Source organism: Streptomyces sp. SP18BB07 (assembly GCF_036322545.1).
In the GTDB taxonomy this organism is placed as follows: Bacteria; Actinomycetota; Actinomycetes; order Streptomycetales; family Streptomycetaceae; genus Streptomyces; species Streptomyces deccanensis.
In genome coordinates this window covers 111,970-153,189 of record NZ_JAQYWT010000244.1, presented here as the reverse complement: position 1 = coordinate 153,189, position 41,220 = coordinate 111,970, and the positions used below count along the sequence as shown (strand labels likewise).

The following is a 41,220-nucleotide window of genomic DNA, read 5'->3' as shown; positions in this document are numbered from 1 at the left end:
GGGCCTGGAAAAAGCCGGGGCGCAGCCCCGCTTTTTCCAGGGGCGCGGGGAACTGCGCGACCAGCCCCCACCGGACGGACGCTTGGGGGTCAAAGGGGCGCAGCCCCTTGAGGATGGGACGGGTAGGGGCGGCGGGGGCGAGAGAACGCACCCCCGCCTCATAGGCTGCCCCCGTGGCTCTAGACCCCTGGCTGACCGCACTGACCGTGACCGCCGCCCTCTGGGGCGCAGCCACCGGCACCCTCCTCCCCCGCCCCGCCTACCGCTTCACGGTCGACGAGGACCACCCCTGGCAACACGAGTGCCCCGCCGGCCACCCCCTCACCGGCCCGGCGAACGGCTGGCTGGGCCCCGCCCGCTGCACCCCACGCCCCACCGAGGCCGCCTGCTCCTACGGCCCGCACACCCCCACCGTCGCCACCGCCACCGCCCTGATCTGCGCCACCCTCGCCCTGACCACCGGCACCCGCCCCGAACTCGCCGTCTGGCTCCTCCTCGCCCCCCTCGGCGTACTCCTCACCCTCGTGGACCTCGGCGCCCAACGCCTCCCGGACCCCCTGACCCTCCCCTTCGCGGCCCTGGCCCTCACCCTCCTGGGCGCGGTCGCGTTCGTACCCGAGCACGCCGGCCAGTGGCGCACGGCGCTGTACGGCGCCCTCGCCCTCGGCGGCCTGTATTTCCTCTTCTTCCTCATCAGGCCCATGGCCCTCGGCTTCGGCGACGTGAAACTGGCCCTCGGCCTCGGCGCCGTCCTCGGCTGGTACGGCTGGGGCGCGCTGTACCTCGGCACGTTCGCCGGCGCCCTCATCGGCAGCGCCTACACCGTGGTCGCGCTGGCCAGGCGCCGGGCCGTACGCCGACAGCTGGTGGCCCTGGGCCCGTTCATGATCGCGGGCGCCTACGTCGGCCTCCTGCTGGAGGCGTACGCGGCCTGAGGCGGCCCGCCCGGCGAGTTATCCACAGGCAGACGGCCTGACGTCGGCCGATCCGAACCCCTGGCGTAGGCTGGCCTGGTCCGCCCACCCGTCGCCCACCACCACCCTTATGACGAAGGCGCTTCGCGCCCTCTGGATTCCTTACGAAAGGGACGCTCCCGGTGACCGAGAAGGCCGATCTCCAGTCCGTTCTCGACCGTGCCGCAGAGGGTGGGCGGATCACGCCGGAGGAGGCGCTCGACCTCTACCGCGACGCCCCGCTGCACGCACTCGGCGTCGCCGCCGACGCCGTACGCAGGCGCCGGTACGCGGGCACGGAGCACATCGCGACGTACATCATCGAGCGGAACATCAACTACACGAACGTGTGCGTCACGGCGTGCAAGTTCTGCGCGTTCTACGCCCCGCCGACGGCCAAGGACAAGGGCTGGACGCGCGATCTCGACGACATCCTGCGCCGCTGCGCGGAGACCGTCGAGCTGGGCGGCACGCAGATCATGTTCCAGGGCGGACACCACCCGGACTACGGCGTGGAGTACTACGAGACGCACTTCGCCGCGATCAAGAAGGCCTTCCCGCAGCTGGTCATCCACTCGCTCGGCGCGTCCGAGGTGGAGCACATGGCCCGGATCTCCAAGGTGAGCGTCGAGGAGGCCATCCAGCGCATTCACGCCGCCGGTCTCGACTCCTTCGCCGGCGCCGGCGCCGAGCTGCTCCCGGCCCGCCCCCGCAAGGCCATCGCGCCGCTCAAGGAGTCCGGCGAGCGCTGGCTGGAGATCATGGAGACCGCGCACAACCTGGGCGTGGAGTCCACGTCCACGATGCTCATGGGCACCGGCGAGACCAACGCCGAGCGCATCGAGCACCTGCGGATGATCCGTGACGTACAGGACCGGACGGGCGGCTTCCGGGCCTTCATCCCGTACCTCTACCAGCCGATGAACAACCACCTGAAGGGCCGCACCCAGGCCACGATCTTCGAGTACCTGCGGATGATCGCGATCTCCCGGCTCTTCATGGACAACATCGCCCACATCCAGGGCTCCTGGCTCACCACCGGCCAGGACGCGGGTCAGCTCACGCTGCACTACGGCGCGGACGACCTCGGCTCGATCATGCTGGAGGAGAACGTCGTCTCGGCGGCCGGCGCCAAGCACCGCTCCAACCTCCAGGAAATGATCGACATGATCCGCACGGCGGGACGGGTCCCGGCCCAGCGGGCCACGACCTACGAACACCTGGTGGTCCACGACGACCCGGCGAACGACCCCGTCGACAAGCGCGTCATGTCCCACATCTCGTCCACGGCCATCGAGGGCGGCACGGCCCACCCCGAACTGAAGCTGCTGAACGCCAACTAGGGCCCACGTGCTGACGATCCACGCCGCCGACGAGGTACGGCGCACCTGGGACGACCCGGAACCGATCAAGGACGGCGCGGTCGTGGTGGACGGCACCCGGGTCGTCGGCATGGGCACGCTGGTCGAGGTCCAGCAGCGGTTCCACGGTGCCCGGGTGCGGCACTGGCCCGGCGTCCTGGGGCCCGGCCGGGTGCACGAGGACCCGCTCCCGGACGCCCCGTCACCCCGCGAACGCATCCACGCGGTGCTGAAGTCGGGCGCGGTCGCGGTCCTGGAGCAGCACGCGAACACGCCGGAACTCCGCGCGGCCGCCGAGCGCAACCACGTGACGGTACTGCCATCGCCGACCCCCACGACGATCGTCGAGCTGGGCCGAGCGGACCTGGCGGTCTTCGACGACTCCGGCACGTGCGTGGCCACGGTCTGCGCCGGGCGCCTGGTTCACCGCCGGCGCTGACTACCAGGGGCGCGGGGAACTGCGCGACCAGCCACATACAACCCGCGGCCCGCATACGGCAAAAGCCCCCGAGCTCATCCCGAAAACACCTCCCCGAACGCCCCGTCCTCCTGATCGACCCCACTGCAGTCGACCAATTCGTCATTCGCCCCGTCCCCACACTCCCGATCCCGGAACGTCGCCCACATGGACACCCACGCCACCCCCTTCCCCTCCGCGAACTCCCGCACCTGCGCCGCGTCCTCCAACGTGAACGTCTCGTTGTCGACGTCGTTGACGCCCAGCATCGAGGTCAGCGCCAACGCCCCCCACGCCGTCGACTCGCTCGTACCGAAGACGTCCATCAGCTGCTCGTGCGTCGCCTCGGCCGCCCGCTCCGCGTAGTCGCCCATGTCACCGTCGTACGAACTGGCGTAGTTCATCGTCATGATGTTGACCGTGCTGACCTGGACCCCGTGGTCGTTGGCCGAGTCGAGGAGGGCCACGCCGTCGTCGTCGAGGCCGGACGGCATGACGGGGAGGGTGAAGGAGACGGAGAGTTCGGGACGGTCCTTCTGGAGGAGGGCTATCGCCTCGGAGCGCAGGTCGACGGAGTCGGAGTCCTCGAGCGCGTCGCCCTCGACGTCGAAGTCCGCCGCGGTCGAGCCGGCCGCGTCGAGCGCCGCGCCGTACGCCTCGGCCAGCTCGGACGAGCTGTCGCAGGCCCGCGCCAGCTCCGTGCCCGAGGCGCCGCCGAAGGAGACCCGCACCGAAGCCCCCGTGTCGGTGAGCGCCGAGATGCGGGACTTCACCGCCGCGTCGTCGATCGCGTCCGTGCCGTTCCACGCGGGCGTGCACACGGCGCCGTCGTCCTCGGCGATCACGAACGCCAGGTTGTACGCGGCGGCCGACCCGGCGGCGTCGAGCTCGGAGGCCTCGGTGGCGTTCACGTACGGCGCGTAGGTCGTGGACGTGGACGCGGACGTGGGGGGCGCCGTGGCCGTCGGGGAGGTCGTGGCTGCCTTCGTCGGCGACTCGTCCGTGTCCGTGGTGCAGCCCGCGCAGGCCAGGGCCGCCAGACACAGCAGTCCGACGGCCGGTTTCAGGGAATTCCTCACGGTGCTCATGAGGGCAATGAAGCACAGGTGCCTGTGCCGCATGTGTGCTTCTCGACGATTCGCAGTCGTTCCTGGAATCTCTAAGGGAACGGACAGTTCAAGGAGATTCTCATGGGAGCCTCACAAGAGAAGCTGGGAATGGGCCACATAAAGGCCGCCTAATGTCCGGGGAATGCAATCCGAGTCCGCCAACGAATACCTCACCCCCGAGCAGCGCAAGGGAGCGGCAGAGGAAGGCCCCGTCTTCGTCGACAACTCCGGACGCCGCGCCAGACTGCTGCGTCGGTGCGGCATGCTGCTGGGGGCCGTCTGTCTCGGTTACGCCGTCGTGCTCGGCATGGCGTTCATGGGCTGGGGGATCTCCGCGTCCCCCACCGAACTGTTTCCCTTCGGCGGAGGCGGCGGCCAGGCCGGTGCGCCGGGCGGCGGTGGTGGCGACGGTCCCCAGCCCCAGGGCGGCGTCGCCCCCGAGGGCCTCCCCACGGGCGTTCCCACCGGCGCTCCCTCCGGAGCCCCCCATGGCACTCCGCCCTCCGGCGCCCCCACCGCCGTACCGTCCCCGTCCGCGTCCGCCGGTTGACGGGAGCGCACCCCTTCATGAGCACCACGACTCCCGCACGCCGCGGCCGCCGACGCGCCCCCTCCAAACTGCGACGCGCCACCGGCAAGGCCGCCGCCCTGCAGAAACCCCGGGTCATCCTCGCCCTGCTGCTCCTGCTCGGGCTGACCAGTGTGATGCTGCTCGACGGCTATCTGCGCGCCGAGGTCGGCGGCGACCAGCGCGTCCGCACCGGGGCCGGCTCGGGCGACGTACCCGAGGACGTTCTCGACGGCGGGCCCATCCTGACCTTCCGGGGCGGCCAGGCGCAGACGCGGTCCGTGCCGGACAAGACCATCGCGCTCACCTTCGACGACGGCCCGAACCCGACCTGGACCCCGGAGATCCTCGACGTCCTGAAGAAGTACGACGTCCCCGCGACCTTCTTCGTGGTCGGCTCGATGGTGTCGCGCTACCCGGCCATCGCCCGGGACATGGTCGAGGACGGGCACGAGATCGGCATCCACACCTTCACCCATGTCGACCTGTCGTACCAGAGCGACGCCCGCATCACGCGTGAGATGACCCAGACCCAGCTGGCCCTCGCGGGCGCGGCCGGCATCACCACCACGCTCTTCCGCGCCCCGTACTCCTCCGAGACGGACGCCATCGACAACTACAGCTGGCCCGTCTACCAGGAGCTCGGCGAGGAGGGCTACACCAGCGTCTTCGTCGACACCGACAGCGACGACTGGAAGCGCCCCGGCGTCCAGAAGATCATCAAGTGGGCCACGCCGGAGGACGGCAAGGGTGCCTCGGTCCTGATGCACGACGCGGGCGGCGACCGTTCCCAGACGGTGGAGGCGCTCGGCACGTACATCGAGAAGATGAAGGCCAAGGGCTACACCTTCACTACCATCAGCGGCGCCCTGCAGAAGGACGCCGCCGCGAACGGACAGCAGGCGGGTGCTGCCCCTGGGGCCAACGGGCAGGGCACCCCGGGCACTTCGGACGCACAGGCCGCCCACCGCACCGCCACCGGCACCACCCTCTACGAGGGCAAGGCGCTCATCGCGGCCGTCTATGTCGCCGAGTACGCCGTACCGACCCTCTCGGTCGGCCTGATGGTCGTCGGCGTCGCGGTCATCTGCCGCTTCGGGATGATGCTGATCCTGGCCCGCCGCCACTTCCGTGAGCGAAACAGACGCCGCTTCAGCTGGGGGCCACCGGTCACCGGCCCGGTCACGGTCGTCGTGCCCGCGTACAACGAGAAGGAGTGCATCGCCAACACGCTGCACTCCCTCGCCCGGAGCACCCACCCGATCGAGATCATCGTCGTCGACGACGGCTCCACGGACGGCACCAAGGAGATCGCCGAGGCGCTCGGCTACCCCAACGTCCGGGTCATCCGCCAGGAGAACGCAGGCAAGCCCGCCGCCCTCAACAACGGTGTGCGCAACGCCCGTCACGACATCGTCGTGATGATGGACGGCGACACGGTCTTCGAGCCCGACACCGTCGCCAGGCTGGTGCAGCCCTTCGCCGACCCGGGCGTCGGCGCGGTCGCGGGCAACGCCAAGGTCGGCAACCGCGACACCGTGATCGGTGCCTGGCAGCACATCGAGTACGTGATGGGCTTCAACCTCGACCGCCGGATGTACGACCTGCTGCGCTGCATGCCCACCATCCCGGGCGCGATCGGCGCGTTCCGCCGCGACGCCGTCCTGGACGTCGGCGGCATGAGCGAGGACACCCTCGCCGAGGACACCGACATCACCATCGCCATGCACCGGGCCGGCTGGCGCGTCGTATACCAGGAGCACGCCCGCGCCTGGACCGAGGCGCCGGGCTCGCTGAAACAGCTCTGGTCACAGCGTTACCGCTGGTCGTACGGCACCATGCAGGCGCTGTGGAAGCACCGCGCATCCCTGACGGACAAGGGGCCCTCGGGTCGCTTCGGCCGCGTCGGCATGCCGCTCGTGGTGATCTTCCAGATCGTCACCCCGGTCTTCGCGCCCCTCATCGACGTCTTCACCGTCTACGCGATGATCTTCGTCGACTTCAAGGCCTCCCTGCTGGCCTGGCTGGCGGTGCTGGGCGTCCAGCTCGTCTGCGCGGCCTACGCCTTCAAGCTCGACAAGGAGAAGTACCGCTACCTGCTGATGCTCCCGCTCCAGCAGCTCGCCTACCGCCAGATGATGTACCTCGTCCTGATCCACTCCTGCGTCACGGCCCTCACCGGCGGCCGTCTGCGCTGGCAGAAACTGAAACGCACGGGCGAGGTCGGCACCCCGGCGGGGGCGAGCTGATGGGCTCGCACCGGAGAGGGGGCCCCGCCGCTCTCACCCCCGAGCACGAGGCCGCGCCCACGACCCCACCCGAGCCGAGGGGCGCCGGGCGCGACCGCTACTTCGACACCCTTCGCGCCCTCGCCCTCATCCGCGTCGTCACCTACCACACCTTCGGCTGGCCCTGGGCCGGCATGGTGTTCCCCTCGATGGGCGTCATGTTCGCCCTGGCCGGCAGCCTCATGGCCAAGTCCCTGGAACGCCCCGCCCCGCAGGTGATCCGAGGCCGCGTCCGCCGCCTCCTGCCCCCCTTCTGGTTCTGGGGCCTCTTCGTGGTCGCCGCCATGCTGATCCACGGCTGGATGCCCGGTTGGCAGATCGTCTTCTGGGTCGTCCCGCTGGGCGATCCGCCGGGCAACGCCTGGGGCGAACAGGCCTGGGAGATCCTCTGGTACCTGCGCACCTACCTGTGGTTCGTCCTGCTCTCCCCGCTTCTGCTGCGGATCTTCCGGATGGCACCGGTCCCGGTCCTGCTGGCTTCCCTCGCGCCGATCGTCGTCCTCACCTTCCTCCGGGAGCCCCCGGACGACCGCTTCGGCACCGCCCTGACCGACCTGGCCACCTTCCTCTTCTGCTGGATCCTGGGCTTCGCCCACCGCGACGGCGTCCTGACGAGGCTGAAGCCGCTCGCCGTCACGGTCCTCTCCCTCGCCGCCCTCGGCCTCGGCGCCTGGTACGCCTTCACGCACCAGGAGGAGACCGGCTCGTACGACCTCGACGACATCCCCCTCGCCCAGGCGTTCTTCTCCGCGGGCTTCGTGACGCTCCTGCTGTACGCGAAGGCGTACCTCGAGGTCGACTTCGCCGGGCTGACCCGGTTCCGGCGCCTGGACCGCGTCGTCACGATCTTCAACTCCCGCGCGGTGACGATCTATCTGTGGCACGAGATCGCCCTGATCCTCGCCGTCCCGCTGATCGACCGGTTCTGGGACGTGCCGGCCTTCGAGAGGTATCTGCCGCTGGAGAGCCAGTGGTTCATGTTCGGCGTCGGCTGGCTCCTGATCGGTGTGTTCGTCCTGCTCTGCGGCTGGGTCGAGGACGTGGCGGCGAAGAGGAGACCGAAGCTGCTGCCGTGACGCGCCACGGGCCGGGCGCCGCACCGGCGTCCGGTCCGTACTGCCACAATGGGCCCGTGACCCGCGCATCCCTGGACAAGCAGCCGCACGAAGTCGCCTCGATGTTCGACCGAGTGGCGAAACGGTACGACCTGACCAACGACGTGCTGTCCCTCGGGCAGGACCGGCGCTGGCGCAAGGAGGTCGCGCGGGCGGTCGACGCCCGCCCCGCGCAGAAGGTGCTGGATCTCGCGGCCGGCACGGGCACCTCCTCGCTGCCCTTCGCGCAGACCGGGGCGTACGTCGTGCCGTGCGACTTCTCCCTCGGCATGCTCCGGGTCGGCAAGGAGCGCCTCTCCTGGCTGCCGTTCACCGCGGGCGACGCCACGAGGCTGCCGTTCAAGGACGACACCTTCGACGCGGTCACCATCTCCTTCGGCCTGCGCAACGTGCAGGACACCGACACCGCGCTGCGCGAGCTGTACCGGGTGACGAAGCCCGGCGGCCGGGTCGTGATCTGCGAGTTCTCCCACCCGACGTGGACGCCGTTCCGGACCGTCTACACCGAGTACCTGATGCGCGCGCTGCCGCCGGCCGCCCGCGCGGTGTCGTCCAACCCCGACGCGTACGTCTACCTCGCCGAGTCCATCCGCGCCTGGCCCGACCAGGCGGGCCTCGCCGAGCGCCTCCGCAAGGCCGGCTGGGACAGGGTCGCGTGGCGGAACCTCTCGGGCGGGATCGTCGCGCTGCACCGGGGATTCAAGGCCCACGCGTAGGGGCCGTGGCGGGGTGAACTCCGGCCGCAGAGGCCGGAGTTCACCCGTACGAGGGATGCTCGTCGGGGAATTCTGTTGACGGGAACCGGTCAACAGAAACTACCGTCCGTTGATACACCGGCACGCACCGGTGATGTCCGACGACGGGGGTTCCATGACGTCCTACTGCCCGCACTGCGGGACACCAGGCCCTGACGAGGCGCGCTTCTGCATGACGTGCGGACGGGAACGCCCGCCGGTCCCCCCGACGCCGCCGCCCGGGACGCTCCCTACGGCACCCCCCGGAACGGTCCCGACAGCCCCGCCGGTCCCGGCGCCCGCGGCACCCCTGACACCACCCCCGTCGGCGCCACCGGGCGCGCCCCCCGTCGGCCCGCCGCCGCCACCTCCCCCGTACGCCCCCGTCCCCGCCCGCCCGTCGCCCGTCGGCGCCTTCTTCGGCCGGGCTTTCCGCGGCGACTGGGGCGGCTCCGCGGCGGCCGCGCTCTGGCCGGTCGGGCTGCTCCTCGCCGCCGCGCTCGCGCTGGCCATCCCCTCGTACGGCCAGGGCACCGCGGACGAGGACGACTTCGTCGGCTTCGGCGACCGGCTGGGCCTCGCGCTCGCCGGGCTCCTCCAAGGCCTCGGCGGCGGCTTCAGAATCGCCGAGAGCGGGGGCGGCGACTTCTCGGGCGACTACCGGTCCGCCGAGGCCGCCCTCACCCTGACCTTCGTCCCGCTCACGGTGACCGTCCTGTTCATCGGGGCGCTGTTCCTCGCCGTACGGCAACTCCGCACCCGCCTGGTGACCCGCGCCGCGTACGCCGGGGCGGGGTACGGCGGCGGCCGTACCACAGGGCTCGAAGCGGCCGTGCGGGTCACGCTGCTGGTGACGGCCGCCGTCCTGCTGCTGGGGCTGTTCGCGCAGCCGGAGGTCGCGCGCGTGGAGGCTTCGACGTCCCCCTGGCGCGCGGCGCTGGGCGCGCTGCTGCTCACCGCCGTCGTTTCGGTCGGCCTGCTGCAACGCGACGACCTGGCCGCCTGGCTCGCCGTCCGCCCGGGGCCCCGGACCCTGTTCCGGGCGACCGGGACGGCCGTACGGGCCATGGCGATCGTGCTCGCCCTCTGCTCCCTCGTCACCTTCGTCGTCCTCGCGGCCAACGACGAGTGGCAGGCCGAGTGGGAGGAGGACCTCAACCCGCTCCTCCTCGTGCTGCTCGTCCTCCCCAACCTCGCCGTCCATCTCCTCGGCCTCTCCTGGGGCGCGTCCGTCCAGGGCGAGGCGGGCCGCACCCGGTACGGGGACGACACGTCGTACGACTCCTCCGGCGACTACGGGCTCGTGGAGGCCGCCCCGTACGGCGACTACGAGCGCGAGTCGTTCGGGCTCTCCGAGCTGGGCGACGCCGTCAACTCCTGGGCGGTCGTGGGCGCGTTGACGCTCGGCGTGGTCTGCGCCCTGGTCCTCGGGGTCCTCGCGGCCCGCCGCTCCTCGGGCCGTGGCGAGCAACTGCTCGCCGCGGGCGTCTTCTGCGGGCTCTTCCTCCTCCTCGCCGGCGTCAGCGGCTTCGGCATGGAGACGTCCGGCTCGGCGACGGCCGAACTCAGCACCGAGTTCGCGGTCGCGGGCCAGGTGGACGTGGGCCTCGACATCGCCGAGGCGCTGCTCTTCGGCCTCCTCTGGATCTTCGTCGCGGCCTTCCTCGCGCCCTATTTGGTGCAGATGACGGGAGCGCGTACGGCGGTGATCGCACCGCCGGTCCCGCCGATGCCGAGCAACGGCCCGGCGGCGGCCCACGGGGTCCCGGGGCACTCCTCCACTCCGGCACCGGCCCCCTATGAGCCTCCGCTCGTGGAGCTGGGCCACCACCATCTGCCGCCTGCCGAACCGCCGAAGTCCCGCAACGGCACGCTGATCTGGACCCTCACCATCGCGGTGGCCTTCGTGATCGGCGGGGGAGGGGCGGCGGCGATCATGCTCTGGCAGAAGTAGGAGGCGGGGTGGGCGGTGGGCCGCCCAAAGGCACGTGAAGGGCCACCCCCGGCTCGTCCAGAGCCCTGCGCAACCCCGGGGGCGGTCCACCGTGCCGCGGCTCCCGCACGCCCCCACCCTCGTCCCCCAACTCGAACCACACGGTCACGGCGGCCCCGCGCGGCACCTCCACCCCAGGTGGCGGGTACTGCCGTACGACGTAGTCCACGACGGTGCGTGCGAAGTCGGGCCGGTCGGGCGCGACGAGGAGCACCCCGCCCGCCTCGGCCCTCTCGCGCGCGTCCATGGCCATCAGCCCGACGAACCGTGGCACACGCACTTCGGATGACTTGGGTGTTATGCGCACAGATGTTCACCCCCAGCGGTACCGGCAGGGTAACCGCCGAGCGCCCCCGCCCGGAAGCACTGCGTGGCAATCTGCGGCAAATTGCTACGCTGAGTGACGAGTTGCCGAAATCCCGAACCGCTGGACCGTCGAACAGCAGGATGAACGGCCGTCGGACCGCTACAAGTTCAGCCGGTAGCAGTGCCCCGGCCGGCCCGAGGCGGGCGTCGTGAACGTCTCCGCCAGTTCCATGCCCAGCCGCCGTGTGACGGCGATGGACCGCTCGTTGCGGGCGTCAACCATGGCGACGACGCTGCCGACACCGGCCGCCCGCACCCGCTCCAGGGTCTGTGCCGCGGCGGCGGTGACGTACCCCTTGCCCCAGTGGTCCCGGGCGAGCCGCCAGCCGATCTCGATCTCGCCGGTCGGGCCCCACTCGCGGGGCCACGGCTGGGCACCGGTGAAGCCGATGGCCCGGCCCTCCTCGTCGAGCATCGTCCACAGGCAGAACCCGTGCTCGGCGTCGTGGCGGCGCTGGCGCGCGGTGAGCTCCTCGTAGACGGACAGCTCGGCGGACCGGCCGCCGTGGAACTCCATGACGTCGGGATCGTCGAAGATCCGGTGCCAGGCGAAGGCGTCCTCGTCGGTGGGGACACGCAGCCGTACGTCGGGCAGAGCTCGGTTCACAGGGGCAGCCCTTCAGCCGATGATCGGTACCGCTGAATAGACTGCCCATGTCCGACGACCGTCGGCACATGTTTTCCGGCCGTCCGGTTCCCCGGGCGTCCAGCAGGTCCTGCACCGATCCCGCTGCATCGATCCTTCTACTTCTTGGGGAGAACCCGTCGTGACCGAGCCCCAGCCCCTTACCGAACACACCGCCGATGTGATCGTCGTCGGGGCCGGGCCAGCCGGTTCCACCACCGCGTACTACCTGGCGAAGGCCGGGCTCGACGTGCTGCTCCTGGAGAAGACCAGCTTCCCCAGGGAGAAGGTCTGCGGCGACGGCCTCACCCCGCGCGCCACCAAGCAGCTCGTGGCGATGGGCATCGACATCTCCGAAGAGGCCGGCTGGCTCCGCAACAAGGGCCTGCGGATCATCGGCGGCGGCGTCCGTCTCCAGCTCGACTGGCCGGATCTCGCCGCCTACCCGAACTACGGACTCGTCCGCAAACGCGACGACTTCGACGAGCAGCTCGCCCGCCAGGCCCAGAAGGCGGGCGCCCGCCTCCACGAGCAGTGCAACGTGGGCGCGCCCATCATCGACGACCGCACGGGCCGGATCACCGGGGTGCACGCCAAGCTCGGCGACGAGAAGCGCGAAGTCACCTTCCACGCCCCGCTGGTGGTCGCGGCCGACGGCAACTCCACCCGGCTCTCCCTCGCGATGGGCCTGCACCGCCGCGAGGACCGGCCGATGGGCGTCGCGGTCCGCACGTACTTCACCTCGCCGCGCCACGACGACGACTACCTGGAGTCCTGGCTGGAGCTGTGGGACAAGCGCGGCCCCGGCGAGGACCGGTTGCTCCCCGGCTACGGCTGGATCTTCGGCATGGGCGACGGCACGTCCAACGTCGGTCTGGGTGTCCTCAACACCTCCTCCGCCTTCAAGGAGCTGGACTGGCGCGACGTCCTGAAGGCCTGGTGCGCGTCCATGCCTCAGGAGTGGGGCTACACCCCCGAGAACATGACCGGCCCCATCCGCGGCGCCGCCCTGCCGATGGCCTTCAACCGCCAACCCCACTACACCAAGGGCCTGCTGCTGGTCGGCGACGCCGGCGGCATGGTGAACCCCTTCAACGGCGAGGGCATCGCCTACGCGATGGAATCCGGCCAGATCGCCGCCGACGTCATCGTCCAGGCGCACGCCCGCGCCACCCCCGGACAGCGTGAACTCGCCCTCCAGCGTTATCCGCAGGTCCTCAAGGACACCTTCGGCGGCTACTACACGATGGGCCGCGCCTTCGTGAAGCTCATCGGCAACCCGAAGATCATGAAGCTCGCCACGCAGCGGGGCCTGACCCACCCGCTCCTGATGAAGTTCACGCTGAAGATGCTGGCCAACCTCACCGACCCCACCGGCGGCGATGCGATGGACCGCATCATCAACGGCCTGAGCAAGGTGGCCCCGAAGGCGTGACGGTGGGTACAGGGCTTCACCCCGCGCGCGGGGTGAAGCCCTGTACGCCCCCGAGCGGCTCGCTGCCGTCCGGGAGCGCGGAACACCTTGGGGATGGTGCGAGAGGCGCCCTGTGGGGCGCCTGTGGCCTTTCCGTGGGCAGCCCGAGGGCCGCTGTCCCCTACGGGGAGAGCGGCCCTTCGAAAACGCCCTGGGCGACCGCGTGGGTCAGAGCACGCGCACCGCGCCCGTCGCCGGGTAGCCGGAGAGGTCCTGGATGACGACGCCCTTGGAGGGGTTCGCCGCGTCGAGGTACTGGCCGTTCCCGATGTAGACACCCACGTGGTACGCCGAACCCTTGGCGCCCCAGTACAGGATGTCGCCGACCTGGAGGTTCGACAGCGAGACCTCGGTGCCCTGCATCGACTGGTCCTGCGAGACCCGGGGGAGGTCCACGCCGACCTGCTTGAACGCGGCCTGCACGAGCGAGGAGCAGTCCCACGCGTTGGGGCCGGTGGCGCCCATGACGTAGGCGTCGCCGAGCTGCGCCTTCAGGAAGCCGATGACCGTGCCGACGCTGCCCGAGGCGGGCGCCGTCGTGGTCGTCGTCGACGAGTCGGACGAGCTGGTCGTGAGGGTGGTCCGCTCACTGTCGCGCGAGGCACGCTCGGCGGCGGCCTTGCGCTCGGCCTCCTCGGCGGCCTTCTTCCGGGCCTCTTCCTTCTTCGCCTTGGCGAGGTCCTTGTCGGCCTGCTTGGCCGCCTCTTCGGCGGCCGCGTCACGCTCGGCCTGCAGCTGATAGTCGGCCGCCATCGCCTGCGTGGCGTCCGCGGACTGCGCGGCCTGCGTGGCCAGGTCGGCCGTGAGGGTGGGCAGTTCGAGCGTCTGCGTCACCGGCTCCGCGGCGAACGCGGCCGTCGACGCGCCGGCCACGGCCACGGTGCTGAGAACGCCACCGGCGACTCCGGCGCGCAGCGCGATCGAGGACGCGTTGCGGCGGGGTTTCCGGTGGCTGCGTATGTGAGCGGTGTGGGACATGGGTACAAGCGGTACCAGCGACTCCTCCATACCTTCAAGAAACGTGTGCTGCGCCACAGTTGTTCAACGGAGGCCGTAAATTCCCCGCGCGTCACTCTTTATTGACGCCGTAACGGGCATAGCGGACACGGTCGAACAAGCCTTTGATCATGCGCTTTCGTGATTACGCCCGAATTGCCCTGCGCTTACCATCGATCGCAGCGAGTGGCCAAGGCCGGTGGATTTGATCTCGGTCCGATGTGGCGCAGGTCACGGAACGGTCACCCGTTCCCGCGGCGTCCCGCGCGGGAGCGCCGCTCTCGACGCTCGTGAATGCGTGCACGCGTCCACATCGGTCATCGGACCTCCCTCCGAGGTGTGAACGCGGTGCTCTATCAAGGGGTCTCGTCCAGCACCAATTTGCATGCAGCGGAACTCTCTTGATATGGAGACGCCCCGCGTGACCAGCGGTAACGAGCGAGAATGTCACTTCTGGTGATCAGTCTGGCGCTTCGTGTATGAAGATCGACGCTCATCCGACTTCATGATCCTTCGTCAGGTGGTGGAGATCACAAACTCGGTGCTGCACCCGTGTCGCAGATCACAGACCGGCAGGCATAGGATGCGGGGCAGTTGGGCTTGTGACCTGCTTCACATGTTCGCGATCTTCGTCGAGACGGACGGGGCTCGTGTGGCCGGTGGGGCGGGAGAGCAGGGCCCACGCAATCCGCCAGCAGTCAGTGCCGACTGAGAGGAGCGAGGAGCGGTGAACGCCTATGCGCCCATCCTCGTACTGGGAGCCCTCGGGGCAGGCTTTGCGATCTTCTCCGTGATCATGGCCACGCTGATCGGCCCGAAGCGCTACAACCGGGCCAAGCTCGAGGCCTACGAGTGCGGGATCGAGCCCACCCCCACGCCGGCCGGCGGCGGGCGTTTCCCCATCAAGTACTACCTGACGGCGATGCTCTTCATCGTCTTCGACATCGAGATCGTCTTCCTCTACCCGTGGGCCGTCACCTTCGACGCCCTGGGTGTTTTCGGGCTCGTGGAGATGCTGCTCTTCGTGCTCACCGTCTTCGTCGCCTACGCGTACGTCTGGCGCCGCGGCGGCCTGGAATGGGACTGAGGGGCCTTTAAGCCATGGGACTCGAAGAAAAACTGCCGAGCGGTTTCCTGCTGACCACCGTCGAGCAGGCCGCGGGCTGGGTACGCAAGGCATCCGTCTTCCCCGCCACCTTCGGCCTCGCCTGCTGTGCCATCGAGATGATGACCACGGGCGCGGGGCGCTACGACCTGGCGCGCTTCGGCATGGAGGTCTTCCGCGGCTCGCCGCGCCAGGCGGACCTGATGATCGTGGCCGGCCGGGTCAGCCAGAAGATGGCGCCGGTGCTGCGGCAGGTCTACGACCAGATGCCGAATCCCAAGTGGGTGATCTCCATGGGGGTCTGCGCGTCGTCCGGCGGCATGTTCAACAACTACGCGATCGTCCAGGGCGTCGACCACATCGTCCCGGTCGACATCTACCTCCCGGGCTGCCCGCCACGGCCCGAGATGCTGATGGACGCGATCCTCAAGCTCCACCAGAAGATCCAGACGTCCAAGCTCGGCGTGAACGCGGAGGAAGCGGCCCGCGAGGCCGAGGAAGCCGCGCTCAAGGCACTGCCCACCATCGAGATGAAGGGGCTGCTGCGATGAGCGACGCGAACGGCAAGAACGGTGCCGGCGGATCCAAGGGCTCCAACGGATCCAACGGCTCCAACGGGGTCAACCCCGAGAAGGACCTCGCCGCCTCCAACCTCCCCGGCCAGCGTGGCGACGGCGGTGAGGAGATCCGCGTCCAGCGCGGCATGTTCGGCGCGAACAACGGCGGCGACACCTCCGGCTACGGCGGCCTGGTCCGCTCCATCCGGCTCCCCGGCGAGGCCGTCCGCCCCTACGGCGGCTGGTTCGACGAGGTCGCCGACGAGCTGGAGGGCGCCCTGGAGGAACAGGGCCTCGTCCCCGAGAACGTGATCGACAGGACGGTGGTCGACCGGGGCGAGCTCACCTTCCACATCGAGCGCGAGCACCTGCTCCGCGTCGCCCGCACCCTGCGCGACGACCCGGCCCTGCGCTTCGAGCTGTGCACCGGCGTCTCCGGCGTCCACTACCCCGGCGACAAGGGCCGCGAGCTGCACGCCGTCTACCACCTGCGCTCGATCACCCACAACCGGCTGATCCGCCTGGAGGTCTCCGCCCCCGACGCCGACCCGCACATCCCGTCGCTCGTCCCCGTCTACCCGACCAACGACTGGCACGAGCGCGAGACGTACGACTTCTTCGGCATCGTCTTCGACGGCCACCCCGCGCTGACGCGGATCATGATGCCGGACGACTGGCAGGGCTTCCCGCAGCGCAAGGACTACCCCCTCGGCGGCATCCCCGTCGAGTACAAGGGCGCCCAGATCCCGGCTCCGGACCAGCGGAGGTCGTACTCATGAGCACATCGCACGCAACTCCGCGCGAGACCACCGAGGGCACCGTCTACACGGTCACCGGCGGCGACTGGGACGAGGTCGCCGAGACCGCCGCCCGGTCCGACGACGAGCGCATCATCGTCAACATGGGCCCCCAGCACCCGTCCACCCACGGTGTGCTCCGGCTCATCCTGGAGATCGACGGCGAGACCGTCACCGAGGCCCGCTGCGGCATCGGCTACCTCCACACCGGCATCGAGAAGAACCTCGAATACCGCACGTGGACGCAGGGCACCACGTTCGTGACGCGCATGGACTACCTGACGCCGTTCTTCAACGAGACGGCGTACTGCCTCGCCGTGGAGAAACTCCTCGGCATCGAGGACGAGATCCCCGACCGCGCCACGATCATCCGGGTGCTCCTGATGGAGCTGAACCGGCTCTCCTCCCACCTGGTGTGCATCGCCACCGGCGGCATGGAACTGGGCGCCACCACGATCATGATCTACGGCTTCCGTGATCGTGAACTGATTCTCGACATCTACGAGCTGATCACCGGCCTGCGCATGAACCACGCGTACATCCGGCCCGGCGGACTCGCCCAGGACCTGCCGCCCGGCGCGGTCGACCAGATCCGCGAGTTCGTGAAGAAGATGCAGAAGAACCTGCCCGAGTACGACAAGCTCGCCACCGGGAACCCCATCTTCAAGGCCCGGATGCAGGACGTCGGCTACCTCGACCTGACCGGCTGCATGGCCCTCGGCGCCACCGGCCCCATCCTGCGCTCCGCCGGTCTCCCGCACGACCTGCGCAAGGCCCAGCCGTACTGCGGCTACGAGACGTACGACTTCGACGTCCCGACCGCCGACACCTGCGACTCCTACGGCCGCTTCCTGATCCGTCTGGAAGAGATGCGTCAGTCCCTCAGGATCGTCGAGCAGTGCCTGGACCGGCTGGAGCCCGGCCCGGTGATGGTCGGCGACAAGAAGATCGCCTGGCCCGCCCAGCTCGCCCTGGGGCCCGACGGGCTCGGCAACTCCCTGGACCACATCAAGAAGATCATGGGCACCTCCATGGAGGCCCTGATCCACCACTTCAAGCTGGTGACCGAGGGCTTCCGCGTCCCGCCGGGACAGACGTACGCGGCGGTCGAGTCACCCAAGGGCGAACTCGGGGTGCACGCCGTGTCCGACGGAGGCACCCGCCCCTTCCGGGTCCACTTCCGCGACCCGTCCTTCACCAACCTGCAGGCCATGGCGGCGATGTGCGAGGGCGGCCAGGTCGCCGACGTCATCGTCGCCGTCGCGTCCATCGACCCCGTGATGGGAGGCGTCGACCGGTGACCACCACCCCCGAGGGCGTCAGCCTGGGCATGCCCCAGCTGCCCGCGCCCGACTACCCGGACGACGTTCGAGCCCGGCTGGAGCGGGACGCGGCCGAGGTCGTCGCCCGCTACCCGGACTCCCGGTCCGCCCTCCTGCCGTTGCTGCACCTCGTGCAGTCGGAGGAGGGCCACGTCACCCGCACCGGCATGCGGTTCTGCGCCGACGTGCTCGGTCTGACCACGGCCGAGGTCACCGCCGTCGCCACCTTCTACTCCATGTACCGGCGCAAGCCGAGCGGTGACTACCAGGTGGGCGTCTGCACCAACACCCTGTGCGCGGTGATGGGCGGCGACGCGATCTTCGAGGCGCTCCAGGACCACCTCGGTGTCGGCAACGGCGAGACCACCGACGACGGCAAGGTCACCCTGGAGCACATCGAGTGCAACGCGGCCTGCGACTTCGCACCGGTCGTGATGGTCAACTGGGAGTTCTTCGACAACCAGACCGTCGACAGCGCCAAGGGCCTCGTCGACGACCTGCGCGCGGGAGCCGAGGTCCGGCCCACGCGCGGGGCGCCGCTGTGCACCTTCAAGGACACCGCCCGCATCCTCGCCGGCTTCCCCGACGAGCGGCCCGGCGCCGTCGAGGCGAGCGGCGGCGCGGGCCCCGCCTCGCTGGTCGGCCTCCGCCTGGCCAGGGGAGAGGCCGGACCCGCGCGCGTGGTCCACCCCAGGGACGGCGGCCCGCACGACGAGCCGCAGGACCGGGTGCACGAGCCGTCACCCAGCGAGCACCTCAGCTCGCACGACGCGCCGCAGGACACATCGGCCTCCGACCCGGCCCACCCGGCCGGGCCCACCGCCGAGGAGGGGGAGTGATGACGTTGGCACCCGAGATCAAGGGCAGCAGCCCGGAGAAGCTGCTCGCACCCGTGCTGTCGGCCTTCTGGGACGAGGACCGGTCGTGGACGCTGGACGTCTACCGCAGGCACGACGGGTACGAGGGCCTGCGCAAGGCGCTCGCGATGACGCCGGACGACCTCATCGCGTACGTCAAGGAATCCGGGTTGCGCGGCCGTGGCGGCGCGGGATTCCCCACCGGGATGAAATGGCAGTTCATTCCCCAGGGCGACGGTAAACCGCACTATCTCGTTGTCAACGCCGACGAGTCGGAGCCCGGAACGTGCAAGGACATTCCGCTCCTCTTCGCGAACCCGCACAGCCTCATCGAGGGCATGATCATCGCGTGCTACGCCATTCGTTCCTCGCATGCCTTCATCTATCTGCGGGGTGAAGTCGTCCCCGTCCTGCGGCGGTTGCACGAGGCCGTCCGTGAGGCCTACGAGGCCGGCTTCCTCGGCGAGAACATCCTGGGCAGCGGACTCGACCTCGAACTCACCGTGCACGCGGGCGCGGGCGCGTACATCTGCGGTGAGGAGACCGCACTGCTCGACTCGCTCGAAGGCCGCCGTGGTCAACCGCGACTGCGTCCCCCCTTCCCTGCCGTGGAAGGCCTCTACGCCTGTCCCACTGTCGTGAACAACGTCGAGTCGATCGCGTCGGTTCCCGCCATCCTGCACCGGGGCAAGGAATGGTTCCGGTCGATGGGCAGCGAGAAGTCCCCCGGCTTCACGCTCTACTCGCTCAGCGGCCATGTCGCCAGCCCCGGCCAGTACGAGGCCCCGCTCGGCATCACGCTCCGCCAGCTCCTAGAGATGAGCGGCGGCATGCGGCCCGGCCATCGCCTCAAGTTCTGGACGCCCGGCGGCTCCTCGACGCCGATGTTCACCGACGAGCACCTCGACGTCCCCCTCGACTACGAAGGCGTGGGCGCCGCGGGTTCCATGCTCGGCACCAAGGCACTCCAGTGCTTCGACGAGACCACCTGCGTCGTACGGGCCGTCACCCGCTGGACCGAGTTCTACGCCCACGAGTCCTGCGGCAAGTGCACCCCCTGCCGCGAAGGCACCTACTGGCTGGTGCAGTTGCTGCGTGACATCGAGGCCGGCAAGGGCGTCATGAGCGACCTCGACAAGCTGAACGACATCGCCGACAACATCAACGGCAAGTCCTTCTGCGCCCTCGGCGACGGCGCCGCCTCGCCGATCTTCTCCTCCCTCAAGTACTTCCGCGCGGAGTACGAGGACCACATCACGGGCCGGGGCTGCCCCTTCGACCCGGCCAGGTCGACCGCCTGGGCCGACAAGGACAAGCACGCGGAGGTGAACGCATGACCGTGACCACCAGCGCTCCCTCCGGGGGCGGGGAGGCGGCGGTCCCGCCGGAAGATCTCGTCTCGCTGACCATCGACGGCATCGACATCAGCGTGCCCAAGGGCACCCTGGTCATCCGTGCCGCCGAACAACTCGGCGTCGAGATCCCCCGCTTCTGCGACCACCCCCTCCTCGACCCCGCCGGCGCCTGCCGCCAGTGCATCGTCGAGGTCGAGGGCCAGCGCAAGCCCATGGCGTCCTGCACCATCACCTGCACCGACGGGATGGTCGTCAAGACGCACCTCACCTCCCCGGTCGCGGAGAAGGCCCAGAAGGGTGTGATGGAGCTCCTGCTCATCAACCACCCGCTGGACTGCCCCGTCTGCGACAAGGGCGGCGAGTGCCCGCTGCAGAACCAGGCCATGTCGCACGGCCACTCCGAGTCCCGCTTCGAGGGCAGGAAGCGGACGTACGAGAAGCCCGTGGCGATCTCCACGCAGGTGCTCCTCGACCGCGAGCGGTGCGTGCTGTGCGCCCGCTGCACCCGGTTCTCCAACCAGATCGCCGGCGACCCGATGATCGAGCTGATCGAGCGGGGCGCCCTGCAGCAGGTCGGCACCGGCGAGGGCGACCCCTTCGAGTCGTACTTCTCCGGCAACACCATCCAGATCTGCCCCGTCGGCGCGCTGACCTCGGCGGCGTACCGATTCCGCTCCCGCCCCTTCGACCTGGTCTCCTCGCCGTCCGTCTGCGAGCACTGCTCCGGCGGCTGCGCCACCCGCACCGACCACCGGCGCGGCAAGGTCATGCGACGCCTCGCGGCCGACGACCCCGAGGTCAACGAGGAGTGGATCTGCGACAAGGGCCGCTTCGCGTTCCGCTACGCGCAGCGCCCCGACCGGCTGACCACCCCGCTCGTCCGCAACGCCGAGGGTGTTTTGGAGCCCGCGTCCTGGCCGGAGGCCCTGGAGGCCGCCGCCCGGGGGCTCCTCGCGGCGCGCGGCCGGGCCGCCGTCCTGACCGGCGGCCGGCTCACCGTCGAGGACGCCTACGCGTACAGCAAGTTCGCGCGCGTCGCCCTCGACACCAACGACATCGACTTCCGCGCGCGCGTGCACAGCGGCGAGGAGGCCGACTTCCTGGCCGCCCGCGTCGCCGGACGCGGCCGCGACCTCGACGGTACGGGCGTCACCTACACCTCCCTGGAGAAGGCGCCCGCCGTCCTGCTGGTCGGGTTCGAGGCCGAGGAGGAGGCGCCCGGCGTCTTCCTGAGGCTGCGCAAGGCCTGGCGCAAGCACAAGCAGCAGGTGTTCTCGCTGGCGACGCACGCCACCCGGGGCCTCGAGAAGGCCGGCGGCACCCTGCTGCCCGCCGCGCCCGGCACCGAGACCGAATGGCTGGACGCCCTCGCGAGCGGCTTCGGCCTGGAGGGCGACGGCGTCAGGGCCTCCGAGGCGCTGCGCACCGAGGGCGCGGTGATCGTCGTCGGCGAGCGGCTCGCCGCCGTCGCGGGCGGGCTCACCGCCGCCGTGCGGGCCGCGTCCCTCACCGGCGCGAAGCTGGTGTGGATCCCGCGCCGGGCCGGGGAACGCGCCGCCGTCGAGGCGGGCGCACTGCCGTCGGCGCTGCCGGGCGGCCGCCCGGCCACCGACCCGCGCGCACGCGCGGAGGTCGCCGCCGCCTGGGGCGTCGGCGAACTCCCCGCGCGGTACGGCCGGGACACCGGGCAGATCGTCGAGGCCGCCGCCACCGGAGAGCTCGGGGCCCTGGTGGTGGCGGGAGTGGAAGTCGCCGATCTGCCCGACCCGGCACGCGCGCGTGAGGCACTGTCCGCCGTGGGCTTCCTGGTGTCGCTGGAACTGCGGCCCAGCGAGGTCACCGACCGGGCGGACGTCGTCCTCCCGGTCGCCGCCGTCGCCGAGAAGGCGGGCACCTTCGTCAACTGGGAAGGCCGCGTGCGGATGTTCGAGGCCGCGCTGAAGCCCGACCAGATGACCCGCCCGGTGGCACCCACCGACGGCCGCGTCCTGCAGATGCTGGCCGACGCCATGGACGTCCACCTGGGGCTGCCGGACCTGCGCACCACGCGCGCGGAGCTGGACCGCCTCGGGGCGTGGGACGGGGCGAGGGCCAACGAGCCGGTGGAGGTCGCGGCCGCGCCGCCGCGCCCGGCCGCCGGGGAGGCCGTCCTCGCCGGACACCGGCTGCTCCTCGACCAGGGCCGCCTCCAGGACGGCGACGAGGCGCTCGCCGGGACCCGGCACGCCGCCCACGCGCGCGTGTCGGCCGCCACGGCCGCCGAGGTCGGCGTCAAGAACGGCGACGCGCTCGCGGTCAGTGGCCCCGCCGGGGTCGTCGAACTGCCGTTGCTGATCAGTGAGATGCCCGACCGTGTCGTCTGGCTGCCGCTGAACTCCACCGGTTCGGGCGTCGCCTCCGACACCGGGGCGCTGCCCGGCGCACTCGTCCGTATCGGCCCCGCGACCCTCGCCGCCGAGGTCCCCGAGGAGGTGGAGGCATGAGCGCGTACTACCTCGCCGCTGAGGACCTCTCGATGTTCGGCCGCGACCCCTGGTGGCTGGTCGTCGTCAAGGCGGTGTTCTGCTTCGCCTTCCTGATGATCACCGTGCTGTTCTCCATCGTGTGGGAGCGCAAGGTCGTCGCCTGGATGCAGCTGCGCATCGGCCCCAACCGGCACGGCCCCTGGGGCATGCTCCAGTCGCTCGCCGACGGCATCAAGCTGATGCTCAAGGAAGACGTCATCGTCAAACGCGCGGACAAGGTCGTCTACGTCCTCGCGCCGATCGTCGCGGCCATCCCGGCCTTCATGGCGATCGCGGTGATCCCCTTCGGGCCCGCCGGCAACGAGATCTCGATCTTCGGCCAGCGCACCACGATGCAGCTCACCGACCTGCCGATCGCGATGCTCTACATCCTCGCGGTCGCCTCGGTCGGCATCTACGGCATCGTGCTGGCGGGTTGGAGTTCCGGCTCCACCTACCCGCTGCTGGGCGGCCTGCGTTCCGCCGCCCAGATGATCTCCTACGAGATCGCCATGGGCGCCGCGTTCGCCTCCGTCTTCCTCTACTCCGGGTCGATGTCGACGTCGTCGATCGTGGAGGCGCAGCAGGACCGCTGGTACATCGTGCTGCTGCCGGTCTCGTTCGTCATCTACATCGTGACCATGGTCGGTGAGACCAACCGCGCCCCGTTCGACATGCCGGAGTCCGAGGGCGACCTGGTCGGCGGCTTCAACACCGAGTACTCGTCGATCAAGTTCGCGATGTTCATGCTCGCCGAGTACGTCAACATGGTGACCGTCTCCGCCGTGTCGGTGACGCTGTTCCTCGGCGGCTGGCGGGCCCCCTACCCCGTCAGCACCTTCTGGGAGGGCGCCAACCACGGCTGGTGGCCGATGCTCTGGTTCGTGGTGAAGGTGCAGCTGCTGCTCTTCTTCTTCATCTGGCTGCGCGGCACCCTCCCACGCGTCCGCTACGACCAGCTGATGAAGCTCGGCTGGAAGGTCCTCCTGCCGGTCTCCGTGGTCTGGCTGATGCTCGTCGCGACCGTACGGACCCTCAGGAACGAGAACTACGACTTCGCCGAGATCGCGCTGTACGTCGCCGGCGCCGTCATCGTCCTCTTCCTGCTGTCCGTCGTCGCCGACATGTTCCGCGACCGGCGCGAGGCACAGGAGCAGCCCGCCGAACCGGCCGGCTTCGACCCCATGGCCGGCGGATTCCCCGTACCGCCCCTGCCCGGACAGACCCTCCCGCCGGTGCCGCGCAGGCGTCCGCGACGGGAGCGGGAGCTCGTTGTCAGTGGTGGGTCCGATACTGACAGTGACGGATCTTCGAATGGGAAGGAGGCGTCCGATGGCTGAGGAGCCGAAGGAGACCAAGCCCGGTTTCCAGAACCCCGTCGCCGGCTTCGGCGTGACCTTCAAGGCCATGTTCAAGAAGCGGCTGACCGAGCAGTATCCCGAGCAGCCCAAGACCACGGCCCCACGGTTCCACGGCCGGCACCAGCTCAACCGCCATCCGGACGGCCTGGAGAAGTGCGTCGGCTGCGAGCTGTGCGCCTGGGCGTGTCCCGCCGACGCCATCTACGTGGAGGGCGCCGACAACACGGACGAGGAGCGCTACTCGCCGGGCGAGCGGTACGGCGCCGTCTACCAGATCAACTACGCCCGCTGCATCCTGTGCGGCCTGTGCATCGAGGCCTGCCCGACGCGCGCGCTCACCATGACCAACGAGTTCGAGCTGGCCGACTCCAGCCGCGCCAACCTCATCTACACCAAGGAGCAGCTGCTCGCCGGGCTGGAGGAGGGCATGGTCGACTCGCCCCACTCGATCTTCCCGGGCACCGACGAGCAGGACTACTACCGGGGTCTGGTCACCGAGGCCGCGCCCGGCACGGTGCGCCAGGTCGCCGTTTCCAAGGGTGAGAAGCCGCAGGACGAGGGGGTGGACGCATGAGCGCGCAGCTCGCCGCCTACACCACCTCCACCGGTGAGGCCTTCCAGTTCTGGGTGCTCGGCACGATCGCCGTGATCGGCGCCCTGTGCACCGTCTTCATGAAGAGGGCCGTGCACAGCGCGCTCTGCCTCGCCGGCACCATGATCATCCTGGCCGTCTTCTACCTGGCCAACGGCGCCTACTTCCTGGGCATCGTGCAGATCGTCGTCTACACCGGCGCGATCATGATGCTGTTCCTGTTCGTGGTGATGCTCGTAGGTGTCACCGCGGCGGACTCCCTGAAGGAGACCATCAAGGGCCAGCGCTGGCTGGCCCTCCTGTGCGGCCTCGGCTTCGGCATCCTGCTGATCGCGGGCATCGGCAACGCCTCGCTGACGGAGTTCAACGGCCTGGGCACGGCGAACGCCGGCGGCAATGTGGAGGGCCTCGCGGCCCTGATCTTCACCGACTACGTGTTCGCCTTCGAGCTCACCGGCGCCCTCCTCATCACCGCCGCCGTCGGCGCCATGGTCCTCACCCACCGCGAGCGCACCGAGCGCGCCAAGACCCAGCGCGAGCTGGCCGAACAGCGCGTACGCGAGGGCAAGCACCTCCCACCGCTGCCGGCCCCCGGCGTCTACGCCCGGCACAACGCGGTCGACGTCCCGGGCCTGCTGCCCGACGGCACCACGTCCGATCTGACCGTCAGCAAGACCCTGCGGGACCGCGGTCAGATCCGCGACGTGTCGACCGAGGCGCTGAGCGACCTCAAGGCACTGGAGCAGCGCGCCGAGGACCGCCTGGAGCGCACCAACAGCGGGAACGGCCCCAAGCGCGGGGAGGCATCGAAGTGAATCCCGTCAACTATCTGTATCTCGCCGCCCTGCTGTTCACGATCGGCGCCACCGGCGTCCTGATCAGGCGGAACGCGATCGTGGTGTTCATGTGCGTCGAGCTGATGCTCAACGCCTGCAACCTCGCCCTGGTCGCCTTCTCCCGGATGCACGGCAATCTCGACGGCCAGATCATCGCCTTCTTCACGATGGTCGTCGCCGCCGCGGAGGTCGTGGTCGGACTCGCGATCATCGTGTCGCTCTTCCGGTCCCGCCACTCGGCCTCGGTCGACGACGCCAGCCTGATGAAGCTGTAAGGGGTCGGAAGAATCGTGGAGAACCTGATTGCGCTGCTGGTCGCGGCGCCCCTGCTCGGAGCCGCCGTCCTGCTGTGCGGCGGCCGGCGTCTCGACGCCGTCGGCCACTGGATCGGCACGGCCCTCGCCGCCGCCTCCTTCGTCATCGGTGTCGTCCTCTTCGCCGACATGCTCGGCAAGGACGCCGAACACCGCGAGATCGGACAGCACCTGTTCAGCTGGATCCCCGTCGAGGGCTTCCAGGCCGACGTCGCCTTCCAGCTCGACCAGCTGTCGATGACGTTCGTCCTGCTGATCACCGGAGTCGGCTCGCTCATCCACGTGTACTCCATCGGGTACATGGAGCACGACGAGCGCCGACGCCGCTTCTTCGGCTATCTGAACCTGTTCCTCGCGGCGATGCTGCTGCTGGTCCTCGCCGACAACTACCTCCTGCTGTACGTCGGCTGGGAGGGCGTCGGCCTCGCCTCGTACCTGCTGATCGGCTTCTGGCAGCACAAGCCCAGCGCCGCCACCGCCGCGAAGAAGGCCTTCCTGGTCAACCGCGTCGGCGACGTCGGCCTGTCCATCGCCATCATGCTGATGTTCACCACCTTCGGGACCTTCGCCTTCGGCCCGGTCCTCGGCGCCGTCGGCGAGACGAGCGAGGGCACGCTCACCGCGATCGCCCTGATGCTGCTGCTCGCCGCCTGCGGCAAGTCCGCCCAGGTGCCGCTGCAGTCCTGGCTCGGGGACGCGATGGAGGGCCCGACCCCGGTCTCCGCCCTCATCCACGCCGCGACCATGGTCACCGCCGGTGTCTACCTGATCGTCCGCTCCGCCGCCGTCTTCAACGGCGCCCCGGACGCGCAGCTCGTCACCACCGTCGTCGGCGCGGTCACGCTCCTCTTCGGTGCGATCGTCGGTTGCGCGAAGGACGACATCAAGAAGGCCCTCGCCGGCTCGACGATGTCGCAGATCGGGTACATGGTGCTGGCCGCGGGTCTCGGCCCCATCGGCTACGTCTTCGCGATCATGCACCTGGTGACGCACGGCTTCTTCAAGGCCGGGCTGTTCCTCGGCGCCGGCTCGGTCATGCACGGCATGAACGACGAGGTCGACATGCGCAAGTACGGCGGCCTGCGGAAGTACATGCCGGTCACCTTCGTCACCTTCGGCCTCGGCTACCTCGCCATCATCGGCTTCCCGGGCCTGTCCGGCTTCTTCTCCAAGGACAAGATCATCGAGGCGGCCTTCGCCAAGGGCGGCACCGAGGGCTGGATCCTCGGCGGCGTGGCCCTGCTGGGCGCGGCCATCACCGCGTTCTACATGACGCGCGTGATGCTGATGACGTTCTTCGGCGAGGAGCGCTGGCAGCCCGACGAGCACGGCCACGAACCGCACCCGCACGAGTCGCCCAAGGTCATGACGATCCCCATGATCGTCCTGGCCGTCGGATCGGTCTTCGGTGGCGCCTACTTCAGCATCGGCGACCGGTTCATCCACTGGTTGGAGCCCGTCACCAAGCACGCGCACGGCCACCCGCCGATCAGCGCCCTGACGGTCACGATCTCCACCGTCGCCGTGATGGTCATCGGCGTCGGCCTCGCCTGGCTCCAGTACGGGCGCAAGCCCGTCCCCGTCGTCGCCCCGCGCGGATCGCTGATCACCCGGGCCGCCCGGCGCGACCTCCTCCAGGACGACTTCAACCACGTCGTCCTCGTACGCGGCGGAGAGCACCTGACGCGCTCCCTCGTCTACGTCGACCACACCCTGGTCGACGGCGTCGTCAACGGCACGGCGGCCTCCATGGGCGGCCTGTCCGGGCGGCTGCGCCGGATCCAGAACGGCTACGCCCGCTCGTACGCGGTCTCGATGTTCGGCGGCGCTGCGATCCTCATCGCCGCGACCCTGCTGATGAGGGCGGTCTGATACCGATGTCCTTTCCTCTGCTGACAGCGACGGCGGCGCTCCCGGCCCTCGGGGCCATCGCCACGGCCGCCGTCCCCGCCCAGCGGCGCAACGCCGCGAAACTGCTGGCGCTGATCGTCTCGCTCGGCACACTCGTGCTGGCCGCGATCATCGCGTTCCGCTTCGACCCCGGCGGCGACCGCTACCAGCTCACCGAGTCCCACGCCTGGATCGCGGAGTTCGGGGTGCGGTACGACCTGGGCGTGGACGGCATCGCGGTGGCGCTCATCGGGCTCACCGCCCTGCTGATCCCGTTCATCATCCTCGCGGGCTGGCACGACGCCGACCCGCTGGAGACGGGCAGCAAGAGGTGGCGGCCGACCCAGGGCTTCTTCGCCCTGATCCTGGCCGTCGAGGCGATGGTGATCATCTCCTTCGCGGCCACCGACGTCTTCCTCTTCTACATCTTCTTCGAAGCCATGCTCATCCCGATGTACTTCCTCATCGGCGGCTTCGGGGACCGGGCCCACGAGCACGGCGAGGAGACGGCGTCCACCCAACGCTCGTACGCCGCCGTGAAGTTCCTCCTCTACAACCTGGTCGGCGGTCTGATCATGCTGGCCGCGGTCATCGGCCTGTACGTGGTCGCCGGGAACTTCTCGCTCCCGGAGATCGCCGAGGCCCGCGCCAACGGCACGCTGGAGATGGCGACCACCACCGAACGGTGGCTGTTCCTCGGCTTCTTCTTCGCCTTCGCGGTGAAGGCGCCGCTGTGGCCGCTGCACACCTGGCTGCCCAACGCCATGCAGGAGTCCACCGCCCCGGTCGCCGTCCTCATCACGGCCGTCGTCGACAAGGTCGGCACCTTCGCGATGCTCCGCTTCTGCCTCGGACTGTTCCCCGAGGCCAGCACCTGGGCGACGCCCGCGATCCTCGTCCTGGCGCTGATCAGCATCATCTACGGGGCGCTGCTCGCCGTCGGCCAGCGCGACATCAAACGGCTGGTGGCGTACGCGTCGATCTCGCACTTCGGCTTCATCATCCTGGGCATCTTCGCGATGACCAGCCAGGGCCAGTCCGGTGCGACGCTCTACATGGTCAACCACGGCATCTCGACCGCCGCCCTGATGCTGGTCGCCGGATTCCTGATCTCCCGGCGCGGCTCCCGGCTCATCGCCGACTACGGCGGGGTGCAGAAGGTCGCGCCCGTGCTCGCCGGCACCTTCCTGATCGGTGGCCTCGCGACGCTGTCGCTGCCCGGACTCGCCCCGTTCGTCAGCGAGTTCCTGGTCCTGGTCGGCACGTTCGCGCGCTACCCGGTGGTCGGGATCATCGCCACCGTCGGCATCGTCCTCGCCGCGCTCTACACCCTCGTCCTCTACCAGCGCACGATGACGGGCCCGGTGAAGGCCGAGGTCGAGGGGATGCCCGACCTGAGGGTCCGCGAACTCGTGGTGGTCGCCCCGCTGGTCGCGCTGCTGATCTTCCTGGGTGTCTTCCCGAAGCCGCTCACCGACATCGTCAACCCGGCGGTCGAGCACACCATGTCCGACGTCCAGAAGAAGGACCCCCAGCCCGAGGTGGAGGCGGCCAAGTGAGCGCATCAGCCGTCCACAGCCTGTGGACAACCGCGGCCGACCCGATCACCAAGATCGACGCGCCGAAGATCGAATACGGGCAATTGTCGCCCACCCTGATCGTCATCGGCGCGGCGATCATCGGAGTGCTGGTCGAGGCCTTCGTCCCGCGCAAGTTCCGCTACTACGCCCAGGTGTTCGTCTCCGTCGTCGCCCTCGCAGCCTCCTTCGCCGCGGTCGTCGCGCTCGCGGCGGGCGGCTACGGCACCACCAAGGCCGGCATCGCCGCCATGGGCGCCATCGCCGTCGACGGACCGGCCCTGTTCCTCCAGGGGACGATCCTCCTCGCCGGCATCCTCGGCGTCTTCACCTTCGCCGAACGCCGCCTCGACCCCGAGACCCACGGCAACAAGGTCGACTCCTTCGCCGCACAGGCCGCCTCCGTGCCCGGCAGCGACAGCGAGAAGGCCGCCGTCAAGGCCGGGTTCACCACCACCGAGGTCTTCCCGCTGCTGCTCTTCGCGATCGGCGGCATGCTGATCTTCCCGGCGGCCAACGACCTGCTGACCCTCTTCATCGCCCTGGAGGTCTTCTCCCTCCCGCTCTACCTGCTGTGCGCCGTGGCCCGCCGCAAGCGGCTCATGTCGCAGGAAGCCGCCGTCAAGTACTTCCTCCTCGGCGCCTTCGCCTCCGCCTTCACCCTCTTCGGCATCGCCCTGCTGTACGGCTATGCGGGCTCGGTGAAGTACGCGACGATCGCCCAGGTCGTCGACGGCACCATCGGCGACCTCAACCCCGCCCTCGCCCAGACCATGGGCAACGACGCGCTGCTGCTCATCGGCGCCGCCATGCTCGTCATGGGCCTGCTCTTCAAGGTCGGCGCCGTGCCGTTCCACATGTGGACCCCCGACGTCTACCAGGGCGCGCCCACCCCGGTCACCGGCTTCATGGCCGCCGCGACCAAGGTGGCCGCCTTCGGCGCGCTGCTCCGGCTGCTGTACGTCGTCCTGCCCGGTCTGCGCTGGGACTGGCGGCCGGTCATGTGGGCCGTCGCCATCGTCACCATGCTGGCCGGCGCGATCGTCGCCATCACCCAGACCGACATCAAGCGCCTGCTCGCCTACTCGTCGATCGCGCACGCCGGCTTCATCCTCGCCGGTGTCATCGCGGCGTCACCCGACGGCGTCTCGTCCGTGCTGTTCTACCTGGGCGCCTACTCCTTCGTGACCATCGGCGCGTTCGCCGTGGTCACGCTGGTGCGGGACGCGGGCGGCGAGGCTACGCACCTGTCCAAGTGGGCCGGGCTCGGCCGCAGGTCCCCGCTGGTGGCGGCCGTCTTCGCGGTCTTCCTGCTGGCCTTCGCGGGCATCCCGCTGACCTCCGGGTTCGCGGGCAAGTTCGCCGTGTTCAAGGCGGCGGCGGAGGGCGGCGCGGGCGCGATCGTCGTGGTCGGTGTGATCTCGTCGGCCATCGCCGCGTTCTTCTACATCCGCGTCATCGTGCTCATGTTCTTCAGCGAGCCCCGCCCCGAGGGGCCGACGGTCGCCGTGCCGTCGCCGCTGACCATGACCGCGATCGGCGTCGGTGTCGCCGTCACGCTGGTGCTCGGTGTCGCGCCCCAGTACTTCCTGGACCTGGCGGGACAGGCGGGCGTCTTCGTGCGGTAGCGCTCCGCTCGGCTGCCGCTCGGTTTGCTGCCAGCTGCTGCTCGGCTGTTCGAACATGGCGGGACCCGGTTTCGAAAGGAGCCGGGTCCCGCTCTCGTTTTCCGGCCCGGAGCCGCCGCATCCGGGTGGAGCCTGTGGATAACTCTGAGGCTGTCGGTGCGGGCGCCTATCGTGGCTAGGGCTGGAGGAACCACGAACGGCACGGGACGCAAGGGTGCGGGGGACGGGCCATGATCGGGACGGGCGGGACGAGTGTGATGGCGGACGAGGACAGGACGACCAGGACGGACAGCGAGGCGCTGGCCGTGCTCCATCGCGTCTTCGGGTACGACGCCTTCCGGGGCGAGCAGGAAGCGATCATCGAGCACGTGGTCGCGGGTGGCGACGCCGTCGTCCTCATGCCGACCGGCGGCGGCAAGTCCCTCTGCTACCAGATCCCCTCCCTGGTCAGGCCCGGCACGGGCATCGTGGTCTCCCCGCTGATCGCGCTGATGCAGGACCAGGTGGACGCCCTGCGGGCCCTGGGCGTGCGCGCCGGGTTCATGAACTCCACGCAGGACTTCGACGAGCGGCGCGTGGTCGAGGCGGAGTTCCTCGCGGGCGAGCTGGACCTGCTCTACCTCGCACCGGAGCGCCTGCGGCTGGACGCCACCCTGGATCTGCTGGGGCGTGGCAAGATCTCGGTCTTCGCGATCGACGAGGCGCACTGCGTCTCCCAGTGGGGCCACGACTTCCGGCCCGACTACCTCTCCCTCTCCCTCCTGGGCCGGCGCTGGCCGGACGTACCGCGCATCGCCCTCACCGCCACCGCCACCCGCGCCACGCACCGCGAGATCACCGAGCGGCTGGACATGCCCGGGGCCAGGCACTTCGAGGCCAGCTTCGACCGGCCCAACATCCAGTACCGCATCGTGCCCAAGGCCGACCCGAAGAAGCAGCTCCTGTCCTTCCTGCGCCAGGAACACGCGGGCGACGCCGGCATCGTCTACTGCCTCTCCCGCAACTCCGTCGAGAAGACCGCCGAGTTCCTCAGCAAGAACGGCGTCGAGGCGGTCCCGTACCACGCGGGCCTCGACGCGGGCACCCGCGCGGCCCACCAGTCACGGTTCCTGCGCGAGGAAGGGCTCGTCGTCGTCGCCACGATCGCCTTCGGCATGGGCATCGACAAACCCGACGTCCGCTTCGTCGCCCACCTCGACCTGCCGAAGTCCGTCGAGGGCTACTACCAGGAGACCGGCCGCGCCGGCCGCGACGGACTGCCGTCCACGGCCTGGATGGCGTACGGCCTGAACGACGTCATACAACAGCGGAAGATGATCCAGGGCAGCGAGGGCGACGAGGCGTTCCGCCGCCGGGCCGCCGCCCACCTGGACGCGATGCTGGCGCTCTGCGAGACCGCGCGCTGCCGCCGGGGCCAGCTCCTCCAGTACTTCGGCCAGGAACCCCGGGACGAGGGCTGCGGCAACTGCGACACCTGCCTCGTACCACCGGAGACCTGGGACGGCACCGTCGCCGCGCAGAAGGTGCTCTCCACGGTGGTGCGGCTCCAGCGCGAGCGCGGGCAGAAGTTCGGCGCCGTGCAGATCGTCGACATCCTGCTGGGGCGGCGGACCGCGAAGGTCATCCAGTTCGACCACGACCAGCTCTCCGTCTTCGGCATCGGCGAGGACCTGGCCGAGGGCGAATGGCGGGGCGTCGTACGGCAGTTGCTCGCCCAGGGGCTCCTCGCCGTCGAGGGCGAGTACGGCACGCTCGTGCTCACCGAGGAGAGCGGGGCGGTGCTGCGGCGGGAGCGGGACGTACCCCTGCGCAAGGAACCGAAGAAACCGGCGACCACACGACAGGCGTCCGGCGGCTCCGGGACGTCGGGCTCCGGCTCGTCGGGCTCCGGCCGGGGCGAACGGAAGGCGAAGGCGGCCGTCGAACTCTCCGACGACCTGCTCCCCGTCTTCGAGGCCCTCCGCGCCTGGCGCGCCGAACAGGCCCGCGAACAGGGCGTCCCCGCCTACGTCATCTTCCACGACGCCACCCTCCGCGAGATCGCGGCCACCGCCCCCGCCACCGTCGCCGAACTCGGCACCATCAGCGGCATCGGCGAGAAGAAGCTCGCGACGTACGGGGAGGGCGTGCTCGGGGTCCTCGCCTCGCTGGGCGCCACCGGCACCGACGAGGGCTCCTCGGCCGCCACCGCCACCGCTACCGCCCCGGCCCCAGCCACGGACGGGGACGCGCACGGCTCCTTCGACTGGCCGGACGACGAGCCGGAACCCGAGCCGGACGACTGGGCTTAGCAGACACACGGGGGAGGGGACCACCATGGACGCGCAGGACACGGCGGAGAAGCTGCGGACGATCACCGGGGAGCTGTCGGAGTGATCTGACCCGCCCCCGACCGAGCCGCCCCGCTGTCAGCTAGTTCCTTGTCTTCCGTCCGTCTCGTAGGGCGGGGACGGAAGGTTCCAGAGGGCGTCCGACCGGCTGACGATCTTTCGAAGTTCGCGGGCGCTTCGTGGCGACAAGGCCTGCATCGCGGTGTCGAGGAGGGCTCGGGCTTCGAAAGGGTCACCGCAGCAGTACCAGTGCACGTTGCCCCACTCGTAGTCGTGCCACAGAGCACGCTCGGGCTGGTGGACGTAGTCCTGCCACAGGCCCACAGCCGCGCTGACGTCGCCTGGTCGCAGATAGTTGCGGGAGCGCTCGAGACGGATGATCTCGGACAGCGCACGCGAAGACAGGCCGTCGATGACCGGCCTCGCACCCGCTGTCCGGTGGCTGCCGGGGTCGCCGACACGGATCTGTCCCGGCCGTCTACGCGGCATGGACCTTTCGGTTCGTCGTCATGCGGTACATGGTGCCAAAAAGACTTGTACGGCCACCAGTGTGAGCGCAGGGCCACGGCGTGTGGCCCGGCCGATCGGGCAAGACGATGAGAGCAGGCACTCACAGGGCGCGGGACGCGTATGCCCTGACGTCGGCGTCGGAGTCCTTGGTGGCTGTGGTGAGGGCGGTGCGGGCGGTCTCGTCGGTGGTGTGGTGGGTGAGGGAGAGGACGGCGGCCTTGCGGACGTCGGCGTTGGGGTCCGAGAGAGCCTCCGTGAGGGCGGGGACGGCCATGGCCGTCGTCGCGGTGGACAGGGCGGTGGCGGCGCCGGCCCGGACCTGCCACGCCGGGTCGGCGAGGGCGGTCACGGCCTGGGCGGCGAGCGGGGGCGGGCAGCCGACGGTGCCCAGCGCGCCGTAGGCGGCGGCCCGGACCAAGGCGTCGGGGTCGGTGGTGAGGGTGGTCAGCGCGGTCAGTACCGCGGCGGGGGGAGAGGAGGCGGTGCGGTCGGCGGACACCGTGGCCAGGGCCTTGGCGAGGGTGACGCGTACCTCGCGGGACGGGTCCGTGGGGGCCGCGTGAGCCAGTTCGGTGGCCGCGTCGACCGAGACGAGGGCGCGTACGGCCTCGATGCGCACGGTGATGTCGGAGTCCGTCAGGGAGCCGGCGTACAGGGCGGTGTCACCGAGGCCGAGGGCGCGCAGTACGTCCAGGGCGGCGGCGCGGACGACCGGGTCGGGCTCGGTCAGGGCCGCGGCCAGGCCGTCGCGGAGGGCGGGGTCGGGCGGGAGCGTCTCGACGAGTTCGCGGAGTGAGGCCGCGGCGGCGGCTCGCACCTCGGGGGCGCTGTCGCGGAGCGCCTCGGCGAGGGCCGAGCCGGTGCCCGGCGGCAGGGTCTCCGTCAGGACGGCGACCGCCTCGCGCCGGACCGTGGGCACCGGGTCGGCCAAGTAGGGCCGGAGCGCGTCGAGTTCGGGCTGCTCCTCGGCGAGGGCGACGAGTTCGAGGAGGCGGGCGGAGGAGGCGGAGGAGGAGGCGTGGGGGGTGGGGTGGGAGGGGAGGGGGAGGGCCCCCCTCCCCGAGCCGTCCCCGGCCTCCGCCCCCTCCGTCAAGACCGCCACCGGCGCCACCTCCCGAGACCCCGCCGTCGCCACGTTCTCCGCGTGGACCTCGCCCAGGTGGCGGGAAGGGCCGCCGACGGGGGTGAACTCCTCGATGGGGACGAGGTAGGGAGCGACGGGGCGGGCGGTGAACTCCATCGTGCCGGAGGGGGACTTGCGCAGGTCGAGGTGGTGGAACCAGGAGGTGTCGTCGCGCTGGGGGTGGTCGAGGCGGTCGTGGTAGAGGCCCCAGCGGGACTCGGTGCGGGCCAGGGAGGCGCGGGCGGCCATCTCGGCGCAGTCGCGGATGAAGGAGACCTCGGCGCAGCGCATCAGCTCGTGCGGGGTGCGGGCGCCCATCTCGGCGATGTCGGCGCGCATCCGCTCGAACGCGTTGAGGGCGAGGGAGAGTCGGGAGCCGGACTTCGGGGGCGCCACGTAGTCGTTGACGAAGCGGCGGAGCTTGTACTCGACCTGGGGTTGCGGGGGACCGTCGGGGTTGCGCAGCGGGTGGTAGATCAGCTCGTGGGCGTCCCGGAGTTGGTCGTCCGGCAGTGCGCCCTCGTAAGGGGTGTACTGGGCGGCGTCGGCGCCCGCGAGGTCGCCGAACACGAAGGCGCCGATCATGTAGTTGTGGGGGACGCAGGCGAGGTCGCCGGCGGCGTACAGGCGGGGGACGGTCGTCCGGGCCTGGTCGTCCACCCGAACGCCCGAGGCGGAGTGGCCGCCGCACAGGCCGATCTCGGAGATGTGCATCTCGATGTCGTGGGTGCGGTAGTCGTGGCCGCGACCGGCGTGGAAGGTCCCCCGGGTCGGGCGTTCCGTCGTGTGCAGGATCGACTCCAGGGCGGAGACGGACTCCTCCGGGAGGTGGCTCAGCTTCAGATAGACCGGGGCGCGGTCGGAGGCGATCTCGGCGGCGAACTCGGCCATCATCTGGCCGGACCAGTAGTCGGAGTCGACGAAGCGTTCGCCGTGCCGGTTGACCTGGTAGCCGCCGAAGGGGTTGGCGACGTAGGCGCAGGCGGGTCCGTTGTAGTCCTTGATCAGCGGGTTGATCTGGAAGCACTCGATGCCGGTGAGTTCGGCGCCCGCGTGGTAGGCCATGGCGTAGCCGTCGCCCGCGTTGGTGGGGTTCTCGTAGGTGCCGTAGAGATAGCCGGAGGCGGGCAGTCCGAGCCGGCCGCACGCGCCGGTCGCGAGGATCACGGCGCCGGCGCGCACGGTGACGAACGCGCCGGTGCGGGTGTTGAAGCCGGCGGCGCCCACGGCCCGCCGGGCCTCGCCCTCGCCGGCCGTCAGCACGCGTACCGGCATCACCCGGTTCTCGATGCGGATGCGTTCGCGCATCTCCCGGCGCCGCAGCTGCCGGTAGAGGACCTTCTTGACGTCCTTGCCCTCCGGCATCGGCAGTACGTACGACCCCGAGCGGTGCACCTGGCGGACCGCGTACTCGTTGTGCTCGTCCTTCTCGAACTTCACGCCGTACGACTCGAGCCGCCTGACCATGTCGTAGCCGCGGGTGGCGGTCTGGCGGACGGTGGACTGGTCGACGATGCCGTCGTTGGCGCGGGTGATCTCGGCGACGTAGTCGTCGGGTTCGGCGCGGCCGGGGATGACGGCGTTGTTGACGCCGTCCATGCCCATGGCGAGGGCGCCGGAGTGACGGACGTGCGCCTTCTCCAGGAGCAGGACGTTCGCGCCGTGCTCGGCGGCGGTCAGGGCCGCCATGGTGCCGGCGGTGCCGCCGCCGATGACGAGGACGTCGCAGGTGAGTTCTTCGGCGGCGGTGAGGGCGGGGATCTCCACCAGAGGGCCTTTCAGGAACCGAGGGAGGTCAGGACGTCGCGGCGCAGGGCCGTGCGTGCCGGGTCGTCGTGGACGGCGCGGTCGCGGGGGCGCGGGACGTCCCGTACGGCGGTGAGCCGGCCGGAGCCGAGGAGGGCGACGCGGTCGCCGAGGAAGAGGGCCTCGTCCACGTCGTGGGTGACGAAGACGACGGTGGCGCCCGTGCCGCGCAACACCTTCACCAGCAGGTCCTGCATCCCGGCCCGGGTCTGGGCGTCGAGCGCGCCGAACGGCTCGTCCATCAGGACGGCGCGGGGGCGCCCGGCGAGGGCGCGGGCCAGTTGCGCGCGCTGGCGTTGTCCGCCGGAGACGCGGTGCGGCAGCTGCCGGGTGTACTCGGCGAGCCCGACCCGGGACAGCCAGGCCTCGGCCTGCATACGGCGCTCGGCGCGTGGCAGGCCCCGGATGGCGAGCGGGAGTTCGACGTTGGCGCGCAGGGTGCGCCAGGGCAGGAGGGCGTCCTCCTGGAAGACGAGGGCGCGTTCGGCGGACGGGCCGGTCAGGGGCTCCCCATCCTGGGTGATCCCGCCGGCGAGCGGCGGCAGCAGGCCCGCCAGGGTGCGCAGCAGGGTCGACTTGCCGCAGCCGGACGGTCCGACGACGGTGAGGATCTCGCCGGGGGCCACGTCCAGGTCGACGCCGGTGAGGGCGACGGCGTCGGGGCGGCCCAGGTCGGCGGCGTGGAGGGCGAGGCGGGTGCCGCGTACGGGGGCGGGCGCCCGCGTCTCCTCGGGGGCCCGTGCCTCCGCGCGGCCGGGGGCCCGCGTCTCAGACGAGGTGCTCATCACGTGCCTCCTGGGCCTCGGCTGTGGCGGTGACGGGGGCGGCCGGCGCCGCCGCGCTCCGGGCGGCCCGTGGCGGCCGGCTCCCGGCGGTGTACGACGTGCGGGGCAGCCAGTGGGTCAGCCGGCGGCCGATCAGCTCGACGGCGGTCGACGTCAGCCAGCCCAGCACCCCGATCGTGGCCATGCCGACGAAGACGCCGGGGTAGTTGACGACGGTGTAGTCCTGCCAGGTGCGGTAGCCGACGCCGTACTGCCCGGAGATCATCTCGGCGGAGATCACACAGATCCACGAGACGCCGATGCCGACCGACAGGCCGCCGAAGATGCCCGGCAGGGCGCCCGGCAGGACCACCGAGGCGAGCACCCGCCACCGGCCGCCGCCCATGGTGCGGACCGCCTCCTCCCACACCGGGGTCAGGGCGCGGACCGCGTGCCGGGTGGAGACCAGGACCGGGAAGAACGCGGCGGTGAAGGTGATGAAGACGATGCCCTGCTCGTTCGAGGGGAACAGCAGGATCGCCACCGGGACCAGGGCGATCGCCGGGATGGGCCGGACCACCTCCAGGACCGGCCCGAGCGTGTCCTCGGCCAGGCGCGAGCGGGCGACGAGGATCCCGACGGCCACCCCCGCCACCGCCGCCAGCAGGAAGCCGGTGAGGATGCGGGTGAGGCTGTCGGTGAGGTCCGTCCAGTAGTCCGGCCCGGTCACCCGGTCCGCGAAGGCGTGCGCCACGTCCGTGACCGTCGGGAACTGCGAGAACCGCAGCCACACGTCGACGTCCAGGCCGGTCAGCAGCTGCCAGATGCCGAGGGCGGCGATCAGGGACAGCGCGCGCAGGGCGTAGCGGGCGGCGGGCCGGGAGCCGGGGCTCCGTACGCGCCGGGCGCCGGTTTTCGCGGGGCGGCTCACGACGCCCGCTCCAGGGCGGCGGCATAGGGGACGACCTCGGCGCCGTCGTGTCCGGCGACGTAGGCCTTCGCCGTGGCCGGGGCGACGAAGGGGAGGAGCTGGTCCCCGTCGGCCACCCAGACCGCCTTGTCGGCGAACCACTGGGTGCCGGTCGTGGCGTCCGGGACGTACGCGGCACGGATGCCGTCCTTGTGCGTGGCGACGTAGGCGAGGAGTTCGGCGGGCGTCTCGAACTCCTCGGTCTTCGTCGCGCCCTTGGGCCAGACCTCACCGGCGGCCGGCGCCGGGGCGGCGGCGAGCCTCTTGTCGTAGGACGTGCCCAGCGCCTCGCGCACGTAGTGGTCGTCGACGAAGGCGTCCACGTCCACGTCTCCGGTCAGCTTCGCGGCCTTGAGGATCGGGACGTCCTTCTTCAGGGCGGCGATCAGCGCGGGCTTGAGCGAGGGGTCGAAGGTCGCGATGCCGTGCGCGCCGTTGTAGAGGTAGACGACCTCGGCCGGCAGCCCGGTGGCGTCGGCGACCTTCTCGGCGGCTTCGACGGGGTGTTCGTCGAGGTAGTCCGTGGCCTTGGCCTGGGCTCGCAGGAAGGCCTCCAACACAGCGGGCCGTTGCTTCGCGAAGTCCTCGCGCGCGGTGACGCCGTGGAAGGTGGGCAGTTCCAGCTGCGCCCCGTCGTACAGGGCCTTCGCCTTGCCCTGGTACGTCAGCAGCCCGGGCCAGGCCACGAACTGCGACAGCGCGTCCGCACTGCCCGCCGTGAGCGAGGAGGCGCCGACCGCCGGCTGCTGGTTGAGCTTCTCGATGTCCTTGTCGGCGTCGAGACCGGCGTCCTTCAGCGCGCGTACGAGGGTGCCGTCCGCCGCCGATCCGACGCTCGTCGAGACCTTCCTGCCCTTCAGGTCGGCCAGCGTGCCCAGCTTCGAGTCGGGCGCCGTGACGATGGTGTTGAGCCCGCCGCGGAGGTTGTAGCCGGTGGCCGCGACCAGCCGGGTGGGCTTGCCGAGCTGCTTGCCGCGGGCGGCGTTGAGCAGCAGCGGGAAGTCACCCATCGAACCGATGTCTATCTTCCCGGCGGTCATCTGGGCCGTGATGGGGGCGCCGGTGGCGTAGTCCTGCCAGTCGACCTTGTACGTGGTCTTCCCGCCCAGTGCGTTCAGCTCGTCCTCGAAGTAGCCGAGGGAACGCAGCAGGGTGCCGGCGGTGACGGTGTTGATGGTCTTCGACTGGTAGCCGACGGTCACGGTGACGGTCCCGCCGTCCGCCGCGCTGCCGCTGCCGCAGCCGGCCAGGGCCAGGGGCAGCAGGAGGGCGGCGGGCAGGACGAATCCTCTGTTCTTCATGGGAGTGCGGACCTCTCGGCGATCTCAGCGGAGCAGGTAGGGCATGTTGACCGTGACGGCGCCGGTGGGGCAGCGGGCTGCGCACGGGCCGCAGTACCAGCACTCGTCGACATGCATGTAGGCCTTGCCGTTGCTCTCGTCGATGGCCAGGGAGTCCAGCGGGCACATGTCCACACAGAGGGTGCAGCCGTCGATGCACTTCGACTCGTCGATGGTCACGGGCACGTCGGCCCGCTGGGGCGCCAAAGCCATGGCTGTCTCCAGGGAGGGGCGGAACAGGGGTTACGGGGTCACCGCGAGCGGTGCAGCAGGCCGCTCATCGAGATGCGGTCGCCGCGGAAGCGGATGAACTCCAGGTCGACGGGCCGGCCGTCGGCGAGGTGGGTGAGCCGTTCCAGCATCAGGACGGCGGAGCCGCGCGGGGCTTCGAGCACGGCGGCGGAGTGGGTGTCCGCGTTCACCGCCTCCAGGGTGATCTCGGCGTGCCCCAGGGGCAGGCCGGTGATCGTCTCCAGCAGGCGGAAGACGTCGGTGTTCTCCAGGTCGGCGCCGAGCAGCGCCGTGCCGAGGTCGAGGGGGCCGAGGGTGAGCGGGATGTAGGTGAGGTCGAGGGAGAGGGGGAGGCCGTTCAGGCGGCGCAGACGTTCGATGTAGAGGACGTCGGTGCCGGGCGGGACGTGCAGACGGTCGGCCACGGGGGTGGGGGCCGGGGCGGGGCCCATGGTGCGGACCTCGTTGGTGACCGTGCCGTGTTCGCGGAGGGTTTCCGCGAGGCCCATCAGACGGTCCAGGCCGTGGGGGTACTTCCGGGCGACGACGACGGTGCCGACGCCCGGGAACCGTTCCACCAGGCCCTCGGCGCGCAGCAGGTCCAGAGCCTCGCGCACGGTGTTGCGGGTGGCGCGGTAGTCGGTGGCGAGGGTGGACTCATGGGGAAGCGTGCCGTCCGCGAAGCCGCCGCTGAGGAGCTGACGGCGCAGCAGATCGGCGAGTTGCCGCGCCTGGTCCGCCCGCAGCCGTCGCCGCGCGCGGTGGGCGGCGACGGTGGTCGCGCCCTGCCCGGCGTGGTCCCGGATGCGGTCGGTGGATGGCATGTTTCGAACCATACCGAAATGGTGGGGAAAGCAATGTTGCCGGAGTGTTGCGCCATCTGAGGAGGTGTCGAAGGCGGTGCTGACCTGCGCTTACGTGGGGGCGGGCGCAAGATCTGCCACCGGCTTGTCCAAGGGGTGGGAATGCGGCTCCGGTGGCTGGGATGTGCCGGTCTACTCCCGGGCCGCCACCACCCGCCCCGTGACCTCGCCCAGCCCCACCTTCGTGCCGCCCGGCCCCGGTGCCCATGCCGTGAGGGTCACCTCGTCGCCGTCCTCCAGGAACGTGCGGCTGCCGGTCGGGAGGTCGAGGGGGTCGCGTCCGTTCCAGGTGAGTTCCAGCAGCGAGCCCCGCTGGTCGGGCGCGGTCCCGCTGACCGTGCCGGAGCCGTAGAGGTCGCCGGTGCGCAGGGACGCGCCGTTCACCGTCAGATGGGCCAGTTGTTGCGCGGCCGTCCAGTACATCGTGGCGAAGGGCGGCTCCGAGACGACGTGCCCGTTGACCGCGACGCTGATCCGCAGGTCGTACCCCCCGGGGTCGATGTCCGGCGCGGAGTCGTCCAGGTAGGGCAGCAGCGGATGCGTGCGCTC

36 protein-coding genes (1 of these 36 only partly in view) are annotated in these 41,220 nt (G+C 70.5%); 24 read left to right on the top strand and 12 right to left on the bottom strand.

What is annotated here, in order from left to right:
* Positions 1–173 precede the first annotated feature (173 nt).
* From PUR53_RS08960 to PUR53_RS08950, 3 genes are all read left to right on the top strand, one after another.
* Complete coding sequence (locus PUR53_RS08960; protein ID WP_329895648.1) at positions 174–935, top strand: A24 family peptidase; 762 nt, start codon at positions 174–176, stop codon at positions 933–935.
* Positions 936–1,096: 161 nt separating this feature from the next.
* Complete coding sequence (gene mqnC / locus PUR53_RS08955) at positions 1,097–2,296, top strand: cyclic dehypoxanthinyl futalosine synthase (protein WP_329895649.1); 1,200 nt, start codon at positions 1,097–1,099, stop codon at positions 2,294–2,296.
* A 7-nt stretch (positions 2,297–2,303) separates the two neighbouring features.
* Positions 2,304–2,753: a hypothetical protein gene (locus PUR53_RS08950; RefSeq protein ID WP_329895650.1), complete on the top strand. Its 450-nt coding sequence runs from the start codon at positions 2,304–2,306 to the stop codon at positions 2,751–2,753.
* Positions 2,754–2,827: 74 nt separating this feature from the next.
* Here PUR53_RS08950 and PUR53_RS08945 read toward each other — a convergent pair whose 3' ends face one another.
* Positions 2,828–3,850: a chitinase gene (locus tag PUR53_RS08945; RefSeq protein ID WP_329895750.1), complete on the bottom strand. Its 1,023-nt coding sequence runs from the start codon at positions 3,848–3,850 to the stop codon at positions 2,828–2,830.
* 172 nt (positions 3,851–4,022) lie between these two features.
* On the opposite strand from PUR53_RS08945, the gene PUR53_RS08940 reads away from it, so the two are divergent.
* The 5 genes from PUR53_RS08940 (at position 4,023) to PUR53_RS08920 (ending at position 10,539) form a co-directional block, all read left to right on the top strand.
* The gene (locus PUR53_RS08940) at positions 4,023–4,430 is read left to right on the top strand and encodes a hypothetical protein (RefSeq protein ID WP_329895651.1); all 408 of its coding nucleotides are present in this window, start codon (positions 4,023–4,025) and stop codon (positions 4,428–4,430) included.
* Positions 4,431–4,447: 17 nt separating this feature from the next.
* A complete protein-coding gene (locus tag PUR53_RS08935; RefSeq protein ID WP_329895652.1) occupies positions 4,448–6,697 on the top strand; it encodes a bifunctional polysaccharide deacetylase/glycosyltransferase family 2 protein in 2,250 nt (749 codons plus the stop codon).
* Positions 6,697–7,812: an acyltransferase family protein gene (locus tag PUR53_RS08930; RefSeq protein WP_329895653.1), complete on the top strand. Its 1,116-nt coding sequence runs from the start codon at positions 6,697–6,699 to the stop codon at positions 7,810–7,812. Before PUR53_RS08935 ends, PUR53_RS08930 begins: the two co-directional genes overlap by 1 nt.
* Positions 7,813–7,868: 56 nt before the next feature.
* Entirely contained in the window at positions 7,869–8,567 is a 699-nt protein-coding gene (locus tag PUR53_RS08925) for a demethylmenaquinone methyltransferase (protein WP_329895654.1), read from the top strand.
* A gap of 133 nt (positions 8,568–8,700) precedes the next feature.
* Positions 8,701–10,539 carry a zinc-ribbon domain-containing protein gene (locus PUR53_RS08920; protein ID WP_329907924.1) on the top strand — a complete coding sequence of 613 codons (1,839 nt, stop codon included), beginning with the start codon at positions 8,701–8,703 and terminating at the stop codon, positions 10,537–10,539.
* Here PUR53_RS08920 and PUR53_RS08915 read toward each other — a convergent pair.
* The gene (locus tag PUR53_RS08915; protein ID WP_329907923.1) at positions 10,520–10,885 is read right to left on the bottom strand and encodes a PASTA domain-containing protein; all 366 of its coding nucleotides are present in this window, start codon (positions 10,883–10,885) and stop codon (positions 10,520–10,522) included. The two genes, PUR53_RS08920 and PUR53_RS08915, sit on opposite strands and share 20 nt — an antisense overlap.
* A 159-nt stretch (positions 10,886–11,044) precedes the next feature.
* Entirely contained in the window at positions 11,045–11,551 is a 507-nt protein-coding gene (locus PUR53_RS08910; protein WP_329907922.1) for a GNAT family N-acetyltransferase, read from the bottom strand.
* A 160-nt stretch (positions 11,552–11,711) separates the two neighbouring features.
* On the opposite strand from PUR53_RS08910, the gene PUR53_RS08905 reads away from it, so the two are divergent.
* A complete protein-coding gene (locus PUR53_RS08905) occupies positions 11,712–13,004 on the top strand; it encodes a geranylgeranyl reductase family protein (RefSeq protein ID WP_329895658.1) in 1,293 nt (430 codons plus the stop codon).
* Between the two features lie 207 nt (positions 13,005–13,211).
* On the opposite strand, the gene PUR53_RS08900 is transcribed toward PUR53_RS08905, so the two are convergent.
* The gene (locus PUR53_RS08900; RefSeq protein WP_329907921.1) at positions 13,212–14,051 is read right to left on the bottom strand and encodes a C40 family peptidase; all 840 of its coding nucleotides are present in this window, start codon (positions 14,049–14,051) and stop codon (positions 13,212–13,214) included.
* A gap of 715 nt (positions 14,052–14,766) precedes the next feature.
* Between PUR53_RS08900 and PUR53_RS08895 the strand changes: the two genes are divergently transcribed.
* From PUR53_RS08895 to recQ, 15 genes are all read left to right on the top strand, one after another.
* Complete coding sequence (locus PUR53_RS08895; RefSeq protein ID WP_009310323.1) at positions 14,767–15,126, top strand: NADH-quinone oxidoreductase subunit A; 360 nt, start codon at positions 14,767–14,769, stop codon at positions 15,124–15,126.
* Between the two features lie 14 nt (positions 15,127–15,140).
* Positions 15,141–15,695 (top strand): NuoB/complex I 20 kDa subunit family protein, encoded by a 555-nt coding sequence (locus PUR53_RS08890; RefSeq protein WP_003998928.1) that lies wholly within the window; start codon positions 15,141–15,143, stop codon positions 15,693–15,695.
* Positions 15,692–16,480: an NADH-quinone oxidoreductase subunit C gene (locus PUR53_RS08885; protein WP_329895660.1), complete on the top strand. Its 789-nt coding sequence runs from the start codon at positions 15,692–15,694 to the stop codon at positions 16,478–16,480. Before PUR53_RS08890 ends, PUR53_RS08885 begins: the two co-directional genes overlap by 4 nt.
* Entirely contained in the window at positions 16,477–17,799 is a 1,323-nt protein-coding gene (locus PUR53_RS08880) for an NADH-quinone oxidoreductase subunit D (RefSeq protein ID WP_329907920.1), read from the top strand. The genes PUR53_RS08885 and PUR53_RS08880 overlap by 4 nt, the downstream gene beginning before the upstream one ends.
* Positions 17,800–17,828: 29 nt before the next feature.
* Positions 17,829–18,659, top strand: a complete 831-nt coding sequence (gene nuoE / locus PUR53_RS08875; RefSeq protein WP_329895751.1) for an NADH-quinone oxidoreductase subunit NuoE — start codon at positions 17,829–17,831, stop codon at positions 18,657–18,659.
* Positions 18,659–20,014, top strand: a complete 1,356-nt coding sequence (nuoF, locus tag PUR53_RS08870) for an NADH-quinone oxidoreductase subunit NuoF (RefSeq protein WP_329895662.1) — start codon at positions 18,659–18,661, stop codon at positions 20,012–20,014. The genes nuoE and nuoF overlap by 1 nt, the downstream gene beginning before the upstream one ends.
* Complete coding sequence (locus PUR53_RS08865; RefSeq protein WP_329907919.1) at positions 20,011–22,515, top strand: NADH-quinone oxidoreductase subunit G; 2,505 nt, start codon at positions 20,011–20,013, stop codon at positions 22,513–22,515. The genes nuoF and PUR53_RS08865 overlap by 4 nt, the downstream gene beginning before the upstream one ends.
* A complete protein-coding gene (nuoH, locus tag PUR53_RS08860; RefSeq protein WP_329895664.1) occupies positions 22,512–23,876 on the top strand; it encodes an NADH-quinone oxidoreductase subunit NuoH in 1,365 nt (454 codons plus the stop codon). The genes PUR53_RS08865 and nuoH overlap by 4 nt, the downstream gene beginning before the upstream one ends.
* A complete protein-coding gene (gene nuoI / locus PUR53_RS08855) occupies positions 23,869–24,471 on the top strand; it encodes an NADH-quinone oxidoreductase subunit NuoI (RefSeq protein WP_329907918.1) in 603 nt (200 codons plus the stop codon). Before nuoH ends, nuoI begins: the two co-directional genes overlap by 8 nt.
* Positions 24,468–25,304, top strand: coding sequence for an NADH-quinone oxidoreductase subunit J (locus PUR53_RS08850; RefSeq protein WP_329895666.1), 837 nt, complete (start codon positions 24,468–24,470; stop codon positions 25,302–25,304). The genes nuoI and PUR53_RS08850 overlap by 4 nt, the downstream gene beginning before the upstream one ends.
* Positions 25,301–25,600, top strand: a complete 300-nt coding sequence (gene nuoK / locus PUR53_RS08845; protein ID WP_009310327.1) for an NADH-quinone oxidoreductase subunit NuoK — start codon at positions 25,301–25,303, stop codon at positions 25,598–25,600. The genes PUR53_RS08850 and nuoK overlap by 4 nt, the downstream gene beginning before the upstream one ends.
* 15 nt (positions 25,601–25,615) lie before the next feature.
* The gene (gene nuoL, locus PUR53_RS08840) at positions 25,616–27,511 is read left to right on the top strand and encodes an NADH-quinone oxidoreductase subunit L (protein WP_329907917.1); all 1,896 of its coding nucleotides are present in this window, start codon (positions 25,616–25,618) and stop codon (positions 27,509–27,511) included.
* A 5-nt stretch (positions 27,512–27,516) separates the two neighbouring features.
* On the top strand, positions 27,517–29,088 hold the full coding sequence (locus tag PUR53_RS08835; RefSeq protein ID WP_329895668.1) for an NADH-quinone oxidoreductase subunit M: 1,572 nt from the start codon (positions 27,517–27,519) through the stop codon (positions 29,086–29,088).
* Complete coding sequence (gene nuoN, locus PUR53_RS08830; protein ID WP_329895669.1) at positions 29,085–30,734, top strand: NADH-quinone oxidoreductase subunit NuoN; 1,650 nt, start codon at positions 29,085–29,087, stop codon at positions 30,732–30,734. Before PUR53_RS08835 ends, nuoN begins: the two co-directional genes overlap by 4 nt.
* A 230-nt stretch (positions 30,735–30,964) precedes the next feature.
* Entirely contained in the window at positions 30,965–33,025 is a 2,061-nt protein-coding gene (gene recQ, locus PUR53_RS08825; RefSeq protein ID WP_329907916.1) for a DNA helicase RecQ, read from the top strand.
* A 117-nt stretch (positions 33,026–33,142) separates the two neighbouring features.
* Here the strand turns inward: recQ and PUR53_RS08820 are convergent, their stop codons facing one another.
* From PUR53_RS08820 to fahA, 8 genes are all read right to left on the bottom strand, one after another.
* Positions 33,143–33,553 (bottom strand): hypothetical protein, encoded by a 411-nt coding sequence (locus tag PUR53_RS08820; protein WP_329907915.1) that lies wholly within the window; start codon positions 33,551–33,553, stop codon positions 33,143–33,145.
* A 121-nt stretch (positions 33,554–33,674) separates the two neighbouring features.
* A complete protein-coding gene (locus PUR53_RS08815) occupies positions 33,675–36,464 on the bottom strand; it encodes a fumarate reductase/succinate dehydrogenase flavoprotein subunit (RefSeq protein WP_329907914.1) in 2,790 nt (929 codons plus the stop codon).
* Positions 36,465–36,475: 11 nt separating this feature from the next.
* Positions 36,476–37,288, bottom strand: coding sequence for an ABC transporter ATP-binding protein (locus PUR53_RS08810; protein WP_329895673.1), 813 nt, complete (start codon positions 37,286–37,288; stop codon positions 36,476–36,478).
* Positions 37,272–38,198, bottom strand: a complete 927-nt coding sequence (locus PUR53_RS08805) for an ABC transporter permease (protein WP_329895674.1) — start codon at positions 38,196–38,198, stop codon at positions 37,272–37,274. The genes PUR53_RS08810 and PUR53_RS08805 overlap by 17 nt, the downstream gene beginning before the upstream one ends.
* Entirely contained in the window at positions 38,195–39,538 is a 1,344-nt protein-coding gene (locus tag PUR53_RS08800; RefSeq protein WP_329907913.1) for an ABC transporter substrate-binding protein, read from the bottom strand. Before PUR53_RS08800 ends, PUR53_RS08805 begins: the two co-directional genes overlap by 4 nt.
* A gap of 24 nt (positions 39,539–39,562) precedes the next feature.
* Positions 39,563–39,790, bottom strand: a complete 228-nt coding sequence (locus PUR53_RS08795; protein ID WP_030379773.1) for a 4Fe-4S dicluster domain-containing protein — start codon at positions 39,788–39,790, stop codon at positions 39,563–39,565.
* 38 nt (positions 39,791–39,828) lie between these two features.
* Entirely contained in the window at positions 39,829–40,632 is an 804-nt protein-coding gene (locus PUR53_RS08790; RefSeq protein WP_329895676.1) for a GntR family transcriptional regulator, read from the bottom strand.
* Positions 40,633–40,803: 171 nt separating this feature from the next.
* Positions 40,804–41,220 carry the end of a fumarylacetoacetase gene (fahA, locus tag PUR53_RS08785; RefSeq protein ID WP_329907912.1) on the bottom strand. The gene runs 846 nt beyond the window's last position, so only the last 417 of its 1,263 coding nucleotides appear in the window; its start codon lies off the right edge, out of view — the gene reads right to left on this strand; it ends in the stop codon at positions 40,804–40,806.

Coding starts and splice junctions, on each gene's coding strand:
- PUR53_RS08795 (WP_030379773.1), bottom strand. CDS start 39,790: ATGGCTTTGGCGCCCCAGCGGGCCGACGTGCCCGTGACCATCGACGAG.
- recQ (WP_329907916.1), top strand. CDS start 30,965: ATGATCGGGACGGGCGGGACGAGTGTGATGGCGGACGAGGACAGGACG.
- PUR53_RS08865 (WP_329907919.1), top strand. CDS start 20,011: ATGACCGTGACCACCAGCGCTCCCTCCGGGGGCGGGGAGGCGGCGGTC.
- PUR53_RS08800 (WP_329907913.1), bottom strand. CDS start 39,538: ATGAAGAACAGAGGATTCGTCCTGCCCGCCGCCCTCCTGCTGCCCCTG.
- PUR53_RS08880 (WP_329907920.1), top strand. CDS start 16,477: ATGAGCACATCGCACGCAACTCCGCGCGAGACCACCGAGGGCACCGTC.
- PUR53_RS08790 (WP_329895676.1), bottom strand. CDS start 40,632: ATGCCATCCACCGACCGCATCCGGGACCACGCCGGGCAGGGCGCGACC.
- PUR53_RS08935 (WP_329895652.1), top strand. CDS start 4,448: ATGAGCACCACGACTCCCGCACGCCGCGGCCGCCGACGCGCCCCCTCC.
- PUR53_RS08835 (WP_329895668.1), top strand. CDS start 27,517: ATGTCCTTTCCTCTGCTGACAGCGACGGCGGCGCTCCCGGCCCTCGGG.
- nuoI (WP_329907918.1), top strand. CDS start 23,869: ATGGCTGAGGAGCCGAAGGAGACCAAGCCCGGTTTCCAGAACCCCGTC.
- PUR53_RS08900 (WP_329907921.1), bottom strand. CDS start 14,051: ATGGAGGAGTCGCTGGTACCGCTTGTACCCATGTCCCACACCGCTCAC.
- nuoE (WP_329895751.1), top strand. CDS start 17,829: ATGCCCCAGCTGCCCGCGCCCGACTACCCGGACGACGTTCGAGCCCGG.
- PUR53_RS08890 (WP_003998928.1), top strand. CDS start 15,141: ATGGGACTCGAAGAAAAACTGCCGAGCGGTTTCCTGCTGACCACCGTC.
- PUR53_RS08920 (WP_329907924.1), top strand. CDS start 8,701: ATGTCCGACGACGGGGGTTCCATGACGTCCTACTGCCCGCACTGCGGG.
- PUR53_RS08930 (WP_329895653.1), top strand. CDS start 6,697: ATGGGCTCGCACCGGAGAGGGGGCCCCGCCGCTCTCACCCCCGAGCAC.
- PUR53_RS08820 (WP_329907915.1), bottom strand. CDS start 33,553: ATGCCGCGTAGACGGCCGGGACAGATCCGTGTCGGCGACCCCGGCAGC.
- PUR53_RS08850 (WP_329895666.1), top strand. CDS start 24,468: ATGAGCGCGCAGCTCGCCGCCTACACCACCTCCACCGGTGAGGCCTTC.
- nuoH (WP_329895664.1), top strand. CDS start 22,512: ATGAGCGCGTACTACCTCGCCGCTGAGGACCTCTCGATGTTCGGCCGC.
- PUR53_RS08940 (WP_329895651.1), top strand. CDS start 4,023: ATGCAATCCGAGTCCGCCAACGAATACCTCACCCCCGAGCAGCGCAAG.
- nuoF (WP_329895662.1), top strand. CDS start 18,659: ATGACGTTGGCACCCGAGATCAAGGGCAGCAGCCCGGAGAAGCTGCTC.
- PUR53_RS08885 (WP_329895660.1), top strand. CDS start 15,692: ATGAGCGACGCGAACGGCAAGAACGGTGCCGGCGGATCCAAGGGCTCC.
- PUR53_RS08810 (WP_329895673.1), bottom strand. CDS start 37,288: ATGAGCACCTCGTCTGAGACGCGGGCCCCCGGCCGCGCGGAGGCACGG.